We start from the raw sequence: 57671 nt of genomic DNA on the forward strand, positions 1-57671 counted from the left end.
GAAAAAAGTGGTGCAAGCGGGGCCAGAATTCGTCATTGAAGAAGTCGCGAACCTGGACGCCGATGCGCAATCCTTGCTGATGCTCAATCCGACCGGCGAAGCCAGCACCTATATCGTGGGCAAGGATTTGCCGCTGGAACAGACCATCGCGAATATGTCGGGCCTGCTGGCGGGCCTGGGCATCAAGATTGAAATCGCTTCGTGGCGCAACATCATTCCGAACGTGTGGTCGCTGCATATCCGCGATGCGCACTCGCCGATGTGCTTTACCAACGGCAAGGGCGCGACCAAGGAAAGCGCGCTGGCGTCGGCCTTGGGCGAGTATATCGAGCGGCTCAGCAACAACCATTTCTATGCCGGTTCGTTCTGGGGCGAGGACATCGCCAACGCGCCATTCGTCCACTACCCGAACGAGCGCTGGTTCAAGCCGGGCCGCAAGGATGCGCTGCCGAAGGAAATTCTCGACGCATATTGCCTCGATATCTACAACCCCGATGGCGAGCTGCGCGGCTCGCACCTGGTCGACACCAACTCCGGCAATGCCGAGCGCGGCATCTGCTCGCTGCCGTATGTGCGCCAGTCCGATGGCGAGGTCGTGTATTTCCCATCGAACCTGATCGAAAACCTGTACGTCAGCAATGGCATGAGCGCCGGCAATACCCTGGCCGAAGCGCAGGTGCAATGTCTGTCGGAAATTTTTGAGCGGGCCGTCAAGCGCGAGATCCTCGAAGGCGAAATCGCCCTGCCCGACGTGCCGCAGGACGTGCTGGCGAAGTATCCCGGCATCCTGGCCGGTATCCGGGGCCTGGAAGAGCAAGGCTTCCCCGTGCTGGTGAAAGATGCGTCGCTGGGCGGCGTGTATCCGGTGATGTGCGTCACCCTGATGAACCCGCGCACGGGCGGCGTGTTTGCCTCGTTCGGCGCGCACCCGAGCCTGGAAGTGGCGCTTGAGCGCAGCCTGACCGAATTGCTGCAGGGCCGCAGCTTCGAAGGCTTGAACGACTTGCCGCAGCCGACGTTTGCCAGCGAAGCCGTCACCGAGCCGAACAACTTCGTCGAGCACTTCATCGATTCGAGCGGCATCGTCTCGTGGCGCTTCTTCAGCGCCAGGGCCGATTACGATTTTGTCGAGTGGGATTTTTCCGGCCACGGCGAAAACTCGAATGCCGAGGAAGCGGCGACCCTGTTCGGCATCCTCGCCGGCATGGGCAAGGAAGTGTACACGGCCGAGTACGACCAGCTGGGCGCCACCGCCTGCCGCATCCTCGTGCCCGGGTATTCGGAAGTGTATCCGGTCGAAGATCTGATCTGGGACAATACCAACAAGGCGCTGCTGTTCCGCGCCGACATCCTGAACCTGCATAGCCTGGACGATGCCAGCCTGGAAGACTTGCTCGACCGACTGGAAAACAGCGAGCTCGACGAGTACGGCGACATCGCCACCCTGATCGGCATCGAATTTGACGAAAATACGGTGTGGGGCCAGCTGACGACCTTGGAATTGAAGCTGCTGATCCATCTCGCCTTGCAGCAGTTCGAAGAGGCGAAAGAGCTGGTGGAAACCTTCCTGCAGTACAACGACAACACGCTCGAGCGCAAGCTGTTCTATCAAGCCTTGAACGTGGTGCTGGAAGTGGAACTCGATGACGCGCTGGAACTGGACGATTACGTGGTCAATTTCCGCCGCATGTTTGGCGACGCCCGCATGGACGCGGTGCTGGGTTCAGTGGACGGCAGCGTGCGCTTCTACGGCCTGACCCCGACCAGCATGCAGCTGGAAGGCCTCGACAGGCACCAGCGCCTGATCGACAGCTTCAAGAAACTGCACGCGGCGCGCGCCAAGGCGGCTGCTGCCTGATCTGGAAACAATGCCATGGCCACACTGGAATTCTGGTTCGATTTCGGCAGCAACTACAGCTACCTGAGCGCCATGCGCATCGAAGCGCTGGCGCGTGAAAAGCAGGTGCATGTTATCTGGAAACCCTTCCTGCTGGGCGTCGTCTTCAAGGCGCTGGGCTGGGAGACGTCGCCCTTCGTCCTGCAAAAAATCAAGGGCGACTACACGTGGCGCGACATGGCGCGCCAGTGCGAAAAGTACGGCTTGCCATGGCAGCAACCGGGCGTCTTCCCCCGTACGGCCCTGCTGCCCATGCGCGTGGCGCTGATCGGCGCGGACCAGGGATGGATTGCGCCCTTTACGCGCCGCATGATGGCGATGAATTTTGCCGCGGACCGCGATATCGACAACATCGAGGCCGTCAGCGAGGCTTTGGAAGAACTGGGCCTCGATGCACGCGCCATCCTGGCGCTGGCTTTGATGCAGGACAACAAGCTGCGGCTGCGCCGCCAGACTGAGCAGGCACAAGCGCTCAAGCTGTTCGGTGCCCCCAGCTTCATCAGTGACGGTGAATTATTCTGGGGCAATGATCGGCTCGAGGATGCACTGCTGCATGCGGTAGCCAGCCCCCGTTAAACTCAACTCCCCGCCATCGCCGCGATCTCTTTCTGCATGTTTTCAATGGCCCGCGCGTTGTACTGGTCGGCGAAATACGCATCGCCAAACAGCTGGCCCGCCTGCGCCTTGCCGCATAAATGCTGCAGGGCCAGGCCTCGCTGTTCGTTGAAGCGCGCGGGGTCCACGTGCGCGTATTCTCTTCCGATGGCTTGCGTATAGGCTTGATACACTTCTTCATCCTGGCCCAGGATGGCCAGGTCGGCGCTGAGCATGGCGTCCTTCAGCGCGTGGCTGATGCCAGGGCCCTGGAAATGGTCGGTGGCGCGTATCAATTGCGCCACATCCTGGTTGTCGCCCGCATCGAGGCCGCTGGCCAGCCACAGCTGGGCACTGGCCTCTTCGCTCGAATACAGGGCGTCTTCGTCGTGGCTGTAGATGGCGTCGTGGAACCAGAACGCTTTCTTGACCAGCGCGCTGTCGCGCTTCGGTGCAAAGGTATTGTCGGCCCACACGCGGATTTCGGACAGGCCGTGCACCAGGTGGTCGAGGTTGTGATAGTGGCGGTCCGCGCCGCCATACGCCTGCGGCCCCGTCAGGTGCGCGAACCAGTGATCGGCCAGCGCGACGTCGGCCGCCGAAGCGGTGGCGTAATGCCACAGCGCTTCCCACTCCTTGCGCAGGCAGTCGAGTATCCACGCGTGGTAGGCGGGGCCGGGGACGAATTTTTTCATGGTCCAGTTCCATCCCACCGGCCCTTCCAGCGCCTTGACGAAGCTGGAACTGACGGAGCCGAGGTCGCGCGGCGGCATGACGAAAATCGTCTTGGCGCCCTGCAGCACGTCCACATTGGTTTGCTGGATCAGGTTTTCATAGTCGAAATCGGCCGTCGTGCGGATGCCGCGGATCAGGTAGTCGCAGCCATGCTTTTTCGCCGCGCGCGCCGTGTAGTCGCCCTTGACGATGACCACCTGTACATTGTCCCAGCCGCACTCGCGCGCGCTCTGTTCGATGATGCGCTTGCGGTCTTCGGCCGGGAACTGCGGCTTCTTGGCGGGGTTTTGCGACAGGAACACGATCACCTCGTCGGCGAGCGAACGCGCTTCGCCGATCACCCACATGTGGCCATTGGTGATGGGGTCGAGGGTTCCTGAAAATCCGATTCTCTGCATGTGCGCTCCGTGGTCTGGTTCTGCTTGTTTCGCAGACAATATAGGGCCACGGCGCGCACGTCAATGCAACATGCCAAAGATGATGGTTAAAACACTCATTTCACGGCTTGCGGGAATTCCACGCGCACGCACAGGCCGCCCAGGCGCTCGGATTTGTCCAGCACCAGGCGCGCGCCATGGCGCTCGGCGATGGCCTTGATGATGGCCAGCCCCAGGCCGCTGCCGTTGGCGTCCGTGCCGGGCACGCGGTAGAAGCGGCTGAAGACGCGTTCGCGCTCCTCGGGCGGGATGCCGGGGCCGCTGTCTTCCACCGATAACGTCACGCCGACGGGGCTGGCGCGCAGGTCGATGTCGACCGTGCCGCCCTGCGGCGTATACTTGATGGCGTTGTCGACCAGGTTGCGCAGCATGATGTTGAGCGCATCGGCCTGCCCCGCCACCTTGGCCGCATCCATGTGATGCAGGCCCAGGTCGATCTTGCGCGCCTGCGCGATGCCGGCCATGTCGCCCAGCGCGCGCTTGACGACGTCGTTCAAGTCCACCGCCTGCAGCTGGTCGCCGCTGGCGGCGCTCGCTTCCTGGCGGGCCAGCACCAGCAATTGCTCGACCAGGCGCGTGGCCCGCTCGATGCCGGCGCTCACGCGGGAGATCGCCAGGCTGCGCTTTTCTTCCGACTCGGCCCGTTCCAGGCTCAATACCTGCAGTTTCAGGGCCGCCAGCGGTGTGCGCAATTCATGCGCGGCGTCGGCAACAAAGTGCTGCTGCGCGTCGAACGCCGTTTTGACGCGCCCGAACAGCAAATTGAGTTCATGCACCAGCGGCCGCACTTCGTCGGGCAAGCCCGCTTCCGAGACGGGAGATAAATCGTCCGCCTGGCGCGCCGCCACCTGCTTGCGCACGCGCGAGACGGGCGCCAGCGAACCGCTGACGACCCACCAGACGACCAGCATCAATATCGGCGCCATCAGGGCAATCGGCCCCACCGTGCGCAGCGCCAGGCTGCCGGCCATGCGCTTGCGCACGGCCATGTCCTGGGCGATCTGCACGGTCTGGGAACTGGTTTGCACGGAAAAGATGCGGTAGGTGGTGCCGTTGGCCTTCACGTTGGAAAAGCCCAGCACGGCGCGCTGCGGCAATTCCGCGCGCGTGATCGAACGGAAGACCTGCACGCCGTCCGGCGTCCATACCTGCACCACCATGTCGTTGTTGACAGGGTCGGCCGGCAAGGCTTGCGCATGGTTGGCCAGCGGCGCGCCGGAGCGCAGCGACAGGGCCATCTGCTGCATGTGATAGTCGAAAATCTGGTCGGCGTCGTACAGGGCGCTGCGGTAGGCGATCGACGCTTGCGCCAGGGCCGCCATGATGATGGCCGCCAGCAAAAACCACAGCAGGCGGCCGCGCAGCGAATGCGTCACCGTAACCTTCATCCTCATGCCTTGGGCACCATGTAGCCGAGGCCGCGCACGTTCTGGATCAAGTCGCTGCCCAGCTTCTTGCGCAAGCCGTGGATATACACTTCCACGGCATTGCTGTTGACTTCATCCTTCCAGCTGTACAGCTTTTCTTCCAGCTGCGCGCGCGACAGCACAATGCCAGGGCGCGCGATCAAGGCTTCCAGCACGGCCCATTCGCGCGCCGACAGGTTGACGGGATGCCCTTCGGCGATCACTTCGCGCGTCAGCGGATTGATGGAGACGCCCTGGTGTTCGAAGACCGGTTCCGGCCGCCCCGAGGCGCGCCGCAACAGGGCGCGGATGCGCGCCAGCAGTTCGTCGAGGTCGTACGGTTTCAAGACGTAATCGTCGGCGCCCGCGTCGAGGCCGGCGATGCGCTGCTCGATGGCGTCGCGCGCCGTGGCCACGAGGACCGGCGTGTCGAGCTTGCGCAAGCGCATCGAGCGCAGCACGTCGAGGCCATCCTTGCGCGGCAAGCCCAGGTCCAGCAGCACCAGATCATAGGTCTGCGTCTGCAGGGCCGTATCGGCCATGTCGCCATCCTTGACCCAGTCCACCGCGTAATGCTCGGCGCGCAGCAAATCGAGCACCACTTCGCCGATCATCGTATCGTCTTCTACCAGCAATAGCCGCATGGCCGCTCCTTTTTTTATTGATTAGCCCCACAGCGGAAGGCTGGGGTCAGGCCCGGCGGGTCTGACCCCGGTACTCATTAATTAGCCTAAACGCACCGGAATAAAAATCTTGTCTGGGCCGCGCTGTATCAGCAAGGCGACCGACTTGGCGGATTTTTCCACCACGTCGCGCACTTGCTCGACCGTGTTGACGGGACGGCCATTGACCGACAATAGCACGTCACCCGGCTGCACCCCGGCGTTGGCCGCAGCGCCGCCCGCGTCTTCCACCAGCAGGCCGGCGCTGATGCCCGCCTCGCGTTTTTCATCCGATTGTAACGGACGCAGGGCCAGGCCCAGCTTTACCTTGCCGGCGGCGCTGTCGCTCTTCGCCACGTCGGCCACCTTGTCGGCCGCATTGCCCAGGGTTGCCGTCAGGCTGACGATCTTGCCGTCACGCCAGACATCCATGGTGATCTTGTCGCCTGGCAAGGACGTGCCCACCAGCGCCGGCAAGTCGGCCGAGCCGATGATGCGCTGGCCATTCACCTTGCGCACCACGTCACCCGATTTCAGGCCCGCCTTGTCGGCCGGGCTGCCCCGCTCCACGTTGGCGACCAAGGCGCCTTCCGGCGTGGCCAGCTTGAACGAATCGGCAAAGCCCTGGTTCACTTCCTGCACCGTCACGCCCAGCTTGGCGTGGCTGGCCTTGCCCGTGGCGACGATCTGGTCCTTGATGCGGCCGGCCAGGTCGATGGGGATGGCGAACGACAGCCCTTGGAAGCCGCCCGTCTGGCTGTAGATCTGCGAATTGATGCCGACCACTTCGCCCCGCGTGTTGAACAGCGGGCCGCCCGAGTTGCCGGGGTTGACGGCCACGTCCGTCTGGATGAACGGCACATTGCTGTCGTCGGGCAGGGAACGGCCCTTGGCACTGACGACGCCGGCCGTCACCGTGCTGTCGAAGCCATAAGGGGAACCGATGGCCAGCACCCACTCGCCCACTTTCAGGTCGCTCGAATGACCGAGCGGCACGACGGGCAGGTTGTTTGCGTCGATTTTCAGCACGGCGATATCGGTCTTCGGATCCGTACCGAGCACCTTGGCGCGGAATTCGCGGCGGTCGTTGAGCTTGACGGTTACTTCGCGCGCATCGCGCACCACGTGGGCGTTCGTCATGATGATGCCGTCGGGGCTGACGATGAAACCGGAACCAAGGCCATGCGTGGGCACGTCGCGGCCACCGCGCTGCCCGCCCTGCGGCCCCTGGAAGCGGCGGAAGAATTCGAAGAAGGGGTCGTTGCCGAAGTCGTCATTGCCGGCCTGGGCCGAGGGGTCGTAGGCCACCTTGGTGCTGCCAGTCACGCTGATATTGACGACGGCCGGGCTGTTGCGCGCGGCGATCTGGCTAAAGTCGGGCAAGGCCACCAGCGGCGCGGCAGCGACGGGCGCCACGGCGGCGGCCACGGGGGCGCCTGGGGCAGCGGCAGCGGCAGCGGCATTCGCGCCGGCATTGTTCTGATGCACCACCATGGCGCCACCGGCGCCCAGCACACCGATCGCGGCCAGCGCGGCTACGGTGCGTTTGATTTTCAGGGATGCGGTATTCGTTTGCTGTTCCATGAATTGCTCCTCATTTAATGAGATTTTGATGTCTGCAATAGTGGGCCACGAGTCTTAGGCGGTGCTTAACATTTTTCTATTTGGAAACAGGTATTTGCGCCTTTAAGCATGGCTTAATCTGGCCTGCCGCACGCACCTTGCATGGCGCTCAATGAAGGGCCCGAACGGGCTCCAGACGTGACACTGGCCGGATCAACCGGCCAGTATTTTACTGCATGGGGAGGGGATGTTCCCTCCCGCCAATGCCAGAGAGTGGCGCCGGGATCAGCTCAGCTCAGGCTGCCTGGCGCTGTTCCAGCACACTGACGGTATCGCTGCCGGCGCCGATCTCGATCTTGCGCGGTTTCAGTGCTTCCGGCACTTCACGCACCAGGTCGATGGTCAGCATGCCGTTTTCAAACGTGGCGCCCGTGACCTTTACATGGTTGGCCAGCTGGAAACGCTGTTCGAAATCGCGGGCAGCGATGCCGCGGTGCAAGAACGTGCGCTCGACGCCATCTTTCTGCTTGCGGCCCGTGACGTGCAGGGAGTCGCGTTCGGTGATGATGTCGATCTCTTCACGCGAGAAGCCGGCCAATGCCATCACGATGCGGTATTTATCTTCCGACACCAGTTCGATGTTGTATGGCGGATAGCTCGGTTGCGCATCGGCGCGTTGTTCGTTGAGCAGCTGTGCCAGGCGATCAAAGCCAATGGCGGAACGGTAGAGAGGAGCAAGGTCAAAAGTACGCATGATAAATATCCTTTTCAAATGAAGCGATAAGAGGGGCGGACCTCACCATGAGCATCCGCCTGTTACCGATATACGGCCTCTCCAGCCCCTTTCAAGGCCTTGAAATTGGCAAAAAGCGCCCCAGACGCCGCGAAATTTGTAAGAAAATTTTGCATGGCCCATCCAGCAGGATTTACATGGCGCCCCCCATGCGGGGCCGGCTTTTGGTGTATGCTGGCGGCATGAACAATGACACCGACATCCAGCTCAGCGGCCCCTTCAAGGCCACCGACGGCTCCGGCCGTGCCCACGACATCAAGGCCATCCGCATTTTCGACGAAGGCTACGGCATCATCGACGTCTACGTCGATTTCGCCGCTCCGCTCGAAGCGGGCGCCTGCAAGGACAAGACCCTGGTCGGCCACATCCTGGCCCGCTTGCGCAGCCTCGGCTACGTGGGCCCCGACTTCGGCCATGGCGACCTGGGCTTGCAAGACAAGAAACTGATCGTTCTGGAAGCGCCCGAGGAATTCTCGGCCTTTGCCGTGAGCAAGGGCTGGAAAGATTTATCCGCCGAATTTGACGAAGACTGATCCGTTTTCTCTCCCATCTGCGCCGCGCCAGCTTCTGCTGCCGCGGCGTTTTTCATGGGCGGCCGCTTAGTTACTTAGCTGATATAACGCGCACTCCACGCGGCGATCACGTTGGCGACATAGGCCGCGTCATCGCGCCCCGTCAACAGATGGTCGGCATCGTCGAGCGAAACGAAGCTTTTCGGGTGCTTAGCCGCCGTAAAGATATCCATCGCATTTGACAGGCTGACCGTCGTGTCGTTCGGCGCGTGCATCACCAGCAGGGCCCGGCGCAGGCCGGCGATGTGCTCCTTTAAACTGTGGCTGCCCGCGTCGTCGACGAATTGCTGGCGGATGCGGAAAGGCCGCCCTTCCAGCCGCACCAGCGCTTCGCCTTCGGCGGCGATTTTTTCCAGATGGTCGCTGAACATGCGCGTCACGTAGGCGGGCGTGCTCGGCGCGGCCAGGGTGGCGATGGCGGTCGCTTCCGGCACTTGCGACGCGGCGGCCAGCACGGCGGCGCCGCCCAGGCTGTGGCCGATCAGCAATTGCGGCGCGGCGTGTCTGGCCCGCAAAAAGTCGGCGGCGGCGACCAGGTCGTCCACGTTCGACGAGAAATTCGTGGCGGCGAACTCGCCTTCGCTGGCGCCCAGTCCCGTGGAGTCGAAGCGCAGCACGGCGATGCCGTGTTCCGTCAAGCCTTGCGCGATGCGCCGCGCGGCCAGCACGTCCTTGCCGCAGGTAAAACAGTGGGCGAACAGCGCGTAGGCGCGGATGGCGCCGTCGGGCGCATCAAGGCGCGCCGCCAGCACATGGCCGTGCGCGCCGGGAAAATCTTGCCGGGTGGATTTCATTGTCTCAGATCAAAGCTGCCGCGCAGGGCGGCCGATGGCGCATTGTAGCGCCGTCCGGCCACGGCTGTTTTAGCCACGCGATGGTATGTCGAGACCCGTGATGACGGCAGGCCGGGCCAGGAAAGCATCCAGCACGCGCTGCACGTTCGGGAAATTCTCAAAACTGACCAGCTCGCCCGCGCCGTAAAAACCCACCAGGCAGCGTACCCACGGGAAGATGGCGATGTCGGCAATCGTGTACTGGCTGCCCATGATCCAGTCGCGGCCCTGCAGGCGCTGCTCGAGCACGCCCAGCAGGCGCTTCGCCTCGCCGAGATAGCGCTCGAGCGGACGCTTGTCCTCGTAATCCTTGCCGGCGAATTTGTGGAAGAAGCCCACCTGGCCAAACATGGGGCCGATGCCGCCCATCTGGAACATCAGCCACTGTATCGTTTCATAGCGCAGGCCCGCGTCCTGGGGAATGAACTTGCCCGTCTTTTCGGCCAGGTACAGCAAGATGGCGCCCGACTCGAACAGCGCCAGCGGCTTGCCATCAGGGCCGTTCGGATCGAGGATGGCGGGAATCTTGTTGTTGGGATTGAGGGACAGAAATGCGGGCGATGTCTGATCGTTGCGCTCGAAGCTGACCAGGTGCGGCTCGTAGGCCAGGCCCAGCTCTTCCAGCAAAATCGAAACTTTGATGCCGTTCGGCGTCGGCAGCGAGTACAGCTGCAGGCGCTCGGGATGGCGGGCGGGCCATTTTTGGGTGATGGGGAAGTCGGAAAGCTGTGTCATGGATATCCTTCGTTTCAATTAAAGATGCGGCGCCGGGAAGCCAGTATAGCCAAGCACGGCAGTTTCAGCAGGACAGCCCATTCAGCCAAACAAGCCATGCAAAAACCAGCGCGGCGCGGCGTCTTCTCCGCTGCCGGCGATGCGCTCGCGGTAGACCCAGTAATGGGCGTGGTCGAGGCCTTCGGCGATGAAATAGTCGCGCGCCTGCGACTGGCCCCACCAGCCCGCCTCTATGCGCTCGGCAACGGACACCATTTTCAAGGGCGAGCCATAAAACGGCCGGTGCTCGCGCATCAGCAGGGCGATGGGCTGGGCCAGCAGCCAGCCGGGACGGGGCATGCCGGCCAAGCCCGGCGGCAAGTCTGGCTGGGCGTTCTTGGCGCCGACCTTGGCCGGCAGCGGCAGCCACTGGTTGGCCGCTTCGGGACGGTAATCGGCGCGCGGCGCGGCCTGCAAGACATTGTCCGTGCCCAGGCGCGCCACCAGCAATTCCAGCAGGCGCTGGCGTTCCTGCGGCGTGCCGCCCGGTTCGGGGAACAGGGTCTCGCTGGGCGGCGCCATCGGCTGCACCTGCAGCGCTTCCAGGGTCAGGCCGATCACGGGCGCCTCCAGCGCCAGCTGCGCCAGGCGCTCCTTGAGCAGGCGCACCAGGTGCTCGTCGCGCCACACGGCCTCGCCCAGCGCCAGGTCGATGACGGTGGGCGGGCGCGCCACCCTGCCCCGCTCGTGCGCCAGCAGCAATTGAATGCGCTCGACGGCAAATTGCCGCGCGCACAGCCAGCCCGTCATTTGCTGCAGCAGGCGGCGCGCGCCGAACAGCAGCGCGTCCGCCTGCTCCACGCGGTCGAACAATTCCAGGCTGGCGCGGAACGTGGGCGGCGCTTCGAGCCACACGAACAGTTCCGTGCTGTGGCCATGCGCATCGTCGAGCATATCGAGCAAGGCTGCGCCGCAACGGCGCTGCAAGCCGGGCCGGGGCAAGTGGCGCAGCTGCCCCAGGGTGCGGCAGCCAATGCCCTCGAACCAGTCCAGGTAGGGACGCGCGGGCGGCAGCAAGGCGCACGGCAGGCCGTCGAGGCGGCGGGTGAGGCTCTCCATGCCCAGCACGCGGCGCCGGCGCGTAGCGGCGCGCGCCAGCAGCCAGGCACCGCGCGCCGTAGGGGCGCACGACAGCTGGGCCGTGTAGCCGAGCGCGCGCAAGCTGGCCGCGATGTGCCGGCACAGGGCGCGCACGCCGCCGAACAGGCGCAGGCTGGCGCCCGCATCGACGAGCAGCGTCGCTTCCTCGCCTTGCGCCACCAGCGGCGAATATTGCAGCAGCGCCAGCGCCACCGCTTGCAGGGCTTGCGCTTCCAGGTCAGGGGAGCGCTCGTGCAGGCGCGCCTGCGGCGCCAGCATCAGCGCACCGGCGCGGCGCATGCCCGGCCGGATGCCGGCGGCCCGCGCCAGCGGCGACACGGCCATCACTTGCTCCTGCTCCAGCACTACGCCCAGGCTGTCAGCCGACCAGCGCGGGCAAAATACTTCGAGCGGGAGCCGGGGCAGGCACAGGCCGATCCAGAGTCGCATGGCGTAGCAGTAATGAAGGAGGTTGCAGGGGCAGGAACAGGGGCGCGTCGCGCTGCGGTCCCCGCCGCTTGATGAAGCCGATCTCGATGCCGCCCGCGGCCGGGCGCACGGACAGGCGCAGCGGCGCAGGCGACGCATCCTGCGCGCCGTGCAGCGGGCGCAGCATGCAGAACAGGGTGTTGCCGCTTTGCGCGGCCAGGTGCAAACGGCGCAGGCTGTCGGCGCGCACGTGCGGCTGCCAGAACAGCAAGGCGCCGCAGGTACCGCTGCGCAAGATATTTTCCGCCGCCCACAAGGCATCCTTGCCGCCGGCGCTTTTGAGCCACAGCAGTTGCGATGGCGCCAGTCCCTGCGCGGCCAGGGCCAGCGCCTGCGGCGGATGGGGCGGCTGCAGCAGCACGATGGGCAAGCCCGGCAGTTGCGCCAGCGCGGGCGCCAGCAGCCGCAATTCGCCGCTGCCCGGCTGCTGCACCAGCAGGTCGATGAGGCTGCCGCTGGGCCAGCCCCCGCCGGGCAGCTGCGCGGACAGGGCGGCAAAGCCCGTGTCCAGGCAGCGCGTGGCGCCCTGCCCCAGCTGCGATGCGCGCCACAAGGACGGGTGCAAGGCTTCCGGCGAGGCCATCAATTGAGAATGTTGCATCATTGGATAGAGAGGTTGATACTGTATGCATATACAGTACTATCCGGCCTCGCTTTTGGCAAGGTTTATCTGACTGCCGCTACCGCCGGGGCCGCTCCGCCATGTCCGAAAAACCCCGTTTTCGGCATCGATTGCTGTACCATAAGCACTCTCCTTACCGGTTGGCAACGTACCAGCCGGCTTCCTCCGTCCATAAGGAAACGCATTTGACCACCATCCAAATCATCAGCGCCATCGTCTTCGGCCTTGCGCTCATCCACACCTTTGCCGCCAAGTCCTTTGAAACCTTGTCGCGGCGCCATCCCCGCCATGCGGGCTTGCTGCACTTGCTGGGCGAAGTCGAAGTCGTGTTCGGCTTCTGGGCCTTCATCCTGATTCTCATCATGGCCTTTGTCTCGGGCAGCGATGCGGCCATCGAGTATGCCGAGTCGCGCCATTACACGGAGCCCCTGTTCGTCTTTGTCGTCATGGTCGTGGCCGCCTCGCGCCCCGTGCTCGACGCCGTGCAGCGCCTGTTGAAAAGCGTGGCGCGCGTGATGCCGCTGCGCACGGAACTGGGCCTCGTCTGGCTGGGCCTCGCGCTCGTGCCCCTGACGGGCTCATTGATCACGGAACCGGCCGCGATGACCCTGGCCGCGCTGATGCTGGCGCCGCAAATCTTCCGCCCGGGCATCCCCGAATGGCTGAAATACGGCGCGCTGGGCGTGCTCTTCGTCAACGTTTCCATCGGTGGCACCCTGACCTCGTACGCGGCGCCGCCCGTGCTGATGGTGGCCACCACGTGGAACTGGGATAGCGCCTACATGGCCAGCCACTTCGGCTGGAAGGCCGCCATCGCCGTGCTGATCAACGCCACGGGCGTGAGCATTCTGCTGCGCAAATACCTGCACAGCAATACTTCCGACATCAAGCCGAAGGCCGGCGAAGTGGAAGCGCCAAAAGTGCCGCTGGCCGTCAGCCTCGTGCACATGATCGTGCTGGCCGGCGTGGTGACCCTGGCGCACCATCCCGTGCTGTTCATCGGCCTGTTCCTGTTCTTCCTCGGCTTCGTGCAGGCGTACGAGCGCTATCAAAGCCCGCTGATCCTCAAGGAAGGCTTGCTGGTCGGCTTCTTCCTCGGCGGCCTGGTGGTACTGGGCGGCATGCAGCAATGGTGGCTGCAACCCATCGTCTCGAGCCTGAAGCCGCTGGCCCTGTTCTTCGGCGCCCTGGGCTTGACGGCCATTACCGACAATGCGGCCCTCACTTACCTCGGTTCGCTGATCGTCGGCATGACGGATGAAGCGAAATACATGCTGATGGCCGGCGCCGTGGCCGGTGGCGGCCTGACCGTCATCGCCAATGCGCCGAACCCGGCCGGCGTGGCCCTGCTGCGCCGCGGCTTCAAGGATGAATCGATCGGCGCCGTCGGCCTGCTGGCCGGCGCCCTGCTGCCGACGGCCGTGGCGGCCTTGGCCTTCCTCGCTTTGTAACTCGACTCACGGGGCGGCTACCGGCCGCCCCCTGCTTCCTCAATTTCCTCCTCAGTTTCCGTCATACACGAGAAAATGCAGCCGGTCATAGAACAGGCTGTAGGCATAGTCGAACGTGCCCACGCTGCGAAAACCCTTGTGCAGATACACTTGCAGCGCTTCGCTCTTTTCCCACACCGTCAGGGTGATGCGCGCGCAGCCCTTGCGGCTCGCCAGGTCGCGGATTTCATGGAACATCTGCCTGAATAACCCCTGGCCCCGGTATTTCTCGTCGATGGCCAGGCTGCTGACGAAACAGTCGTCGGCACGCGCATGCGCGAGCACGAATTCATCATAGGCATCGTCGAGCGCCTTCATGTCGTCACGGTAATAGGAGACGGCGCCGCAGGCCTGGAACTCGTCCATCGTCGCGGCCGTGAAAAAGCCGATGAAACGCTCGTCCTCGTCATGCAGGCCGTGGATGTGCGCCAGATACGGGTCGATGTTTTGCCGCCGCTGCAATTCGACGAATTGCAGATTCAATTTATTACCGAACGAGCAGTATTCGAGGTAGCTGGTGGCAAACAGCAGCTTCGCCATGCGGTTCTTCGTCTCGTCGTCCAGCAGTTCGCCCGGCACCAGCGTGAGCGGCGCATGCGACAGCAGGTCCGCCTGCGCCTCGTCACCTGGCGGGGCCACATCGCTGACGGCCGGCATGCGGCTGCCGTGGCGGCCCACGGTCGGGCGCCAGAAAGCACCGGCGGCAATATGCTGCGAACGGTGGGCCAGCAGGTAGCGGCAAAAGACGGTATTCACGCGGTCGAGCTGCGGGTCGTCCGACAGCACCGAGTAATAGTGAAAATGGTCGATGTCGGCCCGCAGCTGGGCCGCATATGCCATACGCGGCACTTCCTCGATATCGAACACATCGACGATGTCGGGCAGGATCAAAGGATCGTCAAGCTGCCAGCCGATCTCGTCGAGCCGCGCCACGCAACGCGCATACGCGCGCCGTTCCTCGTCGCTCAAGGGAATGTGCAGGTCGGTAATGATATCGTCCAGCAGGCGCATGCCGCGGATGCCGCCCACCACCGCTTCCCGCGCGCCGTCATACAGCACGCAATAGCGCTGGTAGAACTCGGCATGGCTGAGCACGGTCACGCCCAGGTTTTTCTTCCATTCCGCATAGAACTGGCCAAACAGCCGCGCCTCGAATTGCGGGCAGGAACGGGGAACCTGCGCGTCGATGCCCGCATAGGCAAGGTTCACATTGCGCTGGATCACGCGCAGCGCGGCATCGTTCTTCTTGGCGATCAGCATGCCCGTTTCATCGAGAAACAGATTCATCCAGCTGACATGCCGGCGCTCTTCGCCGTCACCATCCTTGCGCTGGAAATAATCGGGCACTTCCGGCTTCATCAGGAAAATCGTCGCCGGATTATGCGGGATCGTATCGACATCCATATACATGCCGCCGTATTCGCACATGATGAGGATGCGGAAATAATCGGACAAGGTGGCGAAGTAGCGCTGCGTATGCAGGGTATCGAGGATGTCGAAGCGGGCCGGCGCGAAATCGAGCGCCAGCGCGCGCAGCGAGTTGATGTGCAGGGTCGTGCCGCCGATGGCGTAGCGGCCTATCGTGTAGCGCCCGGCGCCGCCCGTGGGGCTGAAGCGCTCGTCATTGCGCAGCTGCCGCGCATCCCATACCCACAGGATGGAGACGTACGGCGCGCCGCCGTTGCGCCGCACCTCTTCCAGCGCCGCGCCCCACTGCCCGATCGCTTCGGCCGCGATGGCCGGCAACGGTCCGCCCATCCAGATGCGGTGCAAGTAGCGCTCGTCGTCGCCGAGCGCGCGCGTGGGGATGCAGCTGAGCGAGGAGCAGCTTGCCGCGTTGAAATGATTGAAGTTCAGGGCGACGAAGCTGCGCAGGGCGGCGATGCCCGTTTGGTGCTCCACGGCCAGTTGCTCCAGGTCGCTGCCGGCCGGCCGGACATCGGCCAGGGTGATGTAATCGAGTTTCAGCCGGTTGATGCGGAACTCGTATTCGAGGTTGAAAATCTTTGCTTGATCGTGTTTCGAGGCCAGGTCATCTATTTTCATGGGCGCACCATTTTTCGCAGGAGAGTGTCAAGAAACTTCGCAGGAGGTAAAGCAATGTCGAGAACAGGCGCATCGTTGCGCCATCAGTGCCGGGCCAGCCGCACCCCGCTTTCCCGCCGGCCCGCCATGCCCCGCGTAAACAGCAGCAGGCAGGCCGTGATGGCCACGATGACGGGAATATTGAGCAGCGCATACGTTTCCAGCGCATAGCCGAAGCGCTGGCACAGCACGTTGTACAGCTGCAGCCAGGCGGACAGATAAATGCAGTACAGCAAGCTCATGGCGGCCGTCGTCAAGGTCATCGCCTCCTTGCTGGCCGTGACCGCGATGCGGATCAGCGCGCCGTTGAACAGGCCGAAACCGATGGAATAGACAAACATGCAGGCGGCAAACACGTCGACGTGGTGGCGGCCCGCGCCGGCGCCCAGCATGCCGGCGGCCGCGATCAGCCCGCCCAGGCGCAGCAGGAAGACGAGAGGGAAATCCTGGCGCAGGCGCTGGATGGTGATGCTGCTGAGGACAAAGCCCGACAAGATCACGCATTGCAGGGCGATATACGTGGCGTAGGACGCGCCCATTTCCTGCAGCACGAAGATGGGCGAAAAGCCGATCCAGGCCGTCAGGGGCACGGTGGCCAGCCCGGCCGTGAACATGCCGAACATGAAGCGGCCGTTGCTGAAAATGGCGGCATAGCTGCGCACGATGGCGGCCAGGTCCGGGCGCGTGGTCTTGAGGGCCGTGCGCGGCATGGTCTTGAACAGGCCCAGCAAGGACAGCAGCGCCAGCAGTCCCGAGAGGAAAAAAACGTAGCGCCAGTCCAGCCGGCTGATGATGGCGCTGCCGAGGATGGGGCCGGCCAGGGGCGCGAGAATGGTGGTGCTCGACAAAATGCTGCTCAGCTTGACGGCCGCCATGTCGTCGAACAGTTCATGGATCATGGCATAGCCGATGAAGATGAAGCAGCAGCCCATGCCCTGGATGAAACGCACGGCAAGAAATTGCTCGATCGAGGCGGTCAATGGCACGGCCAAGGTGGCCAGCAGGAACAAGATATTGCCAGTCAACACCAGCTTGCGCTTGCCGATGGTGTCGGCCAAGGGCCCGAGGAAAATCTGCAGCGAGCTACCGCCCAGCAGATACAGGCTCAGGGACAGGGGGACGAATTTTTTTTCCGCCTGGAACTCCTCGACGATGCCCAGCATCGCCGGCATGATCATGTCGTTCGACAGATAGATGTTGAGCTCAAAGACAAGGAAAAACGCAAAAAACCACAGCAACTGCTTCGACTTGATGGACATGGCGCGTTCCGTAACGTGGGTGGCTGCCGTCAGTGCGCATCAGCCGTCGGGGCATGGGACGGCGGACACGGTTTCACACTGAAAACATGTACCAATTGTATACCAGTTAGCATTTATAGCGCCTGTTTTTGTGATTTTTAAATACCGCAGCAATACCACTTTAGTGAAATCCATGCTATTGCGGGATTGGGAATCTGCTCTGAAAAGGGCGCGGCCAGCGTGCCGGCGCGCTGGCCGCGGCTCTGCGGGGAAAGGGAGAACGATGCGTACCAGTACCAGCGCACCGTTGCGGCGCGCGGCACGCTCGCTTATCGGCGGCGGTGGCTGGCGAAGAAATCGAGCAGCATCTTGCTGGCGTCGGGCTTGGCCTTGTCGTTGAACGGCAGGCTGGCGTCGCCACCGCTCCATGCATGCTCGAGGTGCTCGACCTGCGCCACGCGCAGCAGCACATCCTTGCCCACCTGATAATCGTGCAACGCATACGCATGGGCCGGATTGCGCCCGCCCGCCGCGCCGCCAGGCAGGCGCTGAGCCGTCACCACGGTATCGAGCGGCAAGCGGTTGACGCGCACGCTCTGGCGCACCAGCTGCGTCTGGTTAATGGGCCGCACCACCTTGTCGGCCAGCCCTTGCAGCAGGATGGTGGGCAGGCGGGGAAACGCGGGCTGGCGCGCCAGCACTTCATCGATGGCCGCGTCGGCGCGGGCGGCAGCGCCGTGCTGCATCACGCCCAGCGCGCCGATCAGATTATGCCCGGCGCCAAATACGGGGCCGGAATGCAGGCCCAGCGCCGCGAACAAATGAGGATGGTTCAGGGCCACGATATGCGCCATGCCGGCGCCGGCGGAAATGCCGCAGATATAGATGCGCGCGCGGTCGATCGCATAGCGGGCCGCCACCTGCTCGATGGCGCCGACGATCAGGCGTACGTCGCCGCCGCCCTCCTGCGTCAGCTTGTCATACCATTTCCAGCAGCGGCGCGCATGCGAGCGCAACGATTGCTGCGGATACAGCACGGCGTAGCCCTTGCGCTCGGCCAGGCGGTTCATGCGCGTGCCGTCGGCAAACTGCGTGGCGCTCTGTTCGCAGCCATGCAGCATCACCAGCAGCGGCCGGCCCCGGCTGCGCATGGCGACGCTCGGCGCCTTCTCGGGCAGATACAGGAAATACGGCAGGCGCCGGCCCGGCAACTGGCCCAGTTCCGGCAGCGGCGCATAATGGGCGGCCAGCCACTTGCCCGGCGGGGGCGCCGTTCGCTTGCGCACGCGCGGTGGCGACAGGGGCGTGGCAAAGGGCGCCAGCGAGGGTACGGCGTCGCTGGCGGGCCTGGCGCGCGGTTTCGCCTTGGCCTTGACCACGGTCTTGAGCACGGGCTTGCTGCGGGGTTTGGCCTTGGGCTTGGCTGGCACGGGGCCGAACAGCACCTTGGCCAGCCTGGTCGCCGTGCGCTGCTGCGCCTTACCGGCGCGCAATAACCCGCGCAGCCATTTGGTGGCGGGCTTTACCATGGCACGCGGCGTGCGTGCCGTTGTGGAGCGTACCGCAAGTTCATCCCACTGCATCGTTGCGTCATCAGCATGTGCGGCCTCCTCCTTGGAACGCATAGAGTACCGCAATTGGCTGACAGCACCGTACGTTTGCACACCGATAAAAGTGCCGCTGGCACCATTGAGGCAGATCAAACGCCACATAGTGCGTATGCTTAATCTGGATGTTCGATCAGCACTTCACACGAGGAGAGAACACCATGAGCTATCTGGACCGCGACATCCTGGGCATGTATCGTAACCACGACGGCCCGGGGCCGGCCCTGATGGGGGCCGATACCCTGATCGGGGACGATGTCTACAATCACGAAGACGAGGAGCTGGGCGACATCAAGGAAATCATGCTCGACATGCGCACCGGCCAGATCGCCTATGCCGTGCTGTCCTTCGGCGGCGTCCTGGGCATGGGCGACAAGCTGTTCGCCGTGCCCTGGGAACGCCTGACCCTGGACACCGTCAACAAGCGCTTTCTGCTGAACGTCGACAAAGACTTGCTGAAAAACGCTCCCGGCTTCGACAAGGACAACTGGCCCGACATGGGCAGCGAAGCCTGGAACCAGCAGATGGAAGCATTCTATGGCAGCGGCACGCGCTACGGCAGCATGGCAGGCCATATGCCATCCGGCAGCGACCTGCGCAGCGGCGCCAGCCTGCAATCGGGCAGCGAAGGCAGCCTGACCGGCAGCTCCATGAGCGGCAGCCGCGCCGGCACCAGCAGCCAGAGCGGCTCGCGCTCATCACTCAGCGATGACGATCTCAATAAAGATAGGACGTAGATCGGGTAGGTCAGATAGGTCAGATAGGTCAGATAGGTCAGATAGGTCAGATAGGTCGGGTAGGTCGGATTAGCGGCGCAGCCGCGTAATCCGACACCACCAGCAAAACCCGTTAACACCCATCGAAACCCATCCAAACCCATCGACACCCGTCAAAACCGTCAACACCACCCCATCGCCCGGACCAACGATGTTGTCGGATTACGCGCGCCCTTCGGACGCGCTAATCCGACCTACCGCTCAACAAGCGCACTTGAGCCGGGTAGGTCGGGTAGGTCGGGTAGGTCGGGTAGGTCGGGTAGGTCGGATTAGCGGCGCAGCCGCGTAATCCGACACCACCAGCGACACTATTAACACCACTAAACCGCCAAACCGTTAACCCGGCTGGCACCGCTAACACCACCGTCGCGCAAACGATATTGTCGGATTACGCGCGCCCTGCGGGCGCGCTAATCCGACCTACCGCTGCATCGACTCCCATACCTTCTGCAGGCGTTTGGCAGAAACCGGCATCGGCGTGCGCAATTCCTGCGCAAACAGCGACACGCGCAGCTCTTCCAGCATCCAGCGGAAGTCGACGAGTTTCGGGTCCGTGTTCTTGCCGGCCTGGCGGTCCTTGGTCTGGCGCAAGTACGGCGCGGCGGCCGATTGCCATTCAGCCATCAACTTGGTGTCGCGCGCGGGGTCGGCGCGCAGTTTTTCCAGGCGTACGTTGATCGCCTTCAGATAGCGGGGGAAATGCGCCAGTTGCGTGTACTCGTTTTCCGTCAGGAAGCGTTTATGCACGAGGCCTTGCAGCTGCGACTGGATATCGGTGGCGGCCGCTGCAGGAATATTCTGCAGGCGCTTGGGCAAGCCGTGGAATTCCGTCAGCACTTGCGACAGCAAACGGGCGATTTCATTGACCAGCAAGACCAGGCGCGACTTGCCCTCCGCCTGGCGCTTGGCGAACGAGGCGGCGTCCAGCGGCAGCGGCTCTTGCAGGCAGGCGATGTCGAGCGCCTTGTTGATGATTTGCTCGCGCAGTTCTTCCTGCGAACCGAGGGCCATGAATTGCATGCCCATCTGCTGCAAACCGGGGATGCTTTTCTCGACGTATTTGATCTGCTCCTTCATTTGCAGCGCGAACAGGCGGCGCAAACCGATCTTGTGCGTGCGGGCGGCCACGGTCGGGTCGTCAAATACTTCCAGATCGCAATGCGTGCCCTTGTCAACCAGGGCGGGGAAGCCGATCAGGGTCAGCTTGCCCTGCACGATTTCCAGCAACTCCGGCAATTCGCCGAAGGTCCAGCCCGTCAAGCCCATGTGCTGCGAAACGGTGGCATTGCCGGACGCTGGCGCGGCGGCAGCTGCGCCCTTGGCCGGCGCGCCGCCCTTGCCTGCCGCCGCATTGGCGGCGGCGCCCTGCGCTTGCGCCTGCAGCCGCGACGCCACTTGCGCGCCCGCCACCTTGGCACCGGGCGTGCCCGTGCCGGAGACGCCCGACACTTCGGCCAGCTTCTGGAAACTCTGGCGCGCCTGGCCGCCGAATTCCGCCTGCAGGGTGGCCAGGTTGCGGCCCATGTCAAGCTGTCGGCCATGCTCGTCGATCACCTTGAAATTCATGAAGTGATGGGCAGGCAGGGTTTCCGGCTTGAAGTCCGTCGTCAGCACGTTGATCGTGATCTGCGTGCGTATGTCCGCGATGATGGCGTCGATCAGGTCACCGCGGCCAAACACGCCCGCCTCGTGCACGCGCTCGCAGAATTTGGCGGCATAGTCGGGCAGCGGCACGCAGTGGCGGCGCAGCTTTTGCGGCAGGGATTTCAACAGCAGATGCACCTTTTCCTTCAGCATGCCCGGCACCAGCCATTCGCAGCGCTCGCGCGGCAACTGGTTCAAGGCATACAGCGGCACGCTCAAGGTCACGCCATCGCGCACGCTGCCCGGCTCGAAGTGGTACGTGAGGCCCATTTCCAGACCCGTCACGGACATGGTTTTCGGGAACAGGTCCGTCGTCACGCCGGCCGCCTCGTGGCGCATCAGCTCTTCGCGGTTCAAATACAGCAGCTTCGGATTGTCGCGCGTGGCTTCCTTGTGCCATTTTTCGAAGCCGGCGCCATTGCACACGTCCGCCGGCAGCAGCTGGTCGTAGAAGGCGGCGATCAGTTCATCGTCGACCAGCACGTCCAGGCGGCGCGACTTGTGCTCGAGGTTTTCAATGTCCTTGATCAGCTTGTGGTTGTGCGCAAAGAACGGCGCGCGCGTGTCGAAGTCGCCGCCGACCAAGGCGTCGCGAATGAAGATTTCGCGCGCTTCCGGCAAGTTGAAATTGCCGTAATTGATGCGGCGCTGGCTGTACACCACCAGGCCGTACAGGGTCGCGCGTTCGGACGCCGTCACCTGCGCCGAGCGTTTTTCCCAGCGCGGCTCGCCCCACGATTTCTTCAGCAGATGCTCGCCGACTTTTTCCAGCCACTCGGGCTGGATCTGCGCCACGCAGCGCGCATACAGGCGCGTCGTGTCGACCAGTTCGGCCGCCATGATCCACTTGCCCGGCTTTTTCAGCAGCGAGGAACCGGGCCAGATATGGAACTTGATGCCGCGCGCGCCGAGATACCCGGCGCCCGGCTCGTCCTCGCCCTTGAAGCCGATATTGCCGAGCAAACCGGTCAGCAAGGCCATGTGCAGGTTGTCGTAGGTGGCCGGCGCTTCGTTCAATCGCCAGCCCTGCTCCTTGACGATGGTCAGCAGTTGCGAATGCACGTCGCGCCATTCGCGCAAGCGCATCTGCGACAGGAAATTCGTGCGGCAATTGTCCTGCAGCTGGCGGTTGGTTTTCTTGTGCTCGATGGCCGATTCAAACCAGCGCCAGATTTTCAGGTAGCTCAAGAATTCCGACTTTTCATCGGCAAACTTCTTGTGCGCCTCGTCGGCCGCCTGCTGGTGCTCCATCGGGCGGTCGCGCGGGTCTTGCACGGACAGGGCGGAAGCGACGATCAGCACTTCCGTCAGGCAGGCGTTATCGAGCGCGGCGAGTATCATGCGGCCCACGCGCGGATCGAGCGGCAGCTTGGCCAGCTTGTTGCCCAGCGGCGTGAGTTTATTCACCTCATCGACGGCGCCGAGTTCCTGCAGCAGCTGGTAACCGTCGGCGATCGCGCGCGCCAGCGGCGGCTCGATGAAGGGGAAGGTTTCCACGTCCGTCAGGTGCAAGGACTTCATGCGCAGGATGACGGCGGCCAGCGAGGAGCGCAGGATTTCCGGCTCCGTGAATTTCGGGCGCAACAAATAATCCTGCTCTTCGTACAAGCGGATGCAGACGCCGTCGGCCACGCGGCCGCAACGCCCGGCGCGCTGATTGGCGGCCGACTGGGCGATCGGCTCGACCTGCAGCTGCTCGACCTTGTTGCGGTAACTGTAACGTTTCACACGCGCCAGGCCCGCATCGACCACGTAGCGGATGCCGGGCACGGTCAGCGACGTTTCCGCCACGTTGGTGGCCAGCACGATGCGGCGCGCATTGCTGGTTTTAAACACGCGCTCCTGCTCCTCGGCCGACAGGCGGGCGAACAGCGGTAAAATTTCCACGTGCGGCGGATGGTGCTTGCGCAGCGCTTCGGCGCAGTCGCGGATTTCGCGCTCGCCCGGCAGGAACACCAGCACGTCGCCCGAGCCGATCCGGCACAGCTCTTCCACGCCATCGACGACGGCATCCATCAGGTCGCGCTTTTCGCGCGCGGCGGCCGTCCTCTGTCCCGGCTTGTCAGCATTGGCGGCACCCGGCATGGCCACCTGTTCGCGTTCCACGGGACGGTAGCGCACTTCCACCTGGTACAGACGGCCCGACACTTCGATCACGGGTGCCGGTTTTTCCGGCGTGCCGAAATGGCGCGCGAAGCGCTCGGCATCGATGGTGGCCGAGGTGATGATGATCTTCAGGTCGGGCCGGCGCGGCAGCAGCTGCTTTAAATAACCAAGCAGGAAGTCGATGTTCAGGCTGCGTTCGTGCGCTTCATCGATGATGATGGTGTCGTAATTTTTCAACAACGGGTCGGTCTGCGTCTCGGCCAGCAAGATACCGTCCGTCATCAGCTTGACGGACGCGCCACGGCTCAGGGTATCGGTAAAGCGCACCTTGAAACCCACGGTTTCGCCCAGCGGCGTGCCCAGCTCCTGGGCGATGCGCTTGGCCGTCGACGAGGCGGCGATACGGCGTGGCTGCGTGTGGCCTATCATGCCCTTCTGTCCGCGTCCCAGTTCCAGGCAAATCTTCGGCAATTGGGTCGTCTTGCCGGACCCCGTCTCGCCCGAGACGATGATGACCTGGTTTTCCATCAAGGCCTTGGCGATTTCCGCGCGCCGGCCCGAGACGGGCAAGTCTTCCGGATACGTAATCGGCGGCAGCGGATTGCGGAAAGCCTTTTCCGCTTCGCGCGCGGCGCGGGCGGCATCGCGGCTTTCGCGCTCTTCGCGGCTAGCCTGCTCATTGCGCGGCGGCTGCCCCTCACGCGGCGGGCGCGGCGCACGCTGCTGCTGTTGCTGTTTCTGTTGTTCCGCGCGCGGCGGCTGCTGCCTTTGCTGGCTCACGGGCGGGCGCTGGCGGCGCTGCGCAGGCGCGGCGGCAGGCGCGGCAACATCCCCGCCGGCGGGCACATTTGCAACGTTGGAAGGAGGGGAAGACTTATTGCTGGCTGAAGACATTGTTTTTTACAGGTATTTTAAGCGCGCACATCGCGCAGCGAATTATAATGCGCTTAATGGAAAACCCTACCCAATTCGTCCAATGGCTGCGCTCCGTCGCGCCCTACATCCACGCCTTTCGCGGCAAGACCTTCGTGGTCGCCTTCCCCGGTGAACTCGTCAGCGCCGGGGCGCTGCAGGTGCTGGCCCATGATTTGTCCCTGCTGCATGCGCTGGACATCAATGTCACCGTCGTCTACGGCTCGCGGCCGCAGGTGGCGGAACAACTGGCCTTGCGTAACGTCGAAGGCCGCTTCCACAATGGCGTGCGCATCACGGACATCGCCGCGCTGGAATGCGCGAAGGAAGCCGCCGGCGAGCTGCGCCTCGATATCGAGGCCGCGTTCAGCCAGGGCTTGCCGAACACGCCCATGTCGCATGCGGCCATCCGTATCATTTCAGGCAACTTCATCACGGCACGCCCGCTGGGCGTGATCGATGGCGTGGACCTGGAACTGACGGGCATCACGCGCAAGGTCGACGCCGAAACCATCCACTCCATCCTCGGTTCGGATGGCCTGGTGCTGCTCTCGCCGCTGGGCTTCTCGCCCACCGGTGAAGCGTTCAACCTCACCATGGAAGACGTGGCTTGCAGCGCCGCCATCGCCCTGCACGCGGATAAACTGATTTTCATTACCGAAACGCCAATGATGGAAGACGCGACGGGCGTGGAAATCCGCGAACTGTCGTCGCACCAGGCCGAAGCCGTGCTGATGGCCGGCTTCTTGCCCGACGCCACGGCGTTTTATTTGAAACATTGCGTCAAGGCCTGCCACAACGGCGTCGAGCGCTCGCACATCGTGCCGTTCTCGATGGATGGCTCGGCCCTGCTGGAATTGTTTACCCATGATGGCGTGGGCACCATGATCAGCCATGAAAACCTGGAAAGCCTGCGCCAGGCCACCATCGAAGACGTGGGCGGCATCATCAAACTGATCGAACCGCTGGAAGCGGACGGCACCTTGGTGAAGCGGGGCCGCGAGCTGATCGAGCGCGAAATCGATTATTTCTCCGTCATCGAGCATGATGGCGTGATCTTCGGCTGCGCCGCCCTGTATCCGTTCCCCGCGCAAAAGATGGCGGAAATGGCATGCTTGACGGTCAACCCGGAAGTGCAAGCCCAGGGCGACGGCGAACGCATCCTGAAACACATGGAAAACCGCGCGCGTGCCGCCGGCCTGAACAAATTGTTCGTGCTGACCACGCGCACCTCGCACTGGTTCAAGAAGCGCGGTTTCGTGCCCGCCACCGTCGACGATTTGCCGAAGGACCGCCAGCATATGTATAACTGGCAGCGTAAATCGCAAGTGTTGATCAAGACACTGTAAAACTGAAAAAGCCCGGCATGCCGGGCTTTTTTACATTGGGATCGTTATTTGATATTCAATGGCGCAAACGATTTCACCAGGTCGTCGAGCGCCTTCAATTGCGCCAGGAACGGCTCCAGCTGGTCCAGCGGCAAGGCGCTGGGGCCGTCGCAGCGGGCGTTGTCGGGATCAGGATGAGCTTCCAGGAACAGGCCGGCGATGCCGACGGCCAGGCCGGCGCGGGCCAGGTCCGCCACTTGCTGGCGGCGGCCGCCCGAAGCGGCGCCACCCGGGTCGCGCTGCTGCAGCGCGTGCGTGACGTCGAAGATGATGGGCAAGTCGTCGCAGGTCTTCTTCATGACGCCAAAGCCCAGCATGTCGACCACCAGGTTGTCGTAGCCGAGGCAGGTGCCGCGGTCGCACAAGATCAATTGATCGTTGCCCGCTTCCTTGAATTTCTCGACGATATTGGCCATCTGGCCAGGGCTCAAAAATTGCGGCTTCTTGATGTTGATGACTTTGCCTGTTTTCGCCAGGGCCACGACGAGGTCCGTCTGGCGCGCGAGGAAGGCCGGCAATTGCAGCACGTCGACCACTTCGGCCACCTGCTGCGCCTGCCATGGCTCATGCACGTCGGTAATCACGGGCACGCCGAACGCCGCCTTGACGTCCTGGAAGATGCGCATGCCTTCTTCCAGGCCCGGGCCGCGGTAGGAATGGATCGATGAACGGTTGGCCTTGTCGAAGCTGGCCTTGAACACATAAGGAATGCCCAGTTTTTGCGTCACGCGCACATATTCTTCGCAGGCGCGCATGGCAAGATCGCGCGATTCGAGCACGTTGATGCCGCCAAACAGCGCGAAGCTGCCGGTATTGCTGACGTCGATGCCATGGACTTTCACTGAGGTCATAGGGATTCCATATTGGTTAATTGTTACTACTTGCTTGGAAGAGGCGCAGCCAGCGGCTGGCGCGATAAGGCATCTTACTAGCTGGGGCGGCGCAGATCAAATTTGATCCAGCGCAAGGGCGCGGCAAACGGCGTGTCGCCAGGCCGCGACGGCCCCGCGAGGGCAGGCGCAAAGTGCCTTATAATCACGCTTTATCTCTACACTGATTCAGGAGCACAGATGGCCCGCACGATCCACTGCATCAAACTCAACAAGGAAGCCGAAGGACTGGATTTCCCGCCGTACCCGGGCGAACTGGGCAAGAAGATTTACGAATCCGTGTCGAAAGAAGCATGGGCTGCCTGGCTCAAGCACCAGACCATGCTGGTCAATGAAAACCGGCTGAACCTGGCCGACGCGCGCGCCCGCAAATACCTGGCCACGCAAATGGAAAAGCATTTCTTCGGCGATGGCGCCGATGCCGCCATGGGTTACGTGCCGCCAACCGAGTAAGTTTTATCGCTTGCCCGTGACCACGTCACGGGCAGTTTCACGCCCGCCTCCGCCGTTTCACGGCACCGCCGCCCCGTTTCATCGCACACCGCTCGCCGCTCATGCCGCCCGCTGGCACAGTACGTCCATCGACAACCTCTTTCCAAGGCGGACACCATGTTGCAGCAAATCTTCAGCCACACCCCCCTCTACGTCTGGGCCATCCTGGGCTTTCTCGTCTACCGGGGCGTGCTGGCCAGCCGCGCGCGCGAAGTGACTTTGCGCAAGCTGTGCATCATTCCCCTGGTGATGCTGGCGCTGTCGCTGAGCGGCGTGCATGGCAGTTTCGGCTACGATGGCGTGGCGCCGTTCGCCTGGACAATCGGCGCCCTGGCCGGTGCGGCGCTGGCGTGGACGCTGACCGATGCGCGCACGATCGTCGCCATTCCCGAACGGATCAGCGTGCAGCGTCCCGGCAGCTGGGTGCCATTGATCCTGATGATGAGTATCTTCTGCATGAAATATGCGGTGGCCGTGACCCTGGCCATCGCACCGGCCTATGCCCACGCGACCGGCTTCATCGTGCCTGTCTGCCTCGCCTATGGCTGCTTCAGCGGCCTCTTCCTCGGCGGCTTGCTGCGCACCGTGGCCGTGTACCGCCAGGCACCTATGACAAGCGGCCCGCAAGGGGCCGCCGTGTAAGACAAGTGTAGATGCCGGCAAACGCCGGCTATCACCTTAGTATGCCAAGGTACGCACGCCTTCCGGCATGCCCAGCAGGCACACATTCGCGCCGCGCACGGCGAACAGGCCGACGGCGATGACGCCGACGATCTGGTTGATCTGCTGTTCCAGCGCCACCGGGTCGGCGATCTGCAAGCCCAGCACGTCGATGATCTCGCCGCCGTTGTCGGTGATGAATGCTTCCGTGCTGCCAGGCTTCAGGCGCAAGCGGGGCGTGCCGCCCAGCGCGGCCAGCTGGCGCGAGACGGCGGCGCGCGCCATCGGCACCACTTCCACCGGCAGCGGGAAGGCGCCCAGGGTTTCCACCAGCTTGGAGCCGTCGGCGATGCAGACGAACTGTTTCGCGACGGACGCGACGATCTTTTCACGCGTCAATGCCGCGCCGCCGCCCTTGATCATGGCGCCGTTGGCCGTGATTTCATCGGCGCCGTCGATGTAGACGGCGATCGACTCGACGTCGTTCAGGTCGAAGACGGGAATGCCATGACCGGCCAGGCGCGCGGCCGTGGCTTCGGACGACGCGACCGTCCCCTTGATACGGTCCTTGATCTTGGCCAGTTCATCGATGAAAAAGTTGGCGGTGGAACCGGTGCCGACACCGATGATTTCACCGTCCACCACATAGTTAATGGCGGCGCGGGCTACGGCTTGCTTCAATTCGTCTTGGGTCATGGCAAAAAAAGGCTAAAGTGAGGAATGCCGCTATTTTAACGGATTGCCAGCCCGGCCAGCCGGCCATGATGACGGGCCATGCGATGGAATACAACAGGGAAGCGGGAAATCTTTGCCTCAGGGCAATTCCCAGCCAATTACTCTCTATGCCCCCTAAAATATGCGAAAATGGCACGATTGCCCGATATGACGTTCCAGGAATAGCACATGAATCACAGTAAACAGGTACTTGTTGTCGATGACAGCCGGGTTTCACGTTTGATGTCGCATCAGTTCATCCTCAGCAAACATGCCGACTGGCAAGTGATTGAGGCGGCGACGGGTGAAGAAGCCCTGGAAAAAGTCAAGACCGTCAGCCCTGTGCTGATATTACTGGATGTCAACATGCCCGGCATGGGCGGCGTGGCGGCGGCGGAACAATTGCGCGCGCTGTGCCCGCAAACGCACATCGTTCTCGTCACGGCCAACGTGCAAAACGCCATCCGCAACCGCGCCAGCGAACTCGGTGTCGGCTTCATGGAAAAACCGATCACTGAAACGCGCATCCACCAGCTGATCGAGTCACTGGGACTGTGAGCATGGTCAATCTCTCCGAACTGGAAAACGATGCCCTCGTGGAGATATTCAATATCGGGGTGGGCCATGCGGCCGCCGCGATGAGCGAAATCGTCAATGAAGAAGTCACCATGTCGGTGCCGTCGATCACCTTCCTGAACCGTGCCGACGCGGCTGCCTTGCTGGGCAGCAAGAAGGATGGCGAACGCATCTGCGGCGTCAGCCAGCATTACGATGGCGCCTTCGCCACCGAAGCCATCTTGATGTTCCCCGAAGACAAGAGCCTGGAAATCGTGCGCCTGATGGTGGGCGACGCCATGCCGCTGCAGGAACTGACGGAAATGGAACAGGAGGCGATGAGCGAAATCGGCAACATCATCCTCAATTCCTGCGTGGGAACTTTGGCCAACCTGTTTGACAGTGAACTGCATGGCTCGCTGCCCCTGTACCACGTGGGCACCAGCGCGGAAATCCTGTCCTCGTTCGGCGGCGACGATGACGACGCCGTCGTGCTGATGCTGCATATCGACTTCGTGCTGTCCAAGCACCAGATCCACGGTTATGTGGCATTCGTGCTCGACCTGTCCGCCTTGCACGACCTGAAGCAGCAGGTCAGCCGCTATCTGGCCAAGGTCCTGGGACAGGCGTGACGATCATGCCTGAGGCCTTGCACCGACTCGCCCTGCTCGAGAGCATACTCGGCGCCGTCAACCTGGGCGCCATCGTGCTCGACGAACAGCACCGCATCGTGCTGTGGAACCACTGGATGGCGCGCCACTCGGCGTGCCAGGCCGAGGCCGTGCTGGGCCAGGATTTCTTTGCCGTCTATCCGGAATTGCGCCACAAGCGCATAGCCTCGGCCATCACCCAGGCCCTGCGCGACAATTTCCAGTCGCTGCTGTCGCAAACCCTGCACAAGGCGCCGTTCCCCCTGTACACGCATGGCGCGGCCGAAGGTCGGGAGCGCATGCAGCAGGCGATTGCCGTCACGCCGATCAATTTGCCCGGTTCGCCGCGCCACTGCCTGATCCAGATCAATGATGTCACCATCGCCGTGGGCCGCGAAAAGCTGCTGCGCGAACAAACCATGGTCTTGCGTTCGCAAACCTTTGCCGACGGCTTGACGGGCATCGCCAACCGCCGCCACTTCGACGTGGCGATCGAAAAGGAAATGCGGCGCGCCATGCGCACGGGCAGCCCCCTGTCGCTGCTGATGATCGACATCGACCATTTCAAGGATTACAACGACCATTACGGTCACCAGCAAGGTGATGACTGCCTGATAAGAGTGGCGGCCGAACTGGCCGCCATGCTGCAGCGCCCCACAGACTTGCTGGCGCGCTATGGCGGCGAGGAATTTGCCGCCATCCTGCCCGACACGGACGCGGCGCAGGCGCTGCGCATGGCCGAGGCGATCCGCGAACGGGCGGCCGGGCTGCGCATTCCGCATGCGAAGACGGGCAATGAGGTCAAGCACATTACGGTCAGCATCGGCATCGCCACCCAGCACCCGCAGCAGCAGCCGACCATCCCCGCCCTGATCGGCGCCGCCGACCGCGCCCTGTACCTGGCCAAGGGTGCCGGGCGCAACCGCGTGATGGTGCAGCCGCTGTAAAAAAAGCAACGCCGGACAAAGGATTCCAGTAGACATCTTTACGGCGTGTGCGTAGACTCGTCAGTGATTGCAGCAACAACAACAAGAATTTATCTGTGGTATCTATCCCTGCGCATGGATCACCATGCGGGACACAGCCAGGAGCGCTTGTGAATCTCGATCCTCCCCTCAAATCCGGCTTGCCGGGTGCTGGCATGGATACGACCATGGTGAACGGCATGCGCCTGCTGCTGTCGAGCGCCACCTTGCTGACCCTGTTCATCGATCCCGAAAGCGCCGGCAAGCTGAGCAAGATTACCTGGCTGATCTTTTCCGCCTACACCATGCACAGCCTGCTGCTCTACGTGCTGGCCGTGCTGGGCCTCAGCCTGCCCCAGGACATCTTGCTGTACTGGCTCGACGTGGCCTGGTATGCGCTGATCGTGTTTTCCACCAGCAGCCACAACACTTTATTCTTCCTGTTTTTTTTCTTTGCCATCCTGACGTCGTCGTTCCAGCGCGGCTTCGAGGAAGGCGCGCGCGTCACCCTCGCTTCGGCCGGCCTGTTCGCCGCCACGGCCCTGTTCGGCGAAACGGATGCGGAACTGTCGCGCCTGCTGCTGCGCACCACCTTCCTGCTGGCGCTCGGCTACATGATCGCTTACTGGGGCGGTTCGGCCATCACGCAGCGCAGCCACCTGGCGCTGCTGCGCGATGTCAGCCAGCTGTCCAATCCGCGCTTCGGCGTCGACCAGACCATTACTTCGGTGCTGGAAAAAACCCGCAGTTATTTCAACGGCCGCAGCTGCCTGCTGATCATGCAGGACAAGGGCACGCGGGTCTGGTCGCTGCGCAGCGTGCTGCAAACGGCAACGGGCGTCGTGCACACCAGCTCGCTCCTCAGCGACGACGCGGCCAGTCCCCTGCTCGCTTTCCCGCACGATAAAATCGCGCTGTATAACCAGCCCGCCGGCCCCTGGCTGCCGTGGATAGGCGGCGCGCGCATGCTCGAGCCCGACAGCGGACGCTGGCTGCGGCATGACGACGCGGCGGGTGCCCGCCTGGCCGAACTGCTCGAAGCGCACGCCTTCATCAGCGCGCCGTTGCCTCTGCGCAATGGCAAAGGCCGCATCTTTATCGTCTCCGCCACCAGCATGAGCAAGACGGATGCCCTGTTCCTCAGCCATATCGGCGCGCAGGCGTTTCCCGTCATTGAAAACATCAACCTGCTCGATCGGCTGGCGTCGCAGGCGGCCTCGCGCGAGCGCGAAAAGATCGCGCGCGATCTGCATGACACGGCCGTGCAGCCGTATATCGGCTTGCGCCACGGCCTGGCCGCCTTGCGCAACGAAGCCACGCCGGGCAACCCGCTGCTGCCGGAACTGGAAAAACTGATCATCATGTCGGGCCAGGTGATCGCCGACCTGCGCAGCTACGCGCGCACGTTCAAGAACGGGCAAGTGCAAAGCGAGCCGGAACTGCTGGTCGCGCTGCGCCGCCAGGCCACGCAGATCCGCGAATTCTATGGCATCGACATCGCCCTGCAGATCGAAGGCGACCTGCACATCAACGACCGCCTGGCGGCCGAGGTGTTCCAGATCGTCAACGAGGGCATGAGCAATATCCGCAAGCATACGTCGGCGCGCCACGGCGCCGTCAAGCTGACCTGCGTGCAGGGCGCGCTGCACATCAGCATCGACAACGAATGCGCCGCCGCGCACGTCCCCGATTTCCTGCCCGACTCGCTGGCCGAGCGCGCCGCCGCCCTCGGCGGCACGGCCCGCGTCACGCATGGCATGCTGGGCAACACCTCCGTGCAGATCGAGATCCCCATATGAACGACGTACGCCACATGCCACCGGCCAGCCATGTCATCAGCGTCATGCTGGTGGACGATCACAAGACCATGCTGTGGGGCCTGGAGCGGCTGATCGGCGGCGAGCATTCGGGCATGCGCGTGGTCGCCACGGCGTCCGACGGCACCGAGGCGCTGGAGCAGGCGAAAGCGCTGCAACCGGATGTGATCGTGCTGGACCTGGACCTGGGCGGCATCAGCTCGCTGTCCATCCTGCCCGCGCTGGCGCAGAGCGGCGGCACGCGCGTGCTGGTGCTGACGGCCAGCCACGACCAGGCCGTCCTCGACCAGACGGTGCTCAAGGGCGCGCGCGGCATCGTCAGCAAGGATGCGCCGGCGGAGATGGTCTTGAAGGCCATCGAAAAGGTCTACCAGGGCGAGCTGTGGCTGGAACACGCGATGCTGGGACGCATGCTGACGCAGTTGACCCAGCCCGGCGGCGGCTCGGCGCAAGCGATCGCCATCGCCAGCCTGACCCTCAAGGAAAGAAAGATCATCGCCGCGCTGGTGCACGGCAGCGGCACGCCGGCCAAGCTGCTGGCGGACCAGCTGTTCATCTCCGAACACACCTTGCGCAATCACCTGACGTCGATCTACCGCAAGCTGGGCGTGTACAACCGCCTGGAACTGTACGCCTACGCCACCAAGCACCAGCTGGGCCAGTTGCCGCCCGGCGCCTGACACCGCAGTCGCCCGCGCGGCCACGGCCGCGCATTTCCTCCCCGCCTCCCCCTTCGCCAGCCACCGGCACGGCCGTTGCGTCTGCACGCCAGACTCGACCGTGACAATTGTCATGAAAAAAACAAGCAGTTCCTCCTTGCAATAAAAGGATGTTCTTCTGATGTAGATCAAGGTGCCAACTTCTATAGTGGATTTACCGGAGTGCAAATCACCGCACGGCCCACCACGACACGGAGCACAGCATGCGCCTTGACAAGTTTCTTCCGACCGCCCTGATCACCTATTTGCAGGGCAAGGAAAAGGCTGCGTTCTACCGCTATGCCCTGGTGGCGGCCCTCATGGCGGTGGTGTGCATCATCGGACTGCTGGCACTGGGCGAAAGCCCATGAGCGCGCCAGGTCGTAGCACCACGAAGCAACACCGCCATGCCGTTTCATCCACCGCCGTACCTTAACCACACCAGGAGTTGTCATGAACCTCATCAAAAACTTTATCCGCGAAGAAGATGGCGTCACCGCAATCGAGTACGGCCTGATCGCTGCCCTGATTGCCGTCGTGATCATCGCCGCCATCACCATCGTCGGCACGCAGCTGAAAAAAACCTTCAGCACCATCGGCACCAAGCTGACCACCGCCAATGCCTGACGCGGTGCTGTCCGGGCCGGCCCAGCGCCAGCCCGGACTACGCTTCCCCCCATTCCCGGCACGCCCACCTTGACGACACATAGCGAGGCCCATCGTGAAATCTCTCTTCAGCCGTGTATCCGACGAGTCCGCCGTCACAGCGATCGAATACGCGCTGCTGGCGGGCCTGATCGCGGTCGTGCTGGTCATCACGATCACCTTGCTTGGCGACCAGGTCAAGCTGCTGTTTGTCTACGTCAAGGACCAAGTGGTCCTGGCCCTGTCATGAATACCCTGCGCCTCTCGCTGCGCACCCACCGCGCCCTGCTGCTGATCGTGCTGCCGTACGCCGCCGTGGCGATGCTGCTGGCCGGCGGCCTGCCCAGCGCAGCGGACATCCTCAACGTGCTGGCCGGCTTCCTCGTGGCCATCCTCACGGGCCCCGTCTTCATCCTGTGCGGCTACACCATCCACGTCATGGTGATGAAACGCCCGCACCGCCTGTGCCATTATCTGTACCACGATCTGCGCCGCTACCTGAGCAACGAGCGCCTGCTGCACGCGCTGCCTGCCATGCTGCTGATCCCCGTCTTCGCCTCCAGCTTCACCGTCATCAAGGGCGCCATCCCGCGCCTGCACCCCTACACCTGGGATGCCACCCTGTCCGCGTGGGACGTCGCGCTGCATGGCGGCATGGCGCCATGGGAAAGGCTGCAGCCGCTGCTGGGCCATCCGCTCGTCACGGGCTTGCTCAACTTCAGCTACCACTTCTGGTTCTTCCTGTTCTACGCCATTCTGTACTGGCTCATCCTCGACACGCGCCGCCCGCTGCTGCGCATGCAGTTTCTGCTCAGCTTTGCGCTGACCTGGATCGTCCTGGGCAGCGTCATGGCCATACTGTTTGCCTCGGTCGGCCCCTGCTACTACGGCCACCTGCACGCCAGCGATCCGTATGCGCCGCTGATGGCTTACCTGCATGACGCCAACCAGCACGTCCCCGTCTGGGCCCTGCAGGTGCAGGAGATGCTGTGGCAAGGCTATCAAAGCAAGGGCGCGAACGGCGAGCTGGGCATCTCCGCCATGCCCAGCATGCATGTGGCCACGGCCATGCTGATGGCCATCGTGGGCTGGAACGTCAACCGCGCCGCCGGCATCGCCCTGTCCGCCTTCGCCGTACTGATCCTGCTCGGCTCCATCCACCTGGGCTGGCACTATGCGCTCGACGGCTATGTCGGCGCGGCCGGCGCGGCGCTCGTGTGGCGCCTGGTGGGGCGGCTCTTGGGCAGCCAGGCCGCGACACCGGTCGTGCACCTGGCCACGGCGCCCTGCATGGGCAAGGAAGGACTGACATCATGAACGCCCACCTGCCCATGCTGCTGTGCCTGGCCGTGCTGGCCACCCTGCTCGCTGCCGCCCTGTGGCACGACCTGCGCACGCGCCGCATCCCGAACCGGCTGGTGCTGTGGGGCACCCTGGCGGGCTTGATCCTGAACAGCTTCGTGCCATCGGGCGCCGGCCTGTTCGACGCGGCCTTCGGCGGCCTGGGACTGCCGCAGGCGCTGGCCGGCGCCGCTGCCGGACTGGCCCTGCTGCTGCCCATGTATCTGCTGCGCGCCCTGGGCGCCGGCGACGTCAAGCTGATGGCCATGTGCGGCGCCTTCCTGGGACCCGACGCCGTGCTCGAAGCGGCCTTGCTGACCTTCCTGTGCGGCGGCGTGCTGGCCCTGGCCGCCGCGCTGGCCGGCCAGCGCCTGCGCCAGGTACTGAAGAATACCTATCACATGATGCTGGGCGCGCTGCTGCACAGCCTTGCCGGCGGCGCCGCCACGATCGCCGAACCGCCGCCCGCCACCGGCAAGCTGGCCTACGCCTTCGCCATTGCCAGCGGCACCTTGCTGCAAGTGCTCCTGCACTACAACCACCTGTGGAGCCTGCGCTGAAACGCGCCGCTCCGACGACCCGCCACCCTAGGAACTGTCCATGGACACCCTCGCCACCTTCTGCCACTCGCGCCACGCCAGCCTGCTCACCAGCATCGCCATGGCTTGCCTGTGGACGTTCTTTGCCAGCGCCCACGTGGTGGGATTCCTGCACAGCGGCGACTGGAGCTATCTGCTGTTCTGCGCCGCCGAAACCCTGGCCGCCCTGTTCTTCATCGTGCGTTCGGCCCCCGTCAGCGTCTCGACCGATGCGGGCGACTGGCTGCTGGCCATCGGCGCCACCTTCGCCCCCTTCCTCCTGTCTCCCGCCGACATGGCCATCTGGCCAGGCGCGCGCTACCTGCTGGCCGTCGGCAGCCTGCTGCAGATCGCCGGCCTGCTGTCGCTGAACCGCAGCTTCGGCCTGGTGGCGGCGCAGCGCGAGATCAAGACGGGCGGCGTCTACCGCGTGATACGCCATCCGCTGTATGCCAGCTACCTGATTTCCCTGAGCGGCTACCTGCTGGCCAACACCTCGCTCGCCAACACCGTCATCTATGTGGCGACGATGACGATGATGGTGATGCGCCTGCTGCGCGAAGAGCGCTTCCTGTCCACCGACGTGCGCTATCGCGTCTACATGCGCCAGGTGAAGTACCGCCTGCTGCCCTTCATTTTCTGATATCCGGCCACCCGAGCAAGAGGAGCATCCATCATGCCTGACACCTATCCAGAACGCAGCGACGACGGCGGCGTCGAACCGGCCGCCAAGCGCGCGCCACGCACGGTCGAGGAAACGGGATTGCCCTTCCTGTTCCTCGTCGAACTGCTGGTCAAGATACTCTTCCAGCGGGGCCAGATCGGCCTGCCCGCCCTGTCGACGCATGTGAAACTGGGCGCTGGCGTGCTCGAGCCGCTGCTCACCTTCATGCGCGCCGAAAAACTGTGCGAAGCGCGCCGCAACGGCGGCAGCGGCACCGACGCCGACCTGTCTTATCTGCTGGGCGACCAGGGCCGTCTGCGCGCCGCCGAGTACATGCGCCGCAATGCCTACAGCGGCCCCGCTCCCGTCACCCTGGCCGATTACAGCAACCAAGTGCTGGCGCAAAGCGTGGCGGACATGCAGGTCACCCGCGACGACGTGCAGCGCGAATTTCGCAACGTGGTGGCCAGTTCGGCCGTGCTCGACCAGCTGGGCGCGGCCATGAATTCCGGACGCGCCCTGTTCTTTCACGGCCCCGCCGGCAGCGGCAAGAGCTACCTGGCAGAACGCCTGAACGGCTTGCTCAGCGGCGCCATCGCCCTGCCCCATGCCGTGATGGTCGACGGCGAAGTGCTGCCCTTCCTCGACCCCATGCTGCACACCGTGTCGCGCGGCGGTCCCGTGCCATCCGACCCGCGCTGGGTGCGCGCCGAACGTCCCGCCGTGCTGACGGGCGGCGAGCTGACGCTCGACATGCTGGACCTGCAATTCGACCAGGGCACGCGTTTGTACCAGGCGCCGCCGCACCTGAAGGCCAACAACGGCATCTTCATCATCGACGACCTGGGCCGCCAGCGCTGCTCGCCCGTGGAGCTGATGAACCGCTGGATCGTGCCGATGGCGCGCCACATCGATTACCTGTCGCTGCATACGGGCTACAAATTCCCCGTGCCCTTCGACGTCATCGTCGTGTTCTCGTCGAACCTGGCGCCGCAGCAGCTGGCCGACGATTCCTTCCTGCGCCGCATCGGCTACAAGATTCATGTGGGGCCCCTGAGCGCCTACCACTACCTGGCCGTGTTCCGCAGCACCTGCGCCCAGCTGGGCATCAATTTCGACGAAGCCTCCTACACCTACCTGCTGCACCTGCATAGCCTCTACAAGCGGCCCTTGCTGGCCTGCTATCCGCGCGACATCCTCGCGCAGGTCTGCGACCAGGCGCGCTATGAAGACCACGCGGCGCAACTGTCTCCGGAAGTCCTGTTCTGGGCATGGCAAAACTATTTCGGCAGCGATGACGACCTTGCAAGCACACATAACGGACCGGCAGCGGTCCAGCACAAAGGGGAAGCAAAATGAGAAACGCACGCGCTCTGACGATGATGGCCATTGCGGTCATCCTGGCGTTCGCCGCGGTCATCGTGGCCGCGCGCTGGATCAATGCCCAAGCCTCGGGCAACATCAACAAGGTGGCCGTGGCCCAGGTCGACATCAGCCTGGGCGCGCGCCTGACGCCCGACATGGTGCGCATGGTGGACTGGCCATCGAACGCGCTGCCGCCGGGCGCCATCAACGATCCGAAACTGCTGGAAACGCGCGTCACGCGCACCAGCATCCAGCACGGCGAACCGATCATGGAAGGCAAGCTGGCGCCTCCCGGCACGCAAGGCGGCCTGTCGGCCGTCGTCGCCGAGGGCAAGCGCGCCATGACCGTGCGCGTCAACGACGTGGTGGGCGTGGCCGGCTTCGCCCTGCCCGGCAACTTCGTCGACATCCTCGTCAACACCCAGGGCGAAGGGGCCCGCAAGACGCCGGACCGCGATCCGAACATTTCCAAGATCGTGCTCGAACGCATCCTCGTGCTGGCCATCGCCCAGGAATCGAGCCGCGACGACACCAAGCCCAAGGTGGTCAACGCCGTGACCCTGGAGCTGACGCCGGACCAGGCGGAAAAACTCGACCTGGCGCGCAGCGTGGGCACCCTGTCGCTGGTGCTGCGCAACCAGATCGAGGACAAGCCCGTCAACACGGAAGGCGCCACCAAGTCCAGCTTGCTCGATGAAAAGGTCGCCATGGCCGCCCCCGCCGCCATGGTGCAAGCCAAGCCGCTGCCACGCCGCCGTCCCGCCGCCGGACCCGCGCCAACGGCCGGTCCAAAGGTCGATGTCATCAAGGGGCTGGAACGCAGCTCCCAACAATTCTAACCCGCACCAGAGGAGTCACGCCATGAGCACATATTGCACAGCAAGCGGAAGCCGGGTACTCAGCCTGGCGCTTGCCCTCGCCCTGATCGGCGCCCTGGCGCCCCAGGCACGCGGTGAACCCGTCGTCGCCACCGCCGCTGCCGCCGACACCGGGGCGGCCAAAAGCAGCCGCGCCACCACCCGGCCCAAGGCCACGCCGCCGCAAAGCGAATCGCGCGCCGGCCGCACCGAGATGGCGCCGCAAATGAGCCTGGCCGAAGGCAAGTCGACCCTGATGCGCCTGCCGTTCGCCGCCAGCCGCATGTCCGTCGGCGACCCGCGCATCGCCGACGTCATCCTGCTTAACCCCAACGAGGTCTACCTGCTGGGCCGTTCCGTCGGCACCACCAACCTGATCCTGTGGAACAAGAGCAATGACGCCACCATCATCGACCTGGCCGTCGGCATCGACAGCAGCAGCCTGCAGGCACGCATGGCCGAGCTGCTGCCGAACGAAAAGATCAACGTCACGGTGGCGGGCGACACCCTGATCCTGTCGGGCATGGTCAGCGACGTCGTCAAGGCCGACCAGGCCCTGTCGCTGGCCAACGCCTATGTGCAGCGCAGCGCCCGCAGCGGCAGCGCCAGCTCGGGCGCCGCGCCTGCCGCCGGCGCAGCGGCCGCCCCCCCCGCGGCCACGCCCGATGCGGCCGCACCGCGTGTGATCAACCTGCTGTCGATCGCCGCGCCGCAGCAGGTGATGCTGGAAGTGAAGGTGGCCGAAGTATCGAAAGTGCTGGTCGACCAGCTGGGCGCCAGCCTGGGCATCAACAAGACCATCGGCAGCTGGTCGTATTCGCTGCTGTCCAGCCTGCTCAGCAACAATCCCAGCGGCTTGAGCGGCGCCAGCAAGAACAACTTCTTCAACCTCGACGCGCAAAAACGCGATGGCCTGATCAAGGTGCTGGCAGAACCGAACATCATGGCCATCAGCGGCCAGGAGGCCAGCTTCCTGGCCGGCGGCAAAATCTTCATCCCCGTCAGCCAGACCAACAATAACGGCGTGCCCACCATCACCCTGGAAGAGAAGGAGTTCGGCGTGGCCGTGAAATTCACGCCCACCGTGCTCGAAGGGGGCCGCATCAACCTGAAGGTGGCGCCGGAAGTGTCGGACCTGAACAAGGACGGCATCGGCATCACGGCCACGGGCATCTCGGCCACGGCCATCCTGCCATCGTTTACCACGCGGCGCGCCACCACCACGGTGCAGCTGTTCGACGGCCAGAGCTTCGCCATCGGCGGCCTGATCAAGAACAACGTGACCAGCAATATCAAGGCCATGCCAGGCCTGGGCGAAGTGCCCGTGCTGGGTGCCCTGTTCCGCAGCACGGACTTCCAGACGGACCGCTCGGAACTGGTCTTCATCATCACGCCGCACCTGGTCAAGCCGCTGCCGCCCGACTACAAGCTGCCCACCGACGGCTACATCCAGCCGACGCGCGGCGACATGTTCATGCAGGGAAAAATGGAAGGCAGCGCACCGGCGCCCGCTCCCGCGGCGGCACAGACACCGGCACCCATGCAGCCGCAAGCGGCCGCGCCCCAGCCTGCCGCCGGCTTCGACCTCAAATAGGAGAACACCATGAAAACCGCACATCGCCTGCCTTGCGCCGCCCTGCTGTCGCTGCTGTCGCTGCTGGCCGGCTGCGCCGCCACCACCACTCCCGTGCTCGATTCGCACTTCGGCGAATCGGTGGCCCTGCTCAAGGCGCAGCAGATCATGTATCCGGATGCCTACCGCAATGCAAACCCCGTCAGCGGCATCGACGGCAAGGCCGGCGTCAGCGCCTACCAGCGCTACCAGAAATCGTTTGCGGCACCGGAACCGCAACCGAATGTCTTCACCATCGGCGTGGGCGGACGCCAGTAGGCGCCAGTTCAGCGATGCACTTCCCCCAGGCCACCAGGAGACAGCCATGAACACCGCATTTCGCAGGCACGACAAGCAGCAGGGCGCGATCGCCATCGTGCTGGGGCTGACCCTGGTGGTGCTGTTTGCCATGGGCGGCCTGGTGCTGGACCTGGGCCACCTGTACATCGCCAAGAGCGAACTGCAGAACGGCGCCGACAGCGCCGCCCTGGCCGGCGCCGTGGAACTCAATCAAAGCGCGGACGGCATCGACAACGCGCAGGCCAAGGCCATCGCCATCGCGCAAAAGAACCGCTACGATTTTTCCACCGCGCTGACCATCACGGCCGCCAACATCGAGTTCGGCCCCAGCCCGGACGGTCCCTGGTCGTCCGGCGCCAGCGCCCGCACCAGCCCGCAGGGCCAGACCTTCATCCGCGTCGACACGGGCAGCAAGACCTTCGCCACCTACCTGATGGGCATCGCCGGCATCGCCAGCACCAGCACCTCGGGCGTGGCAGTGGCGGGCCGTTTCGTCAACGACGTCACGCCGATCGGCGTGTGCGCCGTCGATCCGGCCAACAAGACGGCGCAATACACGTATCCTGCCGCGCCGGCCGGCACGGGCCTGACGGAGCTGGTGGAATTCGGTTTCCGCCGCGGTGTCACCTACAACCTGTTCGGTCTCAATCCGCTGGGCGGCCCGTCCGATCCCTACCTGATCAACCCTGTCGACGCCCCGCCCGGCACCTGCAGCGCCTCGCACGCGAGCGCCGCCTCCACCGCGCCCTTCATGTGCACGGGCAGCAGCGCCGTCATCACCAGCGGCACGGGCCAGGTCTACACGAACACGGGGCTGACGGCGTCGCTGGCCGCCTCGCTCAATTCGCGCTTCGACGATTACGGCGGCCCTTCCGTGTGCGACCCCGCGACGGCGCCGCCCGACACCAACATCAAGGAATATCCATGCGTGGGCGCCGCGTCGCCCTGCGCCGCCACCGCCGCCAGCTCGCCGCCCGCCAGCTGGATGGAACCGGGCGCCAGCACCTTGCCCAGCCAGCAGCCCGTCAGCCTGGCCGGCAACAAGCCGAATTACCAGCTGCCGTCGGCCGGCACGGTTCCCGCGCCATCGGCCACGTTCGCCCAGTTCTCCGGCTACGGCGTGCTGTGGTCCTACGGCCCCGCCTACCAAAGCAATGGCGCCACCCCGGCCAAGGCCGGCACGGCGTATAGCGTCGCGGACGGCAACGCCAACCCCATGTACAGCACGGCCAAGGCGAATTACTTCGACACGGCCAGCTACCCCGTCAGCGCCGGCGCAGGCTTTCCTGCCAGTACGCCGCCTTCGCCGTACAACCAGACCAGCGGCCCCACGTTCCAGGCGCCGTCGCCGGCCCATCCGGGCCAGCGCAACCGGCGCATCCTCAACGTGGTGCTGGTCGACTGCCGTACGGCGCCCGTGGGGCCCGCTTCGTGCGGCACCATGAACGCGGTCGGTATCGGCAAATTCTTCATGACGATGAAGGCCGACTTCAGCAGCGGCACCAAGCGCCTCGACGTCGAGTTCGCGGGCCTGATCGAGCCCGTGCCGAATTCCGAAATCAAACTCTACAAGTGAGGCGGCCATGCGCATCCCCCACTCCCCCCTCAGGCAGCGCGGCGGCGCCGCCGTCGAATTCGGCATCGTGCTGGCCCTGCTGATCACCCTGCTGGCAGGCATCTTCGGCTTCGGCCGCGCCTTCTGGTATTACGACGCGCTGACCAAGGCCACGCGCGACGCGGCGCGCAACATGTCCGTCAAGGCCAAGGCCGGCATCGCCTCGCAGGGCGTGCCGGCGGCCAGACAGACGGTGGTCGATGCGGCCCTCAGCGCCGGCATCAGCGACTTCACCACGGCCAACGTGACGGTCACCTGCCTGGACGCGGCATTCAACGACAGCAACTGCAACGATGGCACGGCGCCGGGCGGCATCCGCGTCGAAGTCGTCAACTACACGCTGTCGGTGGGCCAGTACCTGCCCTTCGTGATCGGCGCGGCCAGCAGCTATGCCACGCCGCTCTCGCCGCGCACCACCATGCGCTACATGCTGTAAGGAGAACGCCATGCGCCACCACCTTTCATCGTCGCCTCCAGCCGGATGCCAGCGCGGCGCCGCCGCCGTCGAATTCGCCCTGGTGTCGCTGCTGTTTTTCACACTGCTGTTCGGCATCCTCGAATTTGGCCGCATGCTGTACCTGTACAACACGGTGCAGGAAGTGACCCGCCGCGCAGCGCGCGAAGCGGTGGTGCGCTGGGTCGACGAGACCGACGCCATCAAGACCCTGGCCCTGTTCGGCGGCACGGCCCTGCCGGCCGCGCCGGAACTGACGGCCGCCAACATCACCATCCGCTACCTGAACAAGAGCGGCGCCGAAGTGACCTTGCCGCCGGCGGACCCGGGCGACAACCTGTCGGCCTGCGGCGACATCACGCGCACGGCCAGCTGCATCGACAGCGTGCGCGTATCGATCGACAACGTCAGCTACACGCCGATGGTCAGCCTGTTCGGTTTTCTCAATATCGCCGTACCAGCCTCGGTCGTGGTCATGCACGCCGAAAGCCTGGGCTTCCAGATCAACTGAACGCCTTTACCGAACACTTTTACCGGGGAGTACCAAGTGAATATCGTCATCGTCTCGAAGAATGAAGCCCAGCTCAAACGGCTGACCCGCTTGCTGCGCGAACGCAGCACGGCCGACCGCGTCACCCTGCTGGCCAGCATACCCGATGTATTCGACAACGGCGTCACGCCGGACCTGCTGCTGCTGGAGCAGGAGCTGACGGGCGAGGCGGAGCTGGAACAGCTCGAGCTGCTGGGCGGACGCCATCCGAACCTGGCCATCATCGTGCAATGCCCGCAGCAAAGTCCGCAATTCCTGCTGCGCTCGATGCGCGCCGGCGTGCGCGAAGTGCTGCAGCCGGACGACGACGCGGCCCTGTGCGCCGCCTTGCGCCGCATCGAGGAAAAGCTGCAGAAGCAGGTCACGCGCAAGGGCCAGGTGCTGGCCTTCGTCTCGTGCAAGGGCGGCAGCGGCGCCACCTTCATCGCCGCCAACCTCGGCTACGCGCTGGCCGCCGGCGAACAGCGCAAGGTGGCGCTGTTCGACCTGAACCTGCAGTTCGGCGACGCCGCGCTGTTCGTCTCTGACCACAAGCCGGCCACCACCCTGTCGCAGCTGTCGCAGCAAATCGTGCGCCTCGACGCTTCGCTGCTGACCGCCAGCATGATCCAGATCACGCCCGCCTACAGCGTGCTGGCCGCCGCCGACGACCCGGCCCACGCGGCCGACGTCGAAGCCGACCATATCGACCGCTTGCTGACCCTGGCGCGCAGCCAGTACGACTACATCCTGCTCGACGTGGGGCGCGGACTCGACCCCGTCAGCGTGCGCGCGCTGGACCGGGCCGACCTGATCTTCCCCGTGCTGCAGGCAACGTTGCCGTATGTGCGCGACGGCAAGCGCCTGCTCGACGTGTTCCGCGGCCTCGGCTACCGCGAAGACAAGATCCGCCTGATCCTGAACCGCTATGCCAGCAGCGACAGCATCCGCGTGGCCGACCTGGAAGCGGCATATGGCAAGCACGTCTACAAATCCATCCCCAACCACTACGAAGCGGTGGCGGCCTCCGTCAGCCAGGGCGTGCCCATTCTCAAGCTGACGCCGCACAACGCCGTCTCGCGCGCCCTGCAGGAACTGGCCGCCAGCATGGCCGGCGAAACCCCGCCCGCCGCGCAAGGCTGGGTTTCGCGGCTGCTGGCACGCGCCTGATCCCCCTACATTTACCGGAGACCGATCATGACTGTCGAAAAACTCACCCTGCGGGACCGCCTGGGCTATGCCCAGGATGACGCCGGCCTGAATGACGATGCCGCGCACCAGGGCGCAGCCAGCCACAGCTACCAGCAGCTCAAGCACCGTACCCACCAGGCGCTGCTCGACCGCGTCGACCTGGAGGGCATGCAGCGCCTGTCGCGCGAACAGATCCGCGAAGAGCTGAAAATCCTCGTCTGCGACGTGCTCACGGAAGACAATGTGGTGATCAACGAGCTGGAACGGCGCTCGCTGATCCGTGACATCCAGGACGAGGTGCTCGGCTTCGGCCCGCTCGAACCGCTGCTGGCCGATCCCGGCGTGTCCGATATCCTCGTCAACACCTACCGCCAGGTGTATGTCGAGCGCCATGGCCGCCTGGAGCTGAGCGACGTCTGCTTCACCGACGATGCGCATTTGATGAAGATCATCGACAAGATCGTCTCCCGCGTGGGCCGGCGCATCGACGAGTCGAGCCCCATGGTCGATGCGCGCCTGCCCGACGGTTCGCGCGTCAACGCCATCATCCCGCCGCTGGCCATCGACGGCCCCGTGATGTCGATCCGCCGCTTTTCGGCCCAGCCGCTGCGCCTGGCCGACCTGCTGCTCAAGCACAGCCTCACGGAGGAAATGAGCACCACCCTGCAGGCGCTGGGCAAGGCCAAGGTCAACATCCTGATCTCGGGCGGCACGGGCAGCGGCAAGACCACCATGCTCAATGCGATTTCCGGCTTCATCAGCACGGCCGAACGCATCGTCACCATCGAGGACGCGGCCGAACTGCAGATGCAGCAGCCGCACGTGGTGCGCCTGGAAACGCGCCCGCCGAATATCGAGGGCAAGGGCGAAGTGACGCAGCGCGCGCTGGTGCGCAACGCGCTGCGCATGCGCCCCGACCGCATCATCCTGGGCGAGGTGCGCGGCGCCGAGGCGCTCGACATGCTGGGCGCCATGAACACGGGCCACGAAGGCTCGATGGCCACCATCCACGCGAACACGCCGCGCGACGCGCTGACGCGGCTGGAAAACATGATCAGCATGGCCTCCGCGGCCCTGCCCGTGAAAGCCATGCGCCAGCAGATCAGTTCGGCCATCAGCGTGGTGGTGCAGGTGTCGCGCCTGACGGACGGCAAGCGCAAGGTGACGTCGATCCAGGAAATCACGGGCATGGAAGGCGAGATGATCACCATGCAGGAAATCTTCACCTTCCGCCAGACGGGCATCGGCGAGGACGGCACGGTGCAGGGGCATTTCCATGCCAGCGGCGTGCGGCCGCGTTTCCTGGAACGCCTGCGCGCCTTCGGCATCAGCCTGCCGGAAACGCTGTTCGATCCCGCCCGCCAGTACCATTAAGGGGAGCATCATGGACTATCTCTATTACGTATTCGCCATCCTCACCTTCATCGCCGTGGTACTGCTGATCGAGGGCGTGTACCTGGCGTGGAACACCTCGCGCGGCCCGGAAGCGGAAAGGGTCGCACGCCGCCTGCGCATCATGTCGGCCGGCGCGCATGGCGACGCGGGCAGCTCGATGATCAAGAAACGCCTGCTGAGCGACACCCCGTCCCTGCAGCGCGTGCTGCTCAGCGTGCCCCGCGTGCATGCGCTCGACCGCCTGCTGGAACAGTCGGGCATGACCTGGAGCGTGGCCAGCTTCGCCGGCGTGATGCTGGCCTCGGCCGGCGCCGCATTTTTGCTGCTCAGCTACTTCAGCGTGCCGTGGCTGCTGCTCCTGCCGCTGGTGGCCGGCGCGGCCCTGCTGCCGCTGCTGGTGGTCTTGCGCGCCAAGGCCAAGCGCCTGCAGCGCATCGAACAGCAATTGCCCGATGCGCTCGACCTGATGGCGCGCGCCCTGCGTGCCGGCCACGCCTTCCCCACCGCCCTGAAAATGGTCGGCGATGAAATGAACGCGCCGCTGGCCGTGGAATTTCGCGCCACCTTCGACGAGGTCAATTTCGGCATCGCCATGCAGGACGCGCTGATGAACCTGGCCACGCGCGTGCCCAGCACGGACTTGCGCTACTTCGTCATCGCCGTGCTGATCCAGCGCGAAACGGGCGGCAACCTGGCCGAGCTGCTCGACAGCATCAGCCGCATCATCCGCGAGCGCATCAAGCTGCTGGGACAGGTGCGCGTGCTGTCGGCCGAGGGCAAGCTGTCGGCCTGGATTTTGTCGCTGCTGCCCTTCGGCGCGGCGGCCATGATCCAGCTGACCAATCCGCAATTTCTGGAAATGCTGTTCGTCGATCCGGGCGGACGCAAGATGCTCGCCGGCGCACTGGTAATGATGGTGTGCGGCATCCTGGTCATGCGCAATATCATCCGCATCCGCGTCTGAGCCCGCAAGGAGAATCCTCATGAATCCCGTCCATTTCGCCTTTCTCGCCCTGCTCTTCATCGCCGTCTTCGGCACCGTGCTGGTGGCCATGCGCAGCTTTGCCCCCGATCCCTTGCGCCAGCGCATGGACAACGCCACCGGCAAGAGCGCGGCGGCGCCAGGCGCCTCCGCGCCCAGCCCCTGGCTGGCGCGCATGGTGCGCCTGAGCGGCCCGCTGGCCAAACTGTCGCTGCCCGACCAGGGCTGGGAAGGCTCCGTGATGCGCAGGCGCTTCATGAATGCCGGCCTGCGCCAGGCGTCGGCGCCCATCCTGTTCTTTTCCGCCAAGACCATGCTGGCCATCGGCCTGCCCCTGCTGCTGTTCCTGGGGCTGAGCGCCTCGGGCAGCCAGGTGGCGGGCAAGGCACTGCTGTTCTGGCTGCTCATCGTGGCCGCCATCGGCTACTACCTGCCCAATATCGTGCTGGCGCAAATGATCAAGCGGCGCCAGCGCGACATCTTCGAAAGCTTTCCCGATGCGCTGGACTTGATGACGGTGTGCGTGGAAGCGGGCCTGGCCATGGATGCGGCGCTGGCCAGGGTAGCGGCCGAGATCGCCCTGAAAAGCGCCGTGCTGGCCGAGGAATTGCATCTGGTGATGCTGGAACTGCGCGCCGGCAACACCAAGGAGCGGGCGCTGCGCAACCTGGCCCTGCGCACGGGCGTCGAGGATGTCGACGCGCTGGTGGCCATGCTGATCCAGGCCGAGCGCTTCGGCACGAGCATCGCCGCGTCGCTGCGCGTGCAGTCGGACCAGCTGCGCACCAAGCGCCGCCAGATGGCCGAGGAAGAAGCGGCGAAGATCGCCCTCAAGCTGCTGTTCCCGCTGATCTTTTTCATCTTCCCTTCGCTGCTGGTCGTCCTGATGGGACCAGCCTTCCTGCAAATCTACCGCGTGCTCCTGCCCAGCATGGGCAGCGGCAGCTGACCGGAGAACCGCCATGTCACAGCATACCACACCGATGCTCATGCTCGCCTGCGCCGGCCTGCTGCCCGCCTGCGGCCACCTGCCCGGTCCGGCCACTCAGAGCAACCATGCTGCGCCGCCCCAGGCGCGCATCGATGACAGCCCCGCCACCCGCAGCGCCGCTTTCTGCAAGCTGGGCAAGCGCATGCAGGAACTGGGCGACCCGCGCGCGGCGATGGCAGCGTACCGCGAAGCCCTGCTGCTCACGCCCGACTCGGCCGATGCGCGCAATGGCGCCGCCGTGCTGCACGCACAGCTGGGCCAGCTGGAAACGGCGCGCGCCATGCTGCAGGCGCTGGCGCAAGAGGCGCCGACGGCCAGGACGTACAACAACCTCGGCTACGTGCTGTACCTGCAGGGAGAGTATGCCCAGGCGGCGGCCGTGCTGCGCCAGTCGCTGCAGCTCGACAACGGCCAGCAGCCGGCGCGCGCCAACCTGGATCTCACCATCGCGGCGCTGGCGCGCAGCATAGCCACAGTCGACGTCACTGCGGACGCCATCGCGCCCGACCTGGCGCCGGCGCCCGCGCCAGCGGCGCCGGCCAGCCGCCTGCAACTGACGCGGTTGCAGCCGAATATCTACGCGCTGAGCTGGCGCGACGCTCCCGTGGCGGCGCACGCCGCCGTGCCGGTCCCGGCAAAACCGGTGGCGCCGCTGGCACCGGCGGCGCCCCTGCCAAGGCTGGAAGTCATCAACGGCAACGGCGAAACGGGGATGGCGGCGCGCATGCGCGGCATGCTGGGCGGCATGGGCATCAGCGTGCTGCGGCTGGGCAACCAGCGGCCGTACGGCATCCAGGCCAGCAGCATCGTCTACCGTCCCGGCCACGCCGAGGCAGCCGCCGCCCTGGCCCTGGCATTGGGCGGCATGCCGCAGCTGCAGGCGGCCGGCGACAGCGGCATCGGCGCGGGCGCCGACCTGCGTTTATTGCTGGGCAAGGATGCGGCGGCCAGCCTGCGCGCACCGGACGTGCGCCTGGCATCGAACACGGCACTGTAGCAGTGGCGTCAGCGTGGCAGCAGGCGGCGGTCGGCAGGGTCGATCAGGAAGCCCTGCAGGATATCCTGCAGCTGCGGCAGTTTCGCCACATAGGCGGGTATGCCCAACTGGCGCGCGCCGAAGTAGTGGGCGATGATGTCGCCCTGCTGCTCCATGTTGAAGTCGGACAGGACGCCGCCCGCCTGCGCATCGTAGCGGTAGGCGCGCTGCCCGATGTAGCCGCCGCGCAGCGCCAGCAGCACGCCATGCAGCAGCACGCCGTAGCCGAGCTGGTACTGCCACACGTGCACCATCTCGTGGATGAAGAACAGCTTGCCGCTGTTGCCTTCGCGGGAAAAGTCGTCGCGGTACTGGGCCGGCATGAAGTGCAGGCTGCCGCGCGGCGTCATCGCCGTGTTCTGGTCCTGCAAGCCGAACGGCAGGAAGGAGCCGCGCACGACGCGCACGCGCGCGTAGTCGATGGCGCCCTGGAAGACGCTGCGGGCCATGGCGGTTTCGCCGATGGTGAGGGGGCGGCGCAAGACTCGCATGAGGAGTAGGGGAAAAAGCGCGGCAAGCATGAAAGCCTGCCGCGCCGGTACCGCTTAAACCGAACGAAGGCCGCTGGCAGCCTTGGCGATTTCCGTGATGCGGTCCCAGTTGCCGGCCGCGATCGCGTCTTTCGGCGTCAGCCACGAGCCGCCCACGCAGGCGACGTTCTTGCACGCCAGGAACTGCGACGCCGTCTCTTGCGAGATGCCGCCCGTCGGGCAGAACGTGATGTCCGGCAGCGGGCCGTAAATCGCGTTGAGCATGCCGATGCCGCCCGCCGGCACGGCCGGGAACAGTTTCAGCTGCTGGAAACCGTTTTCACGCGCCGCCATCACTTCGCCTGGCGTCATCACGCCTGGCAGCAATGGCAAGCCGCTGCTTTTCGCCGCCGCCACCAGGGCCGACGTCAGGCCCGGCGACACGCCGAACACGGCGCCCGCATCGCGCGCCTGGACGAACTCCTCGGGACGGGTCAAGGTACCCACGCCGACGATGGCGCCCGGTACTTCCGACATGGCGCGGATCGCTTCCAGGCCGTGCTTGGTGCGCAGGGTCACTTCCAGCACGCGGATGCCGCCCGCCACCAGCGCGCGCGCCAGCGGTACGGCGTGTTCAGGATCGTCGATCGCAATCACGGGGATCACGCTCGAGGTGCGCATAATTTCCAGTAGTGTCATGGTCATCTCTTATTTCCTAGCCAAAAAGTCTTCATCGGAACCCGGTACGGTATCACCGACATTGTCGGCGTCGTGCAAGGCGACGGTGGTGGGAATCGGCGACGGCAGGCCGAAGGTGGTGGCACCTTCTTCCGCCGCGCTGACGGTGGAACGGAACATGGAAAACAGCTCGCGGCCCATGCCGATGTGATTCGGCGACAGGTCGGCGGTGACCAGCGAACGCGCGTGCCAGACGTCGGCCGGCACCAGCGCCTCCAAGACGCCGGTAAACGCGTCGAGACGGATGATGTCGCCGTCGCGCACGAGGCCCAGCGGGCCGCCGGCGAGAATTTCAGGCGAGACGTGGATGGCGGCCGGCACCTTGCCCGACGCGCCCGACATGCGGCCGTCGGTCACGAGCGCCACGTGGCGGCCCGCATCCTGCAGATTGGCCAGCGCCGGCGTCAGCGCATGCAGTTCCGGCATGCCGTTGGCGCGCGGGCCCTGGAAGCGCAGCACGGCGACGAAGTCGCGGTCCAGGGTGCCCGCCTTGTAGGCGGCCATGAAATCTTCCTGCGAATTGAACACGAGCGCGGGCGCTTCCACCGTGCGGTGCTGCGGCTTGACGGCCGAGACCTTCATCACGGCGCGGCCCAGGTTACCGGCGACCAGCACCATGCCGCCGTCCGGCGCGAACGGGTTCGAAGCCGGGCGCAGCACGTTTTCGTCGGCGCTGGCGGCCGGTGCATCTTTCCAGAAGACCTTGCCGTCTTCGCCGAGGAACGGCTCCATGCAGTGCGCGCGCAAGCCGTGGCCGAGAATGGTGTTGACGTCTTCGTGCAGCAAGCCAGCATCGAGCAATTCGCGGATCAGATAACCGGTGCCGCCGGCCGCGTGGAAATGGTTCACGTCGGCGTCGCCGTTCGGGTAGATGCGCGTGAGCATCGGCACGATGGCCGACAGCTCGTTGAAATCGTTCCAGTCGATGACGATGCCGGCCGCCTTGGCAATCGCCACCAGGTGCAGGGTATGGTTGGTCGAGCCGCCCGTGGCCAGCAAGCCCACGACGGCGTTGACGATACATTTCTCGTCGACGATATGGCCGACCGGCAAATAGCTGGCGCTTTGCGCCGTGATGGCGGCGGCGCGCTGGGAGGCGGCCACAGTCAGCGCATCGCGCAGCGGCGTGTTCGGCGTGATGAAGGCGGCGCCCGGCATGTGCAGGCCCATCACTTCCATCAGCATCTGGTTGCTGTTCGCCGTGCCGTAGAAGGTACAGGTGCCGGCGCCATGGTAGGCTTTCGATTCGCCTTCGAGCAAGTCTTCGCGCGTCGCCTTGCCTTGCGCATACAGCTGGCGCACCTGGGCTTTTTCCTTGTTCGACAGGCCCGACGTCATCGGGCCGGCCGGCACGAAGACGGCCGGCAAGTGGCCGAAGTGCAGCGCGCCGATCAACAGGCCCGGTACGATCTTGTCGCACACGCCCAGGTACAGGGCGGCGTCGAACATATTGTGCGACAGCGCCACGGCAGTCGACATGGCGATGGTGTCGCGCGAAAACAGCGACAGTTCCATGCCCGGCTGGCCTTGCGTCACGCCATCGCACATGGCGGGCACGCCGCCGGCGAACTGGGCGACGGCACCCACTTCGCGCACGGCTTGCTTGATGATCTGCGGGAAGCCTTCGAACGGCTGGTGCGCCGACAGCATGTCGTTGTACGAGGAAACGATGGCCACGGACGGCTTCTTGTATTCCTTCAGCGACAGCTTGTCGTTGGCGGGAAAGGCGGCAAAGCCGTGCGCCAGGTTGGTACACGACAGGGCGCCGCGCTGCACGCCCTGGATGCGGGCCGCATCCAGATGCGCCAGGTAGGCGCCGCGCGATGGCCGGCTGCGCGCGATGATGCGCGCTGTTACGGATTCGACTACTGGATGCAGCGCCATATGGATTTCCTTAAAAATGAGTATTTCGTGAAATTTTACTACAAAATGGTGAAGAAGAAGCACTCTTGCATGGGCCAGCAACACAAATAAGCGACAGATTGCGGCGTATCAAGGCAAACCCGGGCAATATCGCGTAACCACACCTGCCAACGTGGCTCTTATATGTCACTCGTGCCATCGCTAAAAAAAGCACAACAAAATCCGCTTCGCGTCACAAACTGTAGTGAAATTACGTTTTTCTGATGTATTATTCTCATACCAACGCCGGATCCGCTGTTCGCCACGACGAACGCGCCGCGCTCCTTTCAACCGAGACAAGCACCCAAGCCGACCGCCATGCGCCAGCCAGCACCTACTCCCGCCATCACCGCCACCGCCAGTTTCCAGTCCCTGCAAGCGCATAGCGCCAGCCTGCGCGACGTGCATCTGCGCCAGCTGTTCGCGGCCGACCCCGCCCGCTTTTCCAGCATGACCGTCGATGCGGCCGGCCTGCTGCTCGACTACTCGAAAAACCGGGTCGACGCCACCACCATGAGCCTGCTGATGGACCTGGCGCGCGAGCGCGGCGTGGAAGCGCAGCGCGAAGCCATGTTCGCTGGCGAGAAAATCAATCTTACCGAACATCGGGCCGTTCTGCATACGGCTTTGCGCGCGCCACGCGGCACCAGGCTGGTCGTCGATGGCCAGGATATCGATGCCGACGTGCAAGATGTGCTGCGACGCGTGAAAGCGTTTACGGACAAGGTGCGCAATGGCAGCTGGCTCGGCTACACGGGCAAGCCGATCTGCGACATCGTTAACATCGGCATCGGCGGCTCGGACCTGGGCCCGAAAATGGCGTGCCTGGCCCTGCGCTCCTACGCCAACCCGGGCCTGGAAATGCACTTTGTGTCCAACGTCGACGGCCACGACATGGAAGCGACTTTGTCCAAAGTCGATCCGGAAACAACGCTCTTCATCGTGGCTTCGAAAACTTTTGTTACGGCAGAAACCATGCTCAACGCCAACACGGCGCGCGCCTGGTTCCTGCTCGAAGGCGAAGAAAAAGATCTGGCGCAACATTTCGTGGCCGTCTCGACCAACACGCAAGCCATCGTCGACTTCGGCATTTCGCCGGACAATATGTTCCCGTTCTGGGACTGGGTCGGCGGCCGCTACTCCGTCTGGTCGTCGATCGGCCTGGCCGTGGCCCTGTCCGTCGGCTTTGAATACTTCAGCGATTTCCTCGCCGGCGCGCATGCGATGGACCAGCATTTCCGCCAGGCCCCGCTGGAAGACAACATGCCCGTCGTGCTGGCCATGGTCGGTTTCTGGAACCGCCAGTTCCTCGATTGCGGCTCCGTTTCCATCGCGCCGTATCACCAGGACTTGAGCCGCTTTGCCGCCTACTTGCAACAGCTGGACATGGAAAGCAATGGCAAGCGCGTCACCAAGGATGGCGTGCCCGTCGACGTGCCGACCGGTCCCGTCATCTGGGGCGATTGCGGCACGAATGCGCAGCACGCGTATTTTCAGCTGCTGCACCAGGGCACGGACATCACGCCCATCGACTTCATCGCCGCCCTGCGCGCCACGCACGACTTGCCGGGCCACCACGACGCCCTGCTGGCCAACTGCTTCGCCCAGTCGGAAGCCTTCATGAAGGGCAAGACGGGCGAGGAAGTGCGTCTTGATTTGCAGGCACAAGGCTTGCCGGAAAGCGAGATCGACGCGCTGGTGCCGCACAAGACCTTCCCCGGCAACCGCCCCAGCAACACCATCCTGATGGACCAGCTGACCCCGACCACCCTGGGCGCCCTGATCGCACTGTACGAACACAAGACCTTCGTGCAGGGCGTCTTGTGGAACGTCAACAGTTTTGATCAGTGGGGCGTGGAACTGGGAAAGGTGCTGGCCAAGAAAATCCAGGCCGAACTGACGGGCGAAGCCCGTCCCGACCACCACGACAGCTCGACCAATGGCTTGATTGCCCTGGCTAAAGCCGCCAAGGCGGCGTATTAACTTAATTGAGGTTTATGAATATTTACGAAATCAAGGTAGTCAGCGACAAAGCCATGCAAGTGGGCGAATGCCCGCTATGGCATGGCAAGGAAGCGGCCCTGTACTGGGTCGACATCGATGGCCGCGCCGTGCACCGCTTGCACCCGGCCAGCGGCAAGCATGAGCAGTGGAATATGCCGACGGAACCGTCGGCGCTGGCCATCAACGCCGGCGGCGGCCTGATCGTGGCCTTGCGCAGCGGCTTTGCCCACCTCGACACGAAGACGGGCAGCCTGGCGGAAATCGCCCCGGCGCCGTTCGACATGAGCACCACGCGCTTCAACGATGGCAAGGTCGACCCGGCGGGCCGCTTCTGGGTCGGCACGATTTTCGAGCCGCGCAACGCTGACGCTGCAGAGATGTTCGTGCTGGACAAGGGACAAGTGCGCAAGGTCTGGTCGGGCGGCATGACCGTGTCGAATGGCCTGGGCTTCAGCCCGGACAAGCGCACCATGTACCACTCGGATACCACCACGCACCGCATCGACCGCTTCGATTTCGATGCGGCCACGGGTGCGATTTCCGCGCCGCAACCGTTCCAGCGTTTTTCCACGGACAAGAAAGCGTTTGATTACGGCGGGCGCCCCGATGGCGCGGCCGTCGACAGCGAAGGCAATTACTGGTCGGCCATGTTTGAAGGCGGCAAGATCTTGCGCTTCGCCCCCGACGGCCACCTACTGGGCGAAATCACCGTGCCCGTGCGCTGCCCCACCATGGTGACGTTCGGCGGCCCCGATCTGCGCACCCTGTACATCACCAGCGCCAGCCACAACCGCTCCGCCACCGAAATCGCCGACTACCCGTTGACGGGCCACGTCTTGTCCGTGCGCGTGGACGTGGCAGGCCAGCCGGAAACAGCTTACCAGGCGTAATCCGACACCATTGTTGAGCGTGGCGGCGTCGGATTACGCGCAGCTTCGCTGCGCTAATCCGACCTACCGGACTGCCACGTGCCCAGAGGCGTGGCGGACCAGCCGTAATCGTTTGCCAGCAAAAAAAAGCGCCGGCACCCGCGAGGGTCCGGCGCTTTTTCTTGCGCAACGGCGTAGGCCGGATTAGCGGGACGAAGGCCCGCGTAATCCGACAACAGTGTTGGCCATGGCCGCGTCCGATTACCGCGACAGTACCTTGCGTATCGTCTCGGCCAATTCAGCCGCCACAAACTTCGCCACATACCCATCGGCACCCACGCCCTTGACGTGGTCTTCGTTGGTCGAGCCCGTCAGCGACGAGTGGATCACCACGGGGATGTTGGAGAAGCGGCCATCGTTCTTGATGTTGCGCGTCAAGGTAAAGCCATCCATTTCCGGCATTTCCAGGTCGGTCAGCACCAGCGCGACCTTGTCTTTCGCCGTCTTGCCTTCCGTGGCCGCCTGGGCCGAGATCGCCTGCAGGCGTTCCCACGCTTCCTTGCCCGTCTTGGTCATGATGAAAGGCACGCCCATCGCTTCGAGGCCCTTTTCGATCAGCGAGCGGGCCAGCGAAGAATCGTCGGCCGCGAGGATCACGGCGCCGGCCGGCAAGCGCACTTGCGGGCCGATGCTGTTTTCGTCCACGTCGGGATCGCCCGACGGCAGCACGTTGCGCAGGATTTGCTCCACGTCCAGCACTTGCGCCAAGCGCGTCTTGTCCGTATCGCCATCGAGGCGGGCGATGCTGGTGACGAGGCCGCCACCGACGCTCGATTCGGCCGACAGCACCTGGTTCCATTCCAGGCGCACGATTTCATCGACCTCTTCCACGGCAAACGCCTGTGTCGAGCGGGCAAATTCGGTCACCATCAGGATCTTCAAGCCGCTGCTCTTGCAGCCGACCGCCATCGGCAAGTCGATCACGGGCACGATCTGGCCACGGATATTGACCACGCCCAGCATGTGCGGGTGCGAACCGGCCACCGCCGTGATGGCAGGCATTTCCATGATTTCACGGACTTTGAACACATTGATGCCGAACAGTTCGCGGCTGGTCGAGTGATCACTGGTGCCCAGCTTGAACAGGAACAGTTCGAATTTGTTATTGCCTGTCAGGCTGGTGCGTTCATCGACATCTTGCTGCATTGAATTCATTGTGTCCCCTTGAGCCGTCTTGTAAAGTTAAGTCGCCTGCCCCTGATGCTGCGGACAATGCGGACTGCACTTCGCATGGACGTCGGATGGCGGGTTCGGGGCATGGCCGGCGCTAGCGGTGCAGTGTGTATCGTACAATTTCTTACAACCAATAGTTGCTATCGATTCGAGCTTGAATTATACGGTTTTTTACTTTCTCCAAAGCTACTTTACGCTGCCAACGGCGATCCTGACAGCATTTCTTGCTTTGCCTGTTGCTACAGCGCAAATGATGAAGTAGAGAACTAGAAATTTCCCTGGCAACCATGGTTACTTTGAAACGCCGCGTGCAAATCGCGATAGCCTATCAAGGCCAGCGAACGGCATATAATGACCATGCCGGCATCCCAGGCATGCATAGCGGGCAAAATGGCGACGATGGCGGCTGGAATGTAGTAAAATTTCTTGCAATTGCCTGTTCTACGTAGTAAATTTACACCACCGATTATAGTAGCGACAGACTGGCACTTCCGGTCGGCTTCCTCCCCGCTCCGGCCCTTTTACTTTTGCGACGACACTCACTTATGGCACTTACCGATTTTGACCTGGTCCTGTTTGGCGGCAGCGGCGATTTAGCAATGCGCAAGTTGTTGCCTGCAATGTATGCGCGCGACGTCGCGAACGATTTGCCGCCGACGGCGCGCATCATCTGTGTGGGCCGCCAGGACAGCGGCCAGGATGCCTTCCTGAAAATGGTGGAAACCAACTCGCGCCCGCATATCAAGGCCAGCACCCTGAATGCCGCCACCTGGAGCAAATTCTGCGCGCGCATCGTGTATGTGTCGCTCAACGCCAGCGATGCGGCCACGTACGCACCTCTGGTCGAAGCGCTGCGCGGCGATGCCGACCTGACGCGCGTGTACTATCTGGCGACGCCGCCGCATTTGTTCGCGCTGATCTGCGACAACCTCGAAGACAACGGCCTGGTGACGCCGAATTCGCGCGTGGTGCTGGAAAAACCGCTGGGCCGCGACCTGGCCAGCGCCAAGCAGATCAACGCCGAAGTGGGCAAGGTTTTCCAGGAATCGCAGATCTACCGTATCGACCATTACCTGGGCAAGGAAACCGTGCAGAACTTGCTGGCCCTGCGCTTCGGCAATATCCTGTTCGAACCGCTGTGGCGCCGCGAATGGATTTCCGACGTGCAGATCACCATCGCCGAAAAGCTGGGCGTGGGCAACCGCATGGGTTACTACGACACGTCGGGCGCGCTGCGCGACATGCTGCAAAACCACTTGCTGCAACTGCTGTGCATCGTCGCCATGGAACCGCCGACCTCGATCGCGCCTGACGCCGTGCGCGATGAAAAGCTGCAAGTGCTGCGCTCGCTGAAAAAATTCACACCCACCACCCTGGCGCAAAACATCGTGCGCGGCCAGTACCGCGCCGGCCATGTCGATGGCGCCACCGTGCCGAGCTACCGCGACGAGCCCGATGCGCCGGAACATTCGCGCACCGAAACCTTCGTTGCCCTGAAGGCGGAAATCGACACCTGGCGCTGGGCCGGCGTGCCGTTCTACCTGCGCACGGGCAAGCGCATGGCCGACAGCCTGGCCGAGATCGTCGTGCGCTTCAAGCAGATCCCGCACTCGATCTTCAACCAGCCGACGTCGAGCTTCCAGCCGAACTGCCTGGTGATCCGTCTGCAGCCGGACGAAGGCTTGCGCATGAACCTGATGGCGAAAACTCCGGGCGACGGCATGCGTCTGAAACCGGCGGAACTGGAGCTCGATTT

At 64.1% G+C, this 57671-nt stretch carries 53 protein-coding genes (2 of these 53 running past the window's edge); 34 read left to right on the forward strand and 19 right to left on the reverse strand.

What is annotated here, in order from left to right; all coding sequences use genetic code 11:
- Both IGS55_RS08855 and IGS55_RS08860 read left to right on the forward strand, forming a co-directional pair.
- Positions 1–1858 carry the 3' portion of an OsmC domain/YcaO domain-containing protein gene (locus tag IGS55_RS08855; protein WP_230519192.1) on the forward strand. It extends 341 nt beyond the left edge of the window, so only the last 1858 of its 2199 coding nucleotides appear in the window; the start codon falls outside the window, past its left edge; the stop codon is at positions 1856–1858.
- Between the two features lie 15 nt (positions 1859–1873).
- Positions 1874–2473 carry a 2-hydroxychromene-2-carboxylate isomerase gene (locus tag IGS55_RS08860; protein WP_230519191.1) on the forward strand — a complete coding sequence of 200 codons (600 nt, stop codon included), beginning with the start codon at positions 1874–1876 and terminating at the stop codon, positions 2471–2473.
- A 2-nt stretch (positions 2474–2475) separates the two neighbouring features.
- Here IGS55_RS08860 and coaD read toward each other — a convergent pair whose 3' ends face one another.
- The 5 genes from coaD to IGS55_RS08885 form a co-directional block, all read right to left on the reverse strand.
- Entirely contained in the window at positions 2476–3624 is a 1149-nt protein-coding gene (coaD, locus tag IGS55_RS08865) for a pantetheine-phosphate adenylyltransferase (RefSeq protein ID WP_230519190.1), read from the reverse strand.
- A gap of 95 nt (positions 3625–3719) precedes the next feature.
- The gene (locus IGS55_RS08870; protein WP_230519198.1) at positions 3720–5051 is read right to left on the reverse strand and encodes an ATP-binding protein; all 1332 of its coding nucleotides are present in this window, start codon (positions 5049–5051) and stop codon (positions 3720–3722) included.
- Positions 5052–5053: 2 nt separating this feature from the next.
- Positions 5054–5713, reverse strand: a complete 660-nt coding sequence (locus IGS55_RS08875; RefSeq protein WP_034750756.1) for a response regulator — start codon at positions 5711–5713, stop codon at positions 5054–5056.
- An 81-nt stretch (positions 5714–5794) separates the two neighbouring features.
- Positions 5795–7315: a Do family serine endopeptidase gene (locus IGS55_RS08880; RefSeq protein WP_230519189.1), complete on the reverse strand. Its 1521-nt coding sequence runs from the start codon at positions 7313–7315 to the stop codon at positions 5795–5797.
- Positions 7316–7589: 274 nt separating this feature from the next.
- Complete coding sequence (locus IGS55_RS08885; RefSeq protein WP_034750759.1) at positions 7590–8048, reverse strand: Hsp20 family protein; 459 nt, start codon at positions 8046–8048, stop codon at positions 7590–7592.
- A gap of 221 nt (positions 8049–8269) precedes the next feature.
- Between IGS55_RS08885 and IGS55_RS08890 the strand changes: the two genes are divergently transcribed.
- Positions 8270–8620 (forward strand): hypothetical protein, encoded by a 351-nt coding sequence (locus tag IGS55_RS08890; RefSeq protein WP_099668403.1) that lies wholly within the window; start codon positions 8270–8272, stop codon positions 8618–8620.
- A gap of 74 nt (positions 8621–8694) precedes the next feature.
- Here the strand turns inward: IGS55_RS08890 and IGS55_RS08895 are convergent, their stop codons facing one another.
- The 4 genes from IGS55_RS08895 to imuA form a co-directional block, all read right to left on the reverse strand.
- Positions 8695–9453 carry an alpha/beta hydrolase family protein gene (locus IGS55_RS08895; protein ID WP_230519188.1) on the reverse strand — a complete coding sequence of 253 codons (759 nt, stop codon included), beginning with the start codon at positions 9451–9453 and terminating at the stop codon, positions 8695–8697.
- A 69-nt stretch (positions 9454–9522) separates the two neighbouring features.
- On the reverse strand, positions 9523–10227 hold the full coding sequence (locus IGS55_RS08900; protein WP_230519187.1) for a glutathione binding-like protein: 705 nt from the start codon (positions 10225–10227) through the stop codon (positions 9523–9525).
- An 81-nt stretch (positions 10228–10308) separates the two neighbouring features.
- Positions 10309–11796, reverse strand: a complete 1488-nt coding sequence (locus tag IGS55_RS08905; RefSeq protein ID WP_230519186.1) for a Y-family DNA polymerase — start codon at positions 11794–11796, stop codon at positions 10309–10311.
- The gene (gene imuA / locus IGS55_RS08910) at positions 11726–12436 is read right to left on the reverse strand and encodes a translesion DNA synthesis-associated protein ImuA (protein WP_230519197.1); all 711 of its coding nucleotides are present in this window, start codon (positions 12434–12436) and stop codon (positions 11726–11728) included. The genes IGS55_RS08905 and imuA overlap by 71 nt, the downstream gene beginning before the upstream one ends.
- A 206-nt stretch (positions 12437–12642) precedes the next feature.
- Between imuA and IGS55_RS08915 the strand changes: the two genes are divergently transcribed.
- Complete coding sequence (locus IGS55_RS08915) at positions 12643–13908, forward strand: putative Na+/H+ antiporter (protein ID WP_230519185.1); 1266 nt, start codon at positions 12643–12645, stop codon at positions 13906–13908.
- 51 nt (positions 13909–13959) lie between these two features.
- Here IGS55_RS08915 and IGS55_RS08920 read toward each other — a convergent pair whose 3' ends face one another.
- The 3 genes from IGS55_RS08920 to IGS55_RS08930 form a co-directional block, all read right to left on the reverse strand.
- Positions 13960–15993 carry a GNAT family N-acetyltransferase gene (locus IGS55_RS08920; protein ID WP_230519184.1) on the reverse strand — a complete coding sequence of 678 codons (2034 nt, stop codon included), beginning with the start codon at positions 15991–15993 and terminating at the stop codon, positions 13960–13962.
- Positions 15994–16076: 83 nt separating this feature from the next.
- Positions 16077–17291, reverse strand: a complete 1215-nt coding sequence (locus IGS55_RS08925; RefSeq protein ID WP_230519183.1) for an MFS transporter — start codon at positions 17289–17291, stop codon at positions 16077–16079.
- Positions 17292–17599: 308 nt separating this feature from the next.
- Entirely contained in the window at positions 17600–18799 is a 1200-nt protein-coding gene (locus IGS55_RS08930; RefSeq protein ID WP_230519182.1) for an extracellular catalytic domain type 1 short-chain-length polyhydroxyalkanoate depolymerase, read from the reverse strand.
- A 239-nt stretch (positions 18800–19038) separates the two neighbouring features.
- Between IGS55_RS08930 and IGS55_RS08935 the strand changes: the two genes are divergently transcribed.
- Positions 19039–19614 (forward strand): PRC-barrel domain-containing protein, encoded by a 576-nt coding sequence (locus tag IGS55_RS08935; protein WP_230519181.1) that lies wholly within the window; start codon positions 19039–19041, stop codon positions 19612–19614.
- Positions 19615–20073: 459 nt separating this feature from the next.
- Here IGS55_RS08935 and hrpA read toward each other — a convergent pair whose 3' ends face one another.
- Positions 20074–24297, reverse strand: a complete 4224-nt coding sequence (gene hrpA, locus IGS55_RS08940; RefSeq protein WP_230519180.1) for an ATP-dependent RNA helicase HrpA — start codon at positions 24295–24297, stop codon at positions 20074–20076.
- A 56-nt stretch (positions 24298–24353) separates the two neighbouring features.
- Between hrpA and argA the strand changes: the two genes are divergently transcribed.
- Positions 24354–25664, forward strand: a complete 1311-nt coding sequence (gene argA / locus IGS55_RS08945; RefSeq protein ID WP_046685875.1) for an amino-acid N-acetyltransferase — start codon at positions 24354–24356, stop codon at positions 25662–25664.
- A gap of 44 nt (positions 25665–25708) precedes the next feature.
- Here the strand turns inward: argA and kdsA are convergent, their stop codons facing one another.
- Complete coding sequence (kdsA, locus tag IGS55_RS08950) at positions 25709–26554, reverse strand: 3-deoxy-8-phosphooctulonate synthase (RefSeq protein WP_034750794.1); 846 nt, start codon at positions 26552–26554, stop codon at positions 25709–25711.
- Between the two features lie 219 nt (positions 26555–26773).
- Here kdsA and IGS55_RS08955 point away from each other — a divergent pair, with 219 nt between their 5' ends.
- Both IGS55_RS08955 and IGS55_RS08960 read left to right on the forward strand, forming a co-directional pair.
- Positions 26774–27046: an oxidative damage protection protein gene (locus tag IGS55_RS08955; protein WP_034750797.1), complete on the forward strand. Its 273-nt coding sequence runs from the start codon at positions 26774–26776 to the stop codon at positions 27044–27046.
- A gap of 156 nt (positions 27047–27202) precedes the next feature.
- Positions 27203–27727, forward strand: coding sequence for a DUF6622 family protein (locus tag IGS55_RS08960; RefSeq protein ID WP_230519179.1), 525 nt, complete (start codon positions 27203–27205; stop codon positions 27725–27727).
- Positions 27728–27763: 36 nt separating this feature from the next.
- Here IGS55_RS08960 and rpiA read toward each other — a convergent pair whose 3' ends face one another.
- Positions 27764–28441: a ribose-5-phosphate isomerase RpiA gene (gene rpiA / locus IGS55_RS08965; RefSeq protein ID WP_230519178.1), complete on the reverse strand. Its 678-nt coding sequence runs from the start codon at positions 28439–28441 to the stop codon at positions 27764–27766.
- A gap of 207 nt (positions 28442–28648) precedes the next feature.
- On the opposite strand from rpiA, the gene IGS55_RS08970 reads away from it, so the two are divergent.
- From IGS55_RS08970 to IGS55_RS09080, 23 genes are all read left to right on the forward strand, one after another.
- On the forward strand, positions 28649–29017 hold the full coding sequence (locus tag IGS55_RS08970) for a response regulator (RefSeq protein WP_092710869.1): 369 nt from the start codon (positions 28649–28651) through the stop codon (positions 29015–29017).
- A gap of 2 nt (positions 29018–29019) precedes the next feature.
- Positions 29020–29646, forward strand: coding sequence for a chemotaxis protein CheC (locus IGS55_RS08975; RefSeq protein WP_034750807.1), 627 nt, complete (start codon positions 29020–29022; stop codon positions 29644–29646).
- A gap of 5 nt (positions 29647–29651) precedes the next feature.
- Positions 29652–30611, forward strand: coding sequence for a sensor domain-containing diguanylate cyclase (locus IGS55_RS08980; RefSeq protein WP_230519177.1), 960 nt, complete (start codon positions 29652–29654; stop codon positions 30609–30611).
- A gap of 149 nt (positions 30612–30760) precedes the next feature.
- Entirely contained in the window at positions 30761–32428 is a 1668-nt protein-coding gene (locus IGS55_RS27960; protein WP_128142249.1) for a sensor histidine kinase, read from the forward strand.
- Positions 32425–33126: a response regulator gene (locus IGS55_RS08990; RefSeq protein ID WP_223278976.1), complete on the forward strand. Its 702-nt coding sequence runs from the start codon at positions 32425–32427 to the stop codon at positions 33124–33126. Before IGS55_RS27960 ends, IGS55_RS08990 begins: the two co-directional genes overlap by 4 nt.
- 242 nt (positions 33127–33368) lie before the next feature.
- Entirely contained in the window at positions 33369–33515 is a 147-nt protein-coding gene (locus IGS55_RS08995; RefSeq protein ID WP_157814672.1) for a hypothetical protein, read from the forward strand.
- Between the two features lie 82 nt (positions 33516–33597).
- The gene (locus tag IGS55_RS09000; RefSeq protein WP_070222439.1) at positions 33598–33771 is read left to right on the forward strand and encodes a Flp family type IVb pilin; all 174 of its coding nucleotides are present in this window, start codon (positions 33598–33600) and stop codon (positions 33769–33771) included.
- 94 nt (positions 33772–33865) lie between these two features.
- Positions 33866–34039 carry a Flp family type IVb pilin gene (locus tag IGS55_RS09005; RefSeq protein ID WP_230519176.1) on the forward strand — a complete coding sequence of 58 codons (174 nt, stop codon included), beginning with the start codon at positions 33866–33868 and terminating at the stop codon, positions 34037–34039.
- On the forward strand, positions 34036–35106 hold the full coding sequence (locus tag IGS55_RS09010) for a phosphatase PAP2 family protein (RefSeq protein WP_230519175.1): 1071 nt from the start codon (positions 34036–34038) through the stop codon (positions 35104–35106). The genes IGS55_RS09005 and IGS55_RS09010 overlap by 4 nt, the downstream gene beginning before the upstream one ends.
- Positions 35103–35690, forward strand: coding sequence for an A24 family peptidase (locus IGS55_RS09015; RefSeq protein ID WP_230519174.1), 588 nt, complete (start codon positions 35103–35105; stop codon positions 35688–35690). Before IGS55_RS09010 ends, IGS55_RS09015 begins: the two co-directional genes overlap by 4 nt.
- Positions 35691–35730: 40 nt before the next feature.
- Entirely contained in the window at positions 35731–36351 is a 621-nt protein-coding gene (locus tag IGS55_RS09020) for a methyltransferase family protein (protein ID WP_230519173.1), read from the forward strand.
- Between the two features lie 33 nt (positions 36352–36384).
- Positions 36385–37731 (forward strand): ATP-binding protein, encoded by a 1347-nt coding sequence (locus IGS55_RS09025; protein WP_230519172.1) that lies wholly within the window; start codon positions 36385–36387, stop codon positions 37729–37731.
- A complete protein-coding gene (gene cpaB / locus IGS55_RS09030) occupies positions 37728–38576 on the forward strand; it encodes a Flp pilus assembly protein CpaB (protein WP_230519171.1) in 849 nt (282 codons plus the stop codon). The genes IGS55_RS09025 and cpaB overlap by 4 nt, the downstream gene beginning before the upstream one ends.
- A 22-nt stretch (positions 38577–38598) precedes the next feature.
- Positions 38599–40188, forward strand: a complete 1590-nt coding sequence (locus tag IGS55_RS09035) for a type II and III secretion system protein family protein (protein ID WP_230519170.1) — start codon at positions 38599–38601, stop codon at positions 40186–40188.
- A gap of 9 nt (positions 40189–40197) precedes the next feature.
- The gene (locus tag IGS55_RS09040) at positions 40198–40485 is read left to right on the forward strand and encodes a hypothetical protein (protein ID WP_230519169.1); all 288 of its coding nucleotides are present in this window, start codon (positions 40198–40200) and stop codon (positions 40483–40485) included.
- 46 nt (positions 40486–40531) lie between these two features.
- Positions 40532–42082, forward strand: coding sequence for a Tad domain-containing protein (locus tag IGS55_RS09045; protein WP_230519168.1), 1551 nt, complete (start codon positions 40532–40534; stop codon positions 42080–42082).
- A 7-nt stretch (positions 42083–42089) separates the two neighbouring features.
- Positions 42090–42557, forward strand: coding sequence for a TadE/TadG family type IV pilus assembly protein (locus tag IGS55_RS09050; RefSeq protein WP_230519167.1), 468 nt, complete (start codon positions 42090–42092; stop codon positions 42555–42557).
- 10 nt (positions 42558–42567) lie between these two features.
- Positions 42568–43086, forward strand: a complete 519-nt coding sequence (locus IGS55_RS09055) for a TadE/TadG family type IV pilus assembly protein (protein WP_230519166.1) — start codon at positions 42568–42570, stop codon at positions 43084–43086.
- 36 nt (positions 43087–43122) lie between these two features.
- Entirely contained in the window at positions 43123–44274 is a 1152-nt protein-coding gene (locus IGS55_RS09060) for an AAA family ATPase (protein WP_230519165.1), read from the forward strand.
- 27 nt (positions 44275–44301) lie between these two features.
- A complete protein-coding gene (locus IGS55_RS09065; protein WP_230519164.1) occupies positions 44302–45669 on the forward strand; it encodes a CpaF family protein in 1368 nt (455 codons plus the stop codon).
- Positions 45670–45679: 10 nt separating this feature from the next.
- Positions 45680–46654, forward strand: coding sequence for a type II secretion system F family protein (locus IGS55_RS09070; protein WP_139091497.1), 975 nt, complete (start codon positions 45680–45682; stop codon positions 46652–46654).
- A gap of 19 nt (positions 46655–46673) precedes the next feature.
- Entirely contained in the window at positions 46674–47621 is a 948-nt protein-coding gene (locus tag IGS55_RS09075) for a type II secretion system F family protein (protein WP_230519163.1), read from the forward strand.
- A gap of 13 nt (positions 47622–47634) precedes the next feature.
- A complete protein-coding gene (locus IGS55_RS09080; protein ID WP_230519162.1) occupies positions 47635–48660 on the forward strand; it encodes a LytR C-terminal domain-containing protein in 1026 nt (341 codons plus the stop codon).
- An 8-nt stretch (positions 48661–48668) separates the two neighbouring features.
- Here IGS55_RS09080 and IGS55_RS09085 read toward each other — a convergent pair whose 3' ends face one another.
- The 3 genes from IGS55_RS09085 to edd all read right to left on the reverse strand — a co-directional run bounded on the left by IGS55_RS09085 (position 48669) and on the right by edd (position 51791).
- A complete protein-coding gene (locus IGS55_RS09085) occupies positions 48669–49181 on the reverse strand; it encodes a Rhs element Vgr protein (RefSeq protein WP_230519161.1) in 513 nt (170 codons plus the stop codon).
- Positions 49182–49244: 63 nt separating this feature from the next.
- Entirely contained in the window at positions 49245–49874 is a 630-nt protein-coding gene (eda, locus tag IGS55_RS09090) for a bifunctional 4-hydroxy-2-oxoglutarate aldolase/2-dehydro-3-deoxy-phosphogluconate aldolase (protein WP_230519160.1), read from the reverse strand.
- A gap of 3 nt (positions 49875–49877) precedes the next feature.
- Positions 49878–51791: a phosphogluconate dehydratase gene (edd, locus tag IGS55_RS09095; RefSeq protein ID WP_128142235.1), complete on the reverse strand. Its 1914-nt coding sequence runs from the start codon at positions 51789–51791 to the stop codon at positions 49878–49880.
- 336 nt (positions 51792–52127) lie between these two features.
- Between edd and pgi the strand changes: the two genes are divergently transcribed.
- Together pgi and IGS55_RS09105 are read left to right on the forward strand one after the other, a co-directional pair.
- Complete coding sequence (pgi, locus tag IGS55_RS09100; protein ID WP_230519159.1) at positions 52128–53792, forward strand: glucose-6-phosphate isomerase; 1665 nt, start codon at positions 52128–52130, stop codon at positions 53790–53792.
- 14 nt (positions 53793–53806) lie between these two features.
- Positions 53807–54703 carry an SMP-30/gluconolactonase/LRE family protein gene (locus tag IGS55_RS09105; protein WP_230519158.1) on the forward strand — a complete coding sequence of 299 codons (897 nt, stop codon included), beginning with the start codon at positions 53807–53809 and terminating at the stop codon, positions 54701–54703.
- Between the two features lie 240 nt (positions 54704–54943).
- On the opposite strand, the gene IGS55_RS09110 is transcribed toward IGS55_RS09105, so the two are convergent.
- Positions 54944–55897, reverse strand: a complete 954-nt coding sequence (locus tag IGS55_RS09110; RefSeq protein ID WP_034750860.1) for a chemotaxis protein — start codon at positions 55895–55897, stop codon at positions 54944–54946.
- A 563-nt stretch (positions 55898–56460) separates the two neighbouring features.
- Here IGS55_RS09110 and zwf point away from each other — a divergent pair.
- A protein-coding gene (gene zwf / locus IGS55_RS09115) for a glucose-6-phosphate dehydrogenase (protein ID WP_034750861.1) crosses the window boundary here: on the forward strand, positions 56461–57671 show its 5' portion. 262 nt of this gene lie beyond the right edge of the window; the window shows 1211 of its 1473 coding nt (coding positions 1–1211); its start codon is at positions 56461–56463; the stop codon falls past the right edge of the window.

Source organism: Janthinobacterium sp. EB271-G4-3-2, assembly GCF_020858035.1.
GTDB classification, from domain to species: Bacteria; Pseudomonadota; Gammaproteobacteria; order Burkholderiales; family Burkholderiaceae_D; genus Janthinobacterium; species Janthinobacterium aestuarii.

Excerpts from the sequence above, each read along its gene's own strand:
- IGS55_RS08880 (WP_230519189.1), bottom strand. The coding sequence starts at position 7,315 with ATGGAACAGCAAACGAATACCGCATCCCTGAAAATCAAACGCACCGTA.
- IGS55_RS08860 (WP_230519191.1), top strand. The coding sequence starts at position 1,874 with ATGGCCACACTGGAATTCTGGTTCGATTTCGGCAGCAACTACAGCTAC.
- IGS55_RS09020 (WP_230519173.1), top strand. The coding sequence starts at position 35,731 with ATGGACACCCTCGCCACCTTCTGCCACTCGCGCCACGCCAGCCTGCTC.
- IGS55_RS08885 (WP_034750759.1), bottom strand. The coding sequence starts at position 8,048 with ATGCGTACTTTTGACCTTGCTCCTCTCTACCGTTCCGCCATTGGCTTT.
- IGS55_RS08935 (WP_230519181.1), top strand. The coding sequence starts at position 19,039 with ATGAGCTATCTGGACCGCGACATCCTGGGCATGTATCGTAACCACGAC.
- IGS55_RS08990 (WP_223278976.1), top strand. The coding sequence starts at position 32,425 with ATGAACGACGTACGCCACATGCCACCGGCCAGCCATGTCATCAGCGTC.
- IGS55_RS08980 (WP_230519177.1), top strand. The coding sequence starts at position 29,652 with ATGCCTGAGGCCTTGCACCGACTCGCCCTGCTCGAGAGCATACTCGGC.
- argA (WP_046685875.1), top strand. The coding sequence starts at position 24,354 with ATGGAAAACCCTACCCAATTCGTCCAATGGCTGCGCTCCGTCGCGCCC.
- IGS55_RS09070 (WP_139091497.1), top strand. The coding sequence starts at position 45,680 with ATGGACTATCTCTATTACGTATTCGCCATCCTCACCTTCATCGCCGTG.
- IGS55_RS09065 (WP_230519164.1), top strand. The coding sequence starts at position 44,302 with ATGACTGTCGAAAAACTCACCCTGCGGGACCGCCTGGGCTATGCCCAG.
- edd (WP_128142235.1), bottom strand. The coding sequence starts at position 51,791 with ATGGCGCTGCATCCAGTAGTCGAATCCGTAACAGCGCGCATCATCGCG.
- IGS55_RS08930 (WP_230519182.1), bottom strand. The coding sequence starts at position 18,799 with ATGGTAAAGCCCGCCACCAAATGGCTGCGCGGGTTATTGCGCGCCGGT.
- IGS55_RS09055 (WP_230519166.1), top strand. The coding sequence starts at position 42,568 with ATGCGCCACCACCTTTCATCGTCGCCTCCAGCCGGATGCCAGCGCGGC.
- kdsA (WP_034750794.1), bottom strand. The coding sequence starts at position 26,554 with ATGACCTCAGTGAAAGTCCATGGCATCGACGTCAGCAATACCGGCAGC.
- IGS55_RS09080 (WP_230519162.1), top strand. The coding sequence starts at position 47,635 with ATGTCACAGCATACCACACCGATGCTCATGCTCGCCTGCGCCGGCCTG.
- IGS55_RS08900 (WP_230519187.1), bottom strand. The coding sequence starts at position 10,227 with ATGACACAGCTTTCCGACTTCCCCATCACCCAAAAATGGCCCGCCCGC.
- IGS55_RS09000 (WP_070222439.1), top strand. The coding sequence starts at position 33,598 with ATGAACCTCATCAAAAACTTTATCCGCGAAGAAGATGGCGTCACCGCA.
- IGS55_RS09035 (WP_230519170.1), top strand. The coding sequence starts at position 38,599 with ATGAGCACATATTGCACAGCAAGCGGAAGCCGGGTACTCAGCCTGGCG.
- eda (WP_230519160.1), bottom strand. The coding sequence starts at position 49,874 with ATGACCATGACACTACTGGAAATTATGCGCACCTCGAGCGTGATCCCC.
- IGS55_RS08975 (WP_034750807.1), top strand. The coding sequence starts at position 29,020 with ATGGTCAATCTCTCCGAACTGGAAAACGATGCCCTCGTGGAGATATTC.
- IGS55_RS09040 (WP_230519169.1), top strand. The coding sequence starts at position 40,198 with ATGAAAACCGCACATCGCCTGCCTTGCGCCGCCCTGCTGTCGCTGCTG.
- IGS55_RS08970 (WP_092710869.1), top strand. The coding sequence starts at position 28,649 with ATGAATCACAGTAAACAGGTACTTGTTGTCGATGACAGCCGGGTTTCA.
- IGS55_RS09075 (WP_230519163.1), top strand. The coding sequence starts at position 46,674 with ATGAATCCCGTCCATTTCGCCTTTCTCGCCCTGCTCTTCATCGCCGTC.
- coaD (WP_230519190.1), bottom strand. The coding sequence starts at position 3,624 with ATGCAGAGAATCGGATTTTCAGGAACCCTCGACCCCATCACCAATGGC.
- IGS55_RS08890 (WP_099668403.1), top strand. The coding sequence starts at position 8,270 with ATGAACAATGACACCGACATCCAGCTCAGCGGCCCCTTCAAGGCCACC.
- IGS55_RS08905 (WP_230519186.1), bottom strand. The coding sequence starts at position 11,796 with ATGCGACTCTGGATCGGCCTGTGCCTGCCCCGGCTCCCGCTCGAAGTA.
- IGS55_RS09045 (WP_230519168.1), top strand. The coding sequence starts at position 40,532 with ATGAACACCGCATTTCGCAGGCACGACAAGCAGCAGGGCGCGATCGCC.
- pgi (WP_230519159.1), top strand. The coding sequence starts at position 52,128 with ATGCGCCAGCCAGCACCTACTCCCGCCATCACCGCCACCGCCAGTTTC.
- IGS55_RS09015 (WP_230519174.1), top strand. The coding sequence starts at position 35,103 with ATGAACGCCCACCTGCCCATGCTGCTGTGCCTGGCCGTGCTGGCCACC.
- hrpA (WP_230519180.1), bottom strand. The coding sequence starts at position 24,297 with ATGTCTTCAGCCAGCAATAAGTCTTCCCCTCCTTCCAACGTTGCAAAT.
- IGS55_RS09110 (WP_034750860.1), bottom strand. The coding sequence starts at position 55,897 with ATGAATTCAATGCAGCAAGATGTCGATGAACGCACCAGCCTGACAGGC.
- IGS55_RS09025 (WP_230519172.1), top strand. The coding sequence starts at position 36,385 with ATGCCTGACACCTATCCAGAACGCAGCGACGACGGCGGCGTCGAACCG.
- IGS55_RS08955 (WP_034750797.1), top strand. The coding sequence starts at position 26,774 with ATGGCCCGCACGATCCACTGCATCAAACTCAACAAGGAAGCCGAAGGA.
- IGS55_RS08875 (WP_034750756.1), bottom strand. The coding sequence starts at position 5,713 with ATGCGGCTATTGCTGGTAGAAGACGATACGATGATCGGCGAAGTGGTG.
- imuA (WP_230519197.1), bottom strand. The coding sequence starts at position 12,436 with ATGCAACATTCTCAATTGATGGCCTCGCCGGAAGCCTTGCACCCGTCC.
- IGS55_RS09105 (WP_230519158.1), top strand. The coding sequence starts at position 53,807 with ATGAATATTTACGAAATCAAGGTAGTCAGCGACAAAGCCATGCAAGTG.
- cpaB (WP_230519171.1), top strand. The coding sequence starts at position 37,728 with ATGAGAAACGCACGCGCTCTGACGATGATGGCCATTGCGGTCATCCTG.
- IGS55_RS08895 (WP_230519188.1), bottom strand. The coding sequence starts at position 9,453 with ATGAAATCCACCCGGCAAGATTTTCCCGGCGCGCACGGCCATGTGCTG.
- rpiA (WP_230519178.1), bottom strand. The coding sequence starts at position 28,441 with ATGACCCAAGACGAATTGAAGCAAGCCGTAGCCCGCGCCGCCATTAAC.
- IGS55_RS08920 (WP_230519184.1), bottom strand. The coding sequence starts at position 15,993 with ATGAAAATAGATGACCTGGCCTCGAAACACGATCAAGCAAAGATTTTC.
- IGS55_RS09010 (WP_230519175.1), top strand. The coding sequence starts at position 34,036 with ATGAATACCCTGCGCCTCTCGCTGCGCACCCACCGCGCCCTGCTGCTG.
- IGS55_RS08995 (WP_157814672.1), top strand. The coding sequence starts at position 33,369 with ATGCGCCTTGACAAGTTTCTTCCGACCGCCCTGATCACCTATTTGCAG.
- IGS55_RS08870 (WP_230519198.1), bottom strand. The coding sequence starts at position 5,051 with ATGAAGGTTACGGTGACGCATTCGCTGCGCGGCCGCCTGCTGTGGTTT.
- IGS55_RS08925 (WP_230519183.1), bottom strand. The coding sequence starts at position 17,291 with ATGTCCATCAAGTCGAAGCAGTTGCTGTGGTTTTTTGCGTTTTTCCTT.
- IGS55_RS09050 (WP_230519167.1), top strand. The coding sequence starts at position 42,090 with ATGCGCATCCCCCACTCCCCCCTCAGGCAGCGCGGCGGCGCCGCCGTC.
- IGS55_RS08960 (WP_230519179.1), top strand. The coding sequence starts at position 27,203 with ATGTTGCAGCAAATCTTCAGCCACACCCCCCTCTACGTCTGGGCCATC.